General features: G+C 64.3%; 50 protein-coding genes (2 of these 50 only partly in view). 24 read left to right on the top strand and 26 right to left on the bottom strand.

What is annotated here, in order from left to right:
* The 9 genes from nusA to JVX91_RS00245 form a co-directional block, all read left to right on the top strand.
* On the top strand, positions 1–736 hold the 3' portion of the coding sequence (gene nusA / locus JVX91_RS00285; RefSeq protein WP_205337490.1) for a transcription termination factor NusA. 746 nt of this gene lie to the left of the window's left edge; only the last 736 of its 1,482 coding nucleotides appear in the window; its start codon lies off the left edge, out of view; its stop codon occupies positions 734–736.
* 27 nt (positions 737–763) lie between these two features.
* Positions 764–3,301: a translation initiation factor IF-2 gene (gene infB / locus JVX91_RS00280; RefSeq protein WP_205337489.1), complete on the top strand. Its 2,538-nt coding sequence runs from the start codon at positions 764–766 to the stop codon at positions 3,299–3,301.
* 211 nt (positions 3,302–3,512) lie between these two features.
* The gene (gene rbfA / locus JVX91_RS00275) at positions 3,513–3,902 is read left to right on the top strand and encodes a 30S ribosome-binding factor RbfA (protein ID WP_205337488.1); all 390 of its coding nucleotides are present in this window, start codon (positions 3,513–3,515) and stop codon (positions 3,900–3,902) included.
* 3 nt (positions 3,903–3,905) lie between these two features.
* Positions 3,906–4,820: a tRNA pseudouridine(55) synthase TruB gene (gene truB / locus JVX91_RS00270; RefSeq protein ID WP_205337487.1), complete on the top strand. Its 915-nt coding sequence runs from the start codon at positions 3,906–3,908 to the stop codon at positions 4,818–4,820.
* Positions 4,821–4,919: 99 nt separating this feature from the next.
* On the top strand, positions 4,920–5,189 hold the full coding sequence (rpsO, locus tag JVX91_RS00265; protein ID WP_205337486.1) for a 30S ribosomal protein S15: 270 nt from the start codon (positions 4,920–4,922) through the stop codon (positions 5,187–5,189).
* Positions 5,190–5,356: 167 nt separating this feature from the next.
* Positions 5,357–7,462 carry a polyribonucleotide nucleotidyltransferase gene (gene pnp, locus JVX91_RS00260; protein ID WP_205337485.1) on the top strand — a complete coding sequence of 702 codons (2,106 nt, stop codon included), beginning with the start codon at positions 5,357–5,359 and terminating at the stop codon, positions 7,460–7,462.
* A 92-nt stretch (positions 7,463–7,554) separates the two neighbouring features.
* Positions 7,555–8,970: a DUF4013 domain-containing protein gene (locus JVX91_RS00255; RefSeq protein ID WP_205337484.1), complete on the top strand. Its 1,416-nt coding sequence runs from the start codon at positions 7,555–7,557 to the stop codon at positions 8,968–8,970.
* A 199-nt stretch (positions 8,971–9,169) separates the two neighbouring features.
* Positions 9,170–9,517, top strand: coding sequence for a BON domain-containing protein (locus JVX91_RS00250; protein ID WP_205337483.1), 348 nt, complete (start codon positions 9,170–9,172; stop codon positions 9,515–9,517).
* Between the two features lie 93 nt (positions 9,518–9,610).
* Complete coding sequence (locus JVX91_RS00245; RefSeq protein WP_205337482.1) at positions 9,611–9,808, top strand: CsbD family protein; 198 nt, start codon at positions 9,611–9,613, stop codon at positions 9,806–9,808.
* 63 nt (positions 9,809–9,871) lie between these two features.
* Here the strand turns inward: JVX91_RS00245 and JVX91_RS00240 are convergent, their stop codons facing one another.
* The 9 genes from JVX91_RS00240 to JVX91_RS00200 form a co-directional block, all read right to left on the bottom strand.
* The gene (locus JVX91_RS00240) at positions 9,872–11,326 is read right to left on the bottom strand and encodes a rhomboid family intramembrane serine protease (protein ID WP_205337481.1); all 1,455 of its coding nucleotides are present in this window, start codon (positions 11,324–11,326) and stop codon (positions 9,872–9,874) included.
* 65 nt (positions 11,327–11,391) lie between these two features.
* The gene (locus tag JVX91_RS00235) at positions 11,392–11,715 is read right to left on the bottom strand and encodes a DUF2845 domain-containing protein (RefSeq protein ID WP_205337480.1); all 324 of its coding nucleotides are present in this window, start codon (positions 11,713–11,715) and stop codon (positions 11,392–11,394) included.
* Complete coding sequence (locus JVX91_RS00230) at positions 11,712–12,002, bottom strand: DUF2845 domain-containing protein (protein WP_205337479.1); 291 nt, start codon at positions 12,000–12,002, stop codon at positions 11,712–11,714. Before JVX91_RS00230 ends, JVX91_RS00235 begins: the two co-directional genes overlap by 4 nt.
* Positions 12,003–12,013: 11 nt before the next feature.
* On the bottom strand, positions 12,014–15,082 hold the full coding sequence (locus JVX91_RS00225) for a DUF748 domain-containing protein (protein ID WP_205337478.1): 3,069 nt from the start codon (positions 15,080–15,082) through the stop codon (positions 12,014–12,016).
* A 94-nt stretch (positions 15,083–15,176) separates the two neighbouring features.
* Entirely contained in the window at positions 15,177–15,791 is a 615-nt protein-coding gene (locus JVX91_RS00220; protein WP_205337477.1) for a response regulator transcription factor, read from the bottom strand.
* 192 nt (positions 15,792–15,983) lie between these two features.
* A complete protein-coding gene (locus JVX91_RS00215) occupies positions 15,984–17,162 on the bottom strand; it encodes an acetyl-CoA C-acetyltransferase (protein WP_205337476.1) in 1,179 nt (392 codons plus the stop codon).
* A gap of 100 nt (positions 17,163–17,262) precedes the next feature.
* Positions 17,263–18,141 (bottom strand): oxygenase MpaB family protein, encoded by an 879-nt coding sequence (locus JVX91_RS00210; RefSeq protein ID WP_205337475.1) that lies wholly within the window; start codon positions 18,139–18,141, stop codon positions 17,263–17,265.
* An 83-nt stretch (positions 18,142–18,224) separates the two neighbouring features.
* Entirely contained in the window at positions 18,225–20,162 is a 1,938-nt protein-coding gene (gene acs, locus JVX91_RS00205) for an acetate--CoA ligase (protein ID WP_205337474.1), read from the bottom strand.
* 61 nt (positions 20,163–20,223) lie between these two features.
* Positions 20,224–21,312, bottom strand: a complete 1,089-nt coding sequence (locus JVX91_RS00200) for a DJ-1/PfpI family protein (RefSeq protein WP_205337473.1) — start codon at positions 21,310–21,312, stop codon at positions 20,224–20,226.
* 103 nt (positions 21,313–21,415) lie between these two features.
* Between JVX91_RS00200 and JVX91_RS00195 the strand changes: the two genes are divergently transcribed.
* On the top strand, positions 21,416–22,390 hold the full coding sequence (locus JVX91_RS00195) for a helix-turn-helix domain-containing protein (RefSeq protein ID WP_205337472.1): 975 nt from the start codon (positions 21,416–21,418) through the stop codon (positions 22,388–22,390).
* 41 nt (positions 22,391–22,431) lie between these two features.
* Here the strand turns inward: JVX91_RS00195 and pgi are convergent, their stop codons facing one another.
* The 11 genes from pgi to dksA all read right to left on the bottom strand — a co-directional run bounded on the left by pgi (position 22,432) and on the right by dksA (position 35,298).
* Complete coding sequence (gene pgi / locus JVX91_RS00190; RefSeq protein WP_205337471.1) at positions 22,432–24,096, bottom strand: glucose-6-phosphate isomerase; 1,665 nt, start codon at positions 24,094–24,096, stop codon at positions 22,432–22,434.
* Between the two features lie 89 nt (positions 24,097–24,185).
* Positions 24,186–24,566, bottom strand: coding sequence for an aspartate 1-decarboxylase (gene panD, locus JVX91_RS00185; protein WP_017518923.1), 381 nt, complete (start codon positions 24,564–24,566; stop codon positions 24,186–24,188).
* Positions 24,567–24,684: 118 nt separating this feature from the next.
* The gene (gene panC, locus JVX91_RS00180; RefSeq protein WP_205337470.1) at positions 24,685–25,536 is read right to left on the bottom strand and encodes a pantoate--beta-alanine ligase; all 852 of its coding nucleotides are present in this window, start codon (positions 25,534–25,536) and stop codon (positions 24,685–24,687) included.
* Positions 25,536–26,333 (bottom strand): 3-methyl-2-oxobutanoate hydroxymethyltransferase, encoded by a 798-nt coding sequence (gene panB, locus JVX91_RS00175; RefSeq protein ID WP_205337469.1) that lies wholly within the window; start codon positions 26,331–26,333, stop codon positions 25,536–25,538. Before panB ends, panC begins: the two co-directional genes overlap by 1 nt.
* Before the next feature lie 140 nt (positions 26,334–26,473).
* A complete protein-coding gene (folK, locus tag JVX91_RS00170) occupies positions 26,474–26,959 on the bottom strand; it encodes a 2-amino-4-hydroxy-6-hydroxymethyldihydropteridine diphosphokinase (RefSeq protein WP_205337468.1) in 486 nt (161 codons plus the stop codon).
* The gene (locus JVX91_RS00165; RefSeq protein ID WP_205337467.1) at positions 26,956–28,362 is read right to left on the bottom strand and encodes a polynucleotide adenylyltransferase PcnB; all 1,407 of its coding nucleotides are present in this window, start codon (positions 28,360–28,362) and stop codon (positions 26,956–26,958) included. The genes folK and JVX91_RS00165 overlap by 4 nt, the downstream gene beginning before the upstream one ends.
* Positions 28,363–29,124: 762 nt before the next feature.
* Complete coding sequence (locus tag JVX91_RS00160; RefSeq protein WP_205337466.1) at positions 29,125–30,561, bottom strand: sigma-54 dependent transcriptional regulator; 1,437 nt, start codon at positions 30,559–30,561, stop codon at positions 29,125–29,127.
* A gap of 26 nt (positions 30,562–30,587) precedes the next feature.
* Positions 30,588–33,539, bottom strand: coding sequence for a sensor histidine kinase (locus JVX91_RS00155; RefSeq protein ID WP_205337465.1), 2,952 nt, complete (start codon positions 33,537–33,539; stop codon positions 30,588–30,590).
* Positions 33,523–33,699 carry a hypothetical protein gene (locus JVX91_RS00150; protein WP_015478907.1) on the bottom strand — a complete coding sequence of 59 codons (177 nt, stop codon included), beginning with the start codon at positions 33,697–33,699 and terminating at the stop codon, positions 33,523–33,525. Before JVX91_RS00150 ends, JVX91_RS00155 begins: the two co-directional genes overlap by 17 nt.
* Positions 33,700–33,898: 199 nt before the next feature.
* On the bottom strand, positions 33,899–34,786 hold the full coding sequence (gluQRS, locus tag JVX91_RS00145; RefSeq protein WP_205337464.1) for a tRNA glutamyl-Q(34) synthetase GluQRS: 888 nt from the start codon (positions 34,784–34,786) through the stop codon (positions 33,899–33,901).
* 68 nt (positions 34,787–34,854) lie between these two features.
* Positions 34,855–35,298, bottom strand: coding sequence for an RNA polymerase-binding protein DksA (gene dksA, locus JVX91_RS00140; RefSeq protein ID WP_015478905.1), 444 nt, complete (start codon positions 35,296–35,298; stop codon positions 34,855–34,857).
* A 335-nt stretch (positions 35,299–35,633) separates the two neighbouring features.
* Here dksA and JVX91_RS00135 point away from each other — a divergent pair, with 335 nt between their 5' ends.
* Together JVX91_RS00135 and sfsA are read left to right on the top strand one after the other, a co-directional pair.
* Complete coding sequence (locus tag JVX91_RS00135) at positions 35,634–36,806, top strand: pyridoxal phosphate-dependent aminotransferase (RefSeq protein ID WP_205337463.1); 1,173 nt, start codon at positions 35,634–35,636, stop codon at positions 36,804–36,806.
* Complete coding sequence (sfsA, locus tag JVX91_RS00130) at positions 36,806–37,513, top strand: DNA/RNA nuclease SfsA (RefSeq protein WP_205337462.1); 708 nt, start codon at positions 36,806–36,808, stop codon at positions 37,511–37,513. Before JVX91_RS00135 ends, sfsA begins: the two co-directional genes overlap by 1 nt.
* 114 nt (positions 37,514–37,627) lie before the next feature.
* Here the strand turns inward: sfsA and JVX91_RS00125 are convergent, their stop codons facing one another.
* Positions 37,628–37,966, bottom strand: coding sequence for a Rieske 2Fe-2S domain-containing protein (locus tag JVX91_RS00125; RefSeq protein ID WP_205337461.1), 339 nt, complete (start codon positions 37,964–37,966; stop codon positions 37,628–37,630).
* Positions 37,967–38,052: 86 nt separating this feature from the next.
* On the bottom strand, positions 38,053–40,263 hold the full coding sequence (locus JVX91_RS00120; RefSeq protein ID WP_205337460.1) for a TonB-dependent hemoglobin/transferrin/lactoferrin family receptor: 2,211 nt from the start codon (positions 40,261–40,263) through the stop codon (positions 38,053–38,055).
* 170 nt (positions 40,264–40,433) lie between these two features.
* On the opposite strand from JVX91_RS00120, the gene JVX91_RS00115 reads away from it, so the two are divergent.
* Genes JVX91_RS00115 through JVX91_RS00095 form a run of 5 tightly spaced genes read left to right on the top strand, consistent with a single transcriptional unit; the run spans position 40,434 to position 45,112 of the window.
* Positions 40,434–41,498, top strand: coding sequence for a ChuX/HutX family heme-like substrate-binding protein (locus JVX91_RS00115; RefSeq protein ID WP_240201744.1), 1,065 nt, complete (start codon positions 40,434–40,436; stop codon positions 41,496–41,498).
* A gap of 11 nt (positions 41,499–41,509) precedes the next feature.
* On the top strand, positions 41,510–42,403 hold the full coding sequence (locus JVX91_RS00110) for a helical backbone metal receptor (RefSeq protein ID WP_205337458.1): 894 nt from the start codon (positions 41,510–41,512) through the stop codon (positions 42,401–42,403).
* A gap of 50 nt (positions 42,404–42,453) precedes the next feature.
* Entirely contained in the window at positions 42,454–43,437 is a 984-nt protein-coding gene (locus JVX91_RS00105; protein ID WP_205339898.1) for an iron ABC transporter permease, read from the top strand.
* Positions 43,437–44,204, top strand: coding sequence for a heme ABC transporter ATP-binding protein (locus JVX91_RS00100; RefSeq protein ID WP_205337457.1), 768 nt, complete (start codon positions 43,437–43,439; stop codon positions 44,202–44,204). The genes JVX91_RS00105 and JVX91_RS00100 overlap by 1 nt, the downstream gene beginning before the upstream one ends.
* A gap of 11 nt (positions 44,205–44,215) precedes the next feature.
* Positions 44,216–45,112 carry a ChaN family lipoprotein gene (locus JVX91_RS00095; protein ID WP_205337456.1) on the top strand — a complete coding sequence of 299 codons (897 nt, stop codon included), beginning with the start codon at positions 44,216–44,218 and terminating at the stop codon, positions 45,110–45,112.
* Between the two features lie 530 nt (positions 45,113–45,642).
* Here JVX91_RS00095 and JVX91_RS00090 read toward each other — a convergent pair.
* The 3 genes from JVX91_RS00090 to JVX91_RS00080 all read right to left on the bottom strand — a co-directional run bounded on the left by JVX91_RS00090 (position 45,643) and on the right by JVX91_RS00080 (position 48,614).
* Positions 45,643–46,443 carry a cyclic nucleotide-binding domain-containing protein gene (locus JVX91_RS00090; RefSeq protein WP_205337455.1) on the bottom strand — a complete coding sequence of 267 codons (801 nt, stop codon included), beginning with the start codon at positions 46,441–46,443 and terminating at the stop codon, positions 45,643–45,645.
* A gap of 105 nt (positions 46,444–46,548) precedes the next feature.
* Complete coding sequence (locus JVX91_RS00085; protein WP_205337454.1) at positions 46,549–46,821, bottom strand: TfoX/Sxy family protein; 273 nt, start codon at positions 46,819–46,821, stop codon at positions 46,549–46,551.
* A 230-nt stretch (positions 46,822–47,051) separates the two neighbouring features.
* Positions 47,052–48,614 carry a bifunctional aminoglycoside phosphotransferase/ATP-binding protein gene (locus JVX91_RS00080; protein WP_205337453.1) on the bottom strand — a complete coding sequence of 521 codons (1,563 nt, stop codon included), beginning with the start codon at positions 48,612–48,614 and terminating at the stop codon, positions 47,052–47,054.
* A 215-nt stretch (positions 48,615–48,829) separates the two neighbouring features.
* Here JVX91_RS00080 and mrcB point away from each other — a divergent pair, with 215 nt between their 5' ends.
* The 3 genes from mrcB to JVX91_RS00065 are packed head-to-tail and all read left to right on the top strand — an operon-like array spanning position 48,830 to position 52,324.
* Entirely contained in the window at positions 48,830–51,154 is a 2,325-nt protein-coding gene (mrcB, locus tag JVX91_RS00075; RefSeq protein ID WP_205337452.1) for a penicillin-binding protein 1B, read from the top strand.
* 16 nt (positions 51,155–51,170) lie between these two features.
* Positions 51,171–51,995 (top strand): tetratricopeptide repeat protein, encoded by an 825-nt coding sequence (locus tag JVX91_RS00070; protein ID WP_205337451.1) that lies wholly within the window; start codon positions 51,171–51,173, stop codon positions 51,993–51,995.
* Positions 51,995–52,324, top strand: a complete 330-nt coding sequence (locus JVX91_RS00065; RefSeq protein WP_205337450.1) for a YqcC family protein — start codon at positions 51,995–51,997, stop codon at positions 52,322–52,324. Before JVX91_RS00070 ends, JVX91_RS00065 begins: the two co-directional genes overlap by 1 nt.
* Before the next feature lie 10 nt (positions 52,325–52,334).
* Here the strand turns inward: JVX91_RS00065 and JVX91_RS00060 are convergent, their stop codons facing one another.
* Positions 52,335–52,775, bottom strand: a complete 441-nt coding sequence (locus JVX91_RS00060) for a DUF4124 domain-containing protein (protein ID WP_205337449.1) — start codon at positions 52,773–52,775, stop codon at positions 52,335–52,337.
* Between the two features lie 403 nt (positions 52,776–53,178).
* Here JVX91_RS00060 and JVX91_RS00055 point away from each other — a divergent pair, with 403 nt between their 5' ends.
* The 4 genes from JVX91_RS00055 to pssA form a co-directional block, all read left to right on the top strand.
* Entirely contained in the window at positions 53,179–54,909 is a 1,731-nt protein-coding gene (locus tag JVX91_RS00055; protein ID WP_205337448.1) for an acetolactate synthase 3 large subunit, read from the top strand.
* Positions 54,910–54,911: 2 nt separating this feature from the next.
* On the top strand, positions 54,912–55,403 hold the full coding sequence (ilvN, locus tag JVX91_RS00050; protein WP_017516326.1) for an acetolactate synthase small subunit: 492 nt from the start codon (positions 54,912–54,914) through the stop codon (positions 55,401–55,403).
* A gap of 44 nt (positions 55,404–55,447) precedes the next feature.
* A complete protein-coding gene (gene ilvC / locus JVX91_RS00045) occupies positions 55,448–56,464 on the top strand; it encodes a ketol-acid reductoisomerase (RefSeq protein WP_205337447.1) in 1,017 nt (338 codons plus the stop codon).
* 147 nt (positions 56,465–56,611) lie between these two features.
* Positions 56,612–57,365, top strand: partial view of a CDP-diacylglycerol--serine O-phosphatidyltransferase gene (pssA, locus tag JVX91_RS00040; RefSeq protein WP_088416411.1) — the 5' portion only. Its footprint extends 71 nt past the window's final position; only the first 754 of its 825 coding nucleotides appear in the window; the start codon lies at positions 56,612–56,614; its stop codon lies off the right edge, out of view.

Genomic DNA, 57,365 nt, shown 5'->3' with positions numbered 1-57,365 from the left:
GCAGGGCGCCTGCATCGGTATGCGTGGTTCCCGCGTCCAGGCCGTTTCCGGCGAACTGGGTGGCGAGCGTGTGGACATCGTCCTGTGGGACGACAACCCTGCGCAGTTCGTGATCAACGCCATGGCTCCGGCCGAGGTGGCAGCAATCATCGTCGACGAAGATACCCACACCATGGATATCGCCGTTGCCGAAGACAACCTGGCCCAGGCTATTGGCCGCAGTGGCCAGAACGTACGTCTGGCCAGCCAGCTCACCGGCTGGACCCTGAACGTGATGACCGAGGCCGATATCCAGGCCAAGCAGCAGGCTGAAACTGGCGACATCCTGCAGCGTTTCGTCGAAGAGCTTGATGTCGACGAAGAGCTGGCCCAGGTACTGGTTGAAGAAGGCTTCACCACCCTGGAAGAAATCGCCTACGTACCGATGGAAGAGATGCTCAGCATCGACGGCTTCGACGAGGACATCGTCAACGAGCTGCGCTCGCGCGCCAAGGATCGCCTGCTGACCAAAGCCATCGCCACTGAAGAGAAACTCGCCGACGCACAACCTGCCGAAGACCTGCTCAGCCTCGATGGCATGACCAAAGAGCTGGCCGTGGACCTGGCGCTGCGTGGCGTAACCACCCGTGAAGATCTTGCCGAGCAATCCATTGACGATCTGCTCGACATCGACGGCATGGACGAAGAGCGTGCCGGCAAGTTGATCATGGCCGCCCGGGCCCATTGGTTCGAGTAAGCATTCGCGGCCTGAGGAGAGAAGTGCATGACGCAAGTCACGGTGAAAGAACTGGCCAAGACGGTCGATACGCCGGTGGAGCGCCTGCTGCAGCAGATGCGCGAAGCGGGTCTGCCCCATAACAACGCCGAGCAGGTGGTGACCGACAGCGAGAAGCAAGCGCTGCTGGCCCACCTGAAAGGCAGCCACGGTGAGCGCGCGGAAGAGCCGCGCAAGATCACCCTGCAACGCAAGACCACTTCGACCTTGAGGGTCGCTGGCAGCAAGACCGTCAGCGTCGAGGTTCGCAAGAAGAAAACCTACGTCAAGCGTGACCCTGAAGAGCTCGAGGCCGAGCGCCAGCGCGAGCTGGAAGAGCAGCGTGCCGCGGAAGAAGCTGTACGTCTGAAGGCCGAGGAAGAGGCTCGTCAGCGCGCTGCCGAGGAGGAGTCCCGTCGTCAGGCGGATGCTGCTCGTTCGGCCGCTGAAGTTGCACCGACTTCCACCGGCGCCGCTCCGGCTGCTACGGAAGCTCCGCGTGCCGCCGCTCCTGCGCCGGCAGTTGCTGCTCCGGCTGCTCCTGCTGCGGATGACCGCAAGAAGGAAGAGCCTCGCCGCGTGCCCAAGCGTGACGACGAGGATGAGCGCCGTGATCGCAAGCATGCCCAGCATCGCCCGTCGATCAAGGAAAAGGAAAAGACCACTGCGCCGCGCGTTGTACGCAGTGGTGGTGGCGACGACGACGACAGCTTTGGCCGTCGTGGCGGTGGCCGCGGCAAGGGCAAGCTGAAGAAGCGTAACCAGCACGGGTTCCAGAGCCCGACAGGACCGATTGTGCGTGAAGTGAATATCGGCGAGACCATCACCGTGGGCGAACTGGCTGCCCAGATGTCGGTGAAGGGTGCCGAGGTCGTCAAGTTCATGTTCAAGATGGGCACCCCGGTGACCATCAACCAGGTACTCGACCAGGAGACCGCCCAGCTGATCGCCGAAGAACTCGGCCACAAGGTCAAGCTGGTCAGCGAGAACGCCCTGGAAGAACAACTGGCCGAGTCGCTGAAGTTCGAAGGTGAAGCGGTTTCCCGTGCGCCGGTCGTGACCGTGATGGGCCACGTCGACCACGGCAAGACCTCGCTGCTCGACTACATCCGTCGTGCGAAGGTTGCAGCTGGCGAAGCCGGTGGCATCACCCAGCACATCGGTGCCTACCACGTGGAAACCGACCGCGGCATGGTCACCTTCCTCGACACCCCTGGCCACGCCGCGTTCACCGCGATGCGTGCCCGTGGTGCCCAGGCGACCGACATCGTCATCCTCGTGGTGGCAGCGGACGACGGCGTGATGCCGCAGACCCAGGAAGCCGTGCAGCACGCGAAAGCGGCTGGCGTGCCGATCGTGGTTGCGGTGAACAAGATCGACAAGCCCGATGCCAACCCGGACAACATCAAGAACGGCCTGGCCGCTCTGGATGTGATCCCGGAAGAGTGGGGCGGCGATGCTCCGTACGTTCACGTTTCCGCGAAGCTGGGTACCGGCGTCGACGAGCTGCTCGAAGCCGTACTGCTGCAGGCTGAAGTACTCGAACTCAAAGCCACTCCGTCGGCCCCGGGCCGTGGCGTGGTGGTCGAGTCCCGTCTGGACAAGGGCCGTGGCCCGGTAGCCACCGTGCTGGTCCAGGACGGCACCCTGCGTCAGGGCGACATGGTGCTGGTCGGCGTCAACTACGGCCGCGTTCGTGCGATGCTCGACGAGAACGGCAAGCCGATCAAGGAAGCCGGTCCGTCCATTCCGGTCGAGATCCTCGGCCTGGATGGCACTCCGGATGCCGGTGACGAGATGACCGTGGTTGCCGACGAGAAGAAAGCCCGCGAAGTCGCTCTGTTCCGTCAGGGCAAGTTCCGCGAAGTGAAACTGGCTCGTGCCCACGCCGGCAAGCTGGAAAACATCTTCGAGAACATGGGCCAGGAAGAGAAGAAGACCCTCAACATCGTCCTCAAGTCCGATGTCCGTGGTTCGCTGGAAGCCCTGCAGGGCTCGCTCAGCGGCCTGGGCAACGACGAGGTGCAGGTTCGCGTGGTCGGTGGCGGCGTCGGTGGTATAACCGAGTCCGATGCCAACCTGGCGCTGGCCTCCAACGCGGTGCTGTTCGGCTTCAACGTCCGTGCTGACGCTGGTGCGCGCAAGATCGTCGAGTCCGAAGGCCTCGACATGCGTTACTACAACGTGATCTACGACATCATCGAAGACGTCAAGAAAGCCCTGACCGGCATGCTCGGCAGCGATGTTCGCGAGAACATCCTGGGTATCGCCGAAGTGCGTGACGTGTTCCGTTCGCCGAAGTTCGGCGCGGTCGCCGGCTGCATGGTCACCGAGGGTCTGGTGCACCGCAACCGTCCGATCCGTGTACTGCGCGACGACGTGGTCATCTTCGAAGGCGAGCTGGAATCCCTGCGTCGCTTCAAGGATGACGTCTCGGAAGTACGTGCCGGCATGGAGTGCGGTATCGGCGTGAAGAGCTACAACGACGTCCGCGTCGGCGACAAGATCGAAGTGTTCGAGAAGGTCGAAGTCGCTCGTACTCTGTAAGGGTATTCGAGCGTGAACGCAGCGCCCGGGCCAGCTAACCAGCTGCCCCGGGCGTTTGCCGCTTATACGGATTTGCCTTCAACCGTATGACGTCATTGGGAAGCCTCGCCGTGCTGAAGCACTGTCTTCGGCTTCCCGCCTAGTCATCCGGTTGAATTCAAACCCGTAATTGATGCCGGAGCCCTGCGGCTCGGGTAAGCAGGTTAGGAAAATGGCCAAAGAGTACAGCCGTACCCAGCGTATCGGCGACCAGATGCAGCGCGAACTGGCGCTGCTGATCCAGCGTGAAATCAAGGACCCCCGTCTGGGCCTGGTGACCATCACCGGCGTCGACGTGGCCCGCGACCTGTCCCATGCCAAGGTGTACGTCACCGTGATGGGCCAGGACGACAATGCCGAAGTCGTGAAGCAGAACACCAGCATCCTCAACGATGCGGCGGGTTACCTGCGCATGCACCTGGGTAAGGCAATGAAGCTTCGCACCGTGCCGCAGCTGCACTTCAGCTACGACGCCAGTATTCGCCGTGGTGCCGAGCTCTCGGCGCTGATCGAGCGTGCGGTGGCAGAAGATCGCCGCCATGGCGGCGACTCCGAGGAGTAAGCCGTGGCGCAGGTCAAACGCATTCGCCGTGCGGTCAACGGCGTGCTGGTGCTCGACAAGCCACGCGGCATGAGCTCCAACCAGGCCCTGCAGAAGGTGCGCTGGCTGCTCAATGCCGAGAAGGCCGGCCACACCGGCAGTCTCGACCCGCTGGCCACTGGTGTGCTGCCGTTGTGCTTCGGCGAGGCAACCAAGTTCTCCCAGTACCTGCTGGATGCCGACAAGGCCTACGAAACCGTGGCCCTGCTGGGCACCACTACCACCACCGGCGACGCCGAAGGTGAAGTGGTCGAGCAGCGCGACGTGACCGTCGGTCGGGACGCCATCGAAGCCGTACTGCCGCGCTTCCGTGGCGACATAGAGCAGGTGCCGCCCATGTATTCGGCACTCAAGAAGGATGGGCAGCCGTTGTACAAGCTGGCCCGAGCAGGAGAGGTAGTGGAGCGCGAGGCGCGTTCTGTTACTATTGCGCGCCTGGATTTGCTCGCCTTCGAGTCGCCCTGCGCGACGATGGCCGTTTCCTGCAGCAAGGGCACCTACATTCGCACTCTGGTGGAAGACATCGGCCGCGAACTCGGGTGTGGCGGTCATGTCGCCGCGCTGCGCCGGACTCAGGCCGGGCCGTTCCAACTGAACCAATCGGTGACGCTGGAGGAGCTCGAGAAGATTCATGCCGAGGGTGGCAACGAGGCCCTCGACCGCTTCCTGTTGCCGGTGGATGCCGGTCTGGAACATTGGCCGCTGCTGCAGCTTTCCGAGCACAGCGCCTACTACTGGCTGCACGGGCAGCCGGTGCGCGCCCCCGAAGCGCCGAAGTTCGGCATGTTGCGGGTGCAGGATCACGAAGGTCGCTTCATCGGCATCGGTGAAGTGGCTGACGACGGGCGGATTGCGCCGCGTCGACTGATTCGGTCTTAAGGCCGAAAACCCGAGGGTGGCTGTCAACAGGCACGGTCACACCTCTTATATGAACACAGGGAGAAGTCCCTGGCCTGTTACCTCAGAGGAAGCCCCATCATGGCACTGAGCGTCCAAGAAAAAGCCCAGATCGTTAACGAGTACAAGCAAGCTGAAGGCGACACCGGTTCTCCGGAAGTGCAAGTTGCACTGCTGTCCGCCAACATCAACAAGCTGCAGGACCACTTCAAGGCCAACGGCAAAGACCACCACTCCCGTCGTGGCCTGATCCGTATGGTCAACCAGCGTCGTAAGCTGCTGGACTACCTGAAGAGCAAGGACACTACTCGTTACAGCGCCCTGATCGGTCGCCTGGGCCTGCGTCGCTAAGACGGCAAGCCTGAAGTGGGAAGCTGGGAGTCTGGGGCTGATGAACGGTGCAAACCGTTCGTCGGCCTTGGGCTCCCGGCTTCTCGCTTTTTTGGGAATCGCATCGGGTCCGACTCCCGGCATTTCCACCATTTCCCCCAAGGCAACAACGAGAAGGTAGAGAAACCGTGAACCCGGTAATCAAGAAATTCCAATTCGGTCAATCGACCGTAACCCTCGAGACTGGCCGCATTGCCCGCCAGGCCACCGGTGCCGTCCTGGTTACCATGGACGACGTCACCGTGCTGTGCACCGTCGTCGGTGCCAAGCAGGCCGACCCGAGCAAGAGCTTCTTCCCGCTCTCCGTGCACTACCAGGAGAAGACCTACGCAGCCGGCCGCATCCCCGGTGGTTTCTTCAAGCGTGAAGGCCGTCCTTCCGAGAAGGAAACCCTGACCTCGCGCCTGATCGACCGTCCGATCCGTCCGCTGTTCCCCGAAGGTTTCATGAACGAAGTGCAGGTTGTCTGCACCGTCGTTTCGACCAACAAGAAGTCCGATCCGGACATCGCTGCCATGATCGGCACCTCCGCCGCCCTGGCGATCTCCGGCATTCCGTTCGCCGGCCCGATCGGCGCCGCCCGCGTTGGTTTCCATCCGGAAATCGGCTACATCCTCAACCCGACCTACGAGCAGCAGCAGAGCTCCAGCCTCGACATGGTCGTGGCCGGTACCTCCGACGCCGTGCTGATGGTTGAATCCGAAGCCGACGAGCTGACCGAAGACCAGATGCTGGGCGCTGTGCTGTACGCCCACGAAGAATTCCAGTCGGTCATCCGCGCCGTTGCCGAGCTGGCTACCGAAGCTGGCAAGCCGACCTGGAACTGGACCGCGCCGGTCGAGAACACCGCTCTGGTCAACACCATCAAGGCCGAGTTCGGTGCCGCCATTTCCGAAGCCTACACCGTCACCATCAAGCAGGACCGTTACGCGGCCCTGAGCGCACTGCGCGACGAGATCGTCGCCAAGTTCGCTGGTGAAGGCGAAGGTCAGTTCCCGGCCGCGGAAGTCAAAGACGTATTCGGCTTGCTGGAATACCGCACCGTTCGCGAGAACATCGTCAACGGCAAACCGCGTATCGACGGCCGCGACACCCGCACCGTTCGCCCGCTGAAGATCGAAGTCGGCGTACTGGGCAAGACCCACGGCTCGGCGCTGTTCACCCGTGGCGAAACCCAGGCCCTGGTCGTTGCCACCCTCGGCACCGCCCGTGACGCCCAACTGCTCGACACCCTCGAAGGCGAGCGCAAAGACCCCTTCATGCTGCACTACAACTTCCCGCCGTTCTCGGTGGGCGAGTGTGGCCGTATGGGTAGCGCAGGCCGTCGTGAAATCGGCCACGGCCGTCTGGCACGCCGCAGCGTTGCTGCCATGCTGCCGACCCAGGACGAGTTCCCCTACACCATCCGCGTCGTTTCCGAGATCACCGAATCCAACGGTTCCAGCTCCATGGCTTCCGTCTGCGGTGCTTCCCTGGCCCTGATGGACGCCGGTGTGCCGGTCAAGGCGCCGGTTGCCGGTATCGCCATGGGTCTGGTGAAGGAAGGTGACAAGTTCGCCATCCTGACCGACATCCTGGGTGACGAAGACCACCTGGGCGACATGGACTTCAAGGTCGCCGGTACCGACAAGGGCGTGACTGCCCTGCAGATGGACATCAAGATCAACGGCATCACCGAAGAGATCATGGAGATCGCCCTGGGCCAAGCCCTGGAAGCTCGCCTGAACATCCTCGGCCAGATGAACCAGATCATTGCCGCTCCGCGTGCAGAGCTGTCGGAAAATGCTCCGACCATGATCCAGATGAAGATCGACACCGACAAGATCCGCGACGTCATCGGCAAGGGCGGCGCCACCATTCGCAGCATCTGCGAAGAGACCAAGGCCTCGATCGACATCGAGGACGATGGCAGCGTGAAGATCTACGGCGAAACCAAGGAAGCTGCCGAGGCCGCCAAGCAGCGCGTCCTGGGCATCACCGCGGAAGCCGAGATCGGCAAGATCTACGTCGGCAAGGTCGAGCGCATCGTTGACTTCGGTGCCTTCGTCAACATCCTGCCGGGCAAGGATGGTCTGGTGCACATCTCGCAAATCAGCGACAAGCGCATCGACAAGGTCACCGACGTTCTGCAGGAAGGCCAGGAAGTCAAAGTCCTGGTTCTCGATGTGGACAACCGTGGCCGCATCAAGCTGTCCATCAAGGACGTCGCTGCAGCAGAAGCCTCCGGCGTCTAAGCAGTAGCGAAATGAAGAGAGGGCCCTTGCGGGCCCTCTTTTTTTGCCTTGAAAATGCCGCATCGCCGATCTCGCTTCAAGGACGCCTCGAGATGGACAAGCGTTACTGCCACTACCACAGTGCCCAGCCTGCTACCTGGCACTGCCTGCCGTGCGAGCGGCATTACGGCGACTGCTGTATTCCGCTCAATGCCGATGCGCCCGAGTATGCGCCGGCCTGCCCGCTGTGCCGTGGCCATCTGCGCTTCCTGGGCGCGGCGAACACCGCGCAACCATTCTGGGAGCGTCTGCCAAGGTTCTTCGCCTACGGCTTCCAGATCGGCCCCTTGGCTTTCTGCGCCCTGTTGGCCCTGGCCTGCGTATTCATGCCGAAAGTGCTGTTGCTCTGGCTCCTGCTGCTGAGTGTGGCGACCAAGTACCTGCACAGCGTGATCGAAGCGGCGAGCTTCGGTGGCCAGGAGGCGCCAGGATTGGCGGAGGCCTTCAGGCTGGACAGCCTGCGAACGTTTTTCCAGCAACTCGCGGTGTTCCTGATCGCCCTGGTATTGCTGTGGCTGGCGGCGGACTTCCATAGCGAGGCGATCTACTGGGCGGCCAACATCGCCATCATGCTGGTGCTGCCGGCGAGCATCATCCGCCTGTCGCTGGACAAGAGCCTGGGCGCGGCACTCAGCCCTGGCGAGGTGGGGCAGGTCATTGCCGCCATGGGCTGGCGCTACCTGATTCTCTGCGTGTTCCTGTTCATTCTCTGGCAGTCACCCAGCTATGTCGGCTGGCTGCTGTCCCACGGCTTGCCACGCGTTGTGATGGTGCCGGTGGTGGCGGCGCTGACCGGTTATTTCAGCGTGGTGATGTGCGCCATGATGGGCTATGCGGTGTTCCAGTATCAGGGGGAGCTGGGCTACGTGACCGCTGGTGACGATGCTCCGGCGGGCTTCGCTGCGCCGGAATGGCATCGACGCAAGGCATTGGCCGAGGCTGAAGTGCGGGTGAAGGAGGGGCAGACCGGCGCCGCCCTGGAGATCCTGCTGGCAGCCTTGCGTGAGGGGCGGCAGGATCTGAAGCTCAATGAGCGTTATCACCAGTTGCTGTTCGCGGTGAACGATCGTGCCGAATGCCTGAGTCACCTGCCGCATTACCTGGCACTGGCGGGACGACTGAATCCACAGCTGGCCGCCAATGCGTTTCTCAATGCTCGCCAGATGCAGGCGGACTACCTGCCCGAGGACCCTTCGGTCTGCGAACGCATCGCCGAGGTGTTGCTGCAACGGCACAAGGCGCGTGAGGGACTGAGCCTGTTGCGCAATCTGCACAAGCGCTTCCCGGACTACCCCGGCATTCCACGCGCGTACCTGCTCGCGGCGCGCGGCTTCTCCGAGGACCTGGGCCAGGTCGAGCCGGCTCGGCAACTGCTCGCCTTCATTCGCCAGCGCTACCCTGCGTTCGAGCAGATGGGCGAGGTCGTACAGTTGGAGGCCGTTCTGGCGAAACTGGGCAGGAATTCCTGAAAGGAATCGTGCAAGTTGCATTGAACACAGCGGCCAGTTGTGCAATCTGCAACTTTCCGGTGGTTGCGGATTAATTATAAGTAATTGATTTTTAAGGTTTTAACTGTAATTCGGAAGCTGGCACAGGGCTTGCGATAGTTCTAGTGCAACTGCTGCCAGGAACGGGCCGCAGTTTTCCAATAATTCAGGAGAAACCGCCATGAAACGTTTCAACAAACTGGCCCTTGCCGCTGCCACCGCAACCGCCCTGAGCTTCTCGTTCGCCAACTCGGTGTTCGCCCAGCCGACGACGCTGGCCGCCAACGAGACAGTCCAGAAGACTGAAGAGGCGGTTTCCGATACCTGGATCACCAGCAAGGTGAAATCCAGCCTGATCGCCAACAAGGACATCAGCGGTACCAACATCAAGGTCGAAACCAACAAGGGTGTGGTTTCCCTGTCGGGTAACGTGAAGTCCGATTCCGAGAAGGATCTGGCGGTGAAAACCGCACAGGACATCAAAGGCGTGAAAGCCGTATCCGCTGACGGACTGAAGTCGGTCGAATAAGGAACGCCCCTACCTACCGATCACTTGGACCTGTTCCCGCCTGTCTGCCCGCACTTGGTGAGACCTTGAACAGCTTCATTGAGGAGGATCGCCATGAATACTGACGTCATCAAAGGCAAGTGGAAGCAGCTGTCCGGCACACTCAAGGAAAAGTGGGGCAAGCTCACCGACGACGACCTGCAGGCGGCGGACGGACACGCCGAGTACCTGGTAGGCAAGCTGCAGGAACGCTATGGCTGGACGCGTGAAAAGGCGGAAGAGGAAGTCCGCGATTTCAGCCGCCACCTGTAGCGCTCGGAAACACGGAAGTCCCAAGCCCCGCCGGTTCACCGGCGGGGCTTTTTCATTTCTGCGTCATGCCGAGAGGTGCTGCTGGTAGATCGCCAACTGACGGGTGGGGTCGGCCTCCGGATAGTGCTCGCGGAGGAAGCGCGATAGCTCGCGTACCGTCTGCACGTCGCGGCGCTGGCCCATCTGTTTGGCGAGTTGCAGAGTTAGCCCGGGGAGCGGTTCCGGTAGCTGCCCGGAGCGGGCCAGCCGGCGCCAGCTGTTCAGCGCCTGTGTCGATTCATTGAGTTGCAGCAGCCGGCGCAGCAGGTGCATCTGGATGGCCGGGTGCGCCAGCAGGCCAGGCTGGTTGGCGCTGCTGTCTTCGCCCAGCCGGCGCAGCATCGCATCGGTTGCGGGGGCGGGCGGCAGGGCGAACAGTTGCTTGAGCGTTTCGCTCATCAGGGAGCGGTCCTGGCGTGCCTTGGCTACCCCGTAAAGGCGGTCGATCAATTGCGGCTGGCCGGGGAACTGGCGCAGTAGCTCTGGCCCGCGGGCGGCGGCCTGGTCGAGGGCGAAGCGGCCGATCTGTTCATCCAGCGCGGCGAGAGCACGCTTGAAGGGGGCGTCAGGGTCTTCCTTGGCCAGGTAGGCCTCGTCGACGCGCAGGCGACCCAGTTGGCGCGGTAGCCACACGGCAGCGAAGCCGGAAATCAGCCCGCCGATGTGCGCGTAGTAGTTCACATGGTCGGCGGCGCGGACCAGGCCGTACAGTTCCTTGCCCAGCCACAGCGGCAGAATCCACAGCGCCGGGGCCTTGAAGTACCCCAGCAGCGGGCCCAGCCAGTAGAAGAAACGGATGCGCCGCAGGCCGTAGACTCCGATGTACATGCCCATCAGCCCGGAAATCGCCCCGGAGGCGCCGATGCCCGGCACCCAGGACGGGTCCAGCGCCCACCACAGCAGTCCGGAACACAGCCCGCTGAACAGGTAGAGGCCCAGGTACATCGCTCGGCCCAGCGCTGCCTCGAGCGCAAACCCGAAGATGAACAGGAACACCATGTTGCCGGCGAGATGCCAGAAGCTGCCATGCAGGAACATCGAGCCGAACAGACCGGTGACGGTGAATCGCTCCGGGACGAAGCCGAAGCGCAGGCTGCTGGTCAGGTCGCGGGCGGCCTCGGCCTTGGCGCGGGCTGCCTGCCAGTTCGCGTCCTGCTGGAAGGCCGGCAGAGCGCGCAGTTCATGTCCGAATTCCAGGTCAGCCAGTACGAGCCAGGCCAGTTGCTGGCGGGGCAGGGCTTCCAGGGCCCGCTGCTGGTTGGCTTCCAGTCGCTCGCGATGCTCAAGCGAGGCGCTGAACAGTGGGCGTTCGCGGCTGAGTAGATCCTGGTCCAGATAGACCCGCACCGCCTCTTCGCGGCGCGTCGTGTCGCCACCCTGGTAGCCGAAGTAGATGAGGACGTTGAGGAGGATCAGCAGCAGCGTGATGACGGGAGGCTTCTTCCAGTCCAGCGGGTGCTCGGCGGGGACGATGACCATGGCGACCGGTCCTTGGCGCGGGTGGCGTGAATGGCCGCGAGACTAGCATCTCGCCAGTACGCCTGTCAGTTGCCGCTGCGCTTGCTCTGGATATCGCTCAGGCGGTTGCCTTCGAAGCGAACGAAATACAGCATGCCGCTCCAGGGGCCGTAGATCCATTCCTCCACGGCCACTTCCATGGACTCGCCGTAACGGGGGCCGGGCACCTGTTTGTAGCCGAGGAAAGAGCGGCTGACCGGCTCGCCGCAGCGACTGAGCACGTCGCTGGTGACATCGCCGGTGCTGATCAGCTTGCTGCTGCAGCGCAGGCTGGCGGCCTGTGCGTCAATGGCTGTGAAGGAGAGGGGCAGCAGCAGGGCTGCCAGGCGCAGTACGAGAGGCGTCTTCAATTGCGTTTGAACTCGATGCTTTTGAGCTTGTTGGCTTCGAAGGTGAGGATGTAGCTGGTGCCGTTGCGCGGGCCGTAGACCCACTCTTCGACCCGGTACTCGCGGTGGTCATACCCGCTGAGGGTGTAGCCGACCTCATCGCGGTGATCCGGCGCGCCACACTTCTGTTCGACTTCCCAGGCGCGGTCGCCGGAATTGATCAGGGCGCTGCCGCAACGCATGGTTTCCGCCTGGGCGCCTGCCGCGCAAAGCAGCAGGGCGCAGGACGTCCAGGTCAGGGCTTTCATCGAACGACTCCTTATTCGCTGTCGAGGTGAAGCTGGGTGGCCACTTTGCCACCATTCTCCGCCTCGCCGAAGCTGACGTCGATGAGGTATACGCGGTCATCGCCAAGACCGCCCTTGCTGACCAGATAGTCCTTGATCTGCGTGGCGCGCTCCTGGCCGAGCTTGCGCAGCAGCAACTGGCTATCGCTCCAGGAATCGAGCACGGCCTGGCGCATCTTCGCCGAGCGCTCGTCCTTGCTGAGTTTCTGCCATTCCGCCGGTGGCTGCGTCTTCAGGCGTGTGCGGTAGATGCCTTCGAGCAGGGCCGGCTGAAGGTCCTCCGGGACCTCCAGCTTGCTGGCATCGCTGGGTACCTTGTCGCCGCGCCGCTGCAACATGCTGTAGTAGTTCTTGCGGTATTCCTCCTGCAGGCGCTTGTCGGCCAGTAGCGGACCGTCGCTGGCGGCGGCGCTGACACCCTCGACTTCCAGCCTCAGCGCAGGACGCTGCTTGAGCGCGCCGACCAGCTTGTCCAGGTTGGCCTGCGCAGCCGAATCCAGTTCGCTGGAGCCGGGGGCGAATACCACGCTGCCCAGATCCTCTTCGCCGCCGCCCGCCAGGCCGGCGATGAACTTGAAGGGTGCCTGCACCGCGCGTACGACCAGGTTGCGCAGGGTTTGCCAGACGATGGGCATGACGCTGAACTGCGGATTGTTCAGGTCGCCTTCCACCGGCAGCTGGATGTCGATGTTGCCGTTGGCGTCCTTGAGCAGGGCGACCGCGAGCTTCACCGGCAGATCCACGGCATCCGGGCTATCGACCTTCTCACCCAGTTGCAGGTGTTCCACCAGGACCTTGTTGTCGGCTTTGAGCTTGCCCTGGGTGATCTGGTAGTGCAGGTCCAGGTTCAGCCGGCCCTTGCGGATGCGGTAGCCGGCGAACTTGCCGGAATAGGGCGTCAGGGTCGTCAGCTCGACGCGCTTGAAGCTGGTGGCGATGTCCAGCTTCTCCAGCGGCGAGAAAGGATTGAGGCTGCCCTTGATGGTGACCGGCGCGTACTTGTCGACCTTGCCCTTCACGTCCACCGAGGCGGGTGCGGGGTTGCGGTTGTCGATGGTACCGATCGCGCCGCCCAGTTGCTGGATGGCGGTGGCGAAGTCCGGGCGCAGCGTCAGGTCGGCGAAGTTGGCCGAGCCATTGTTGATCTTCACCCCGCCGATACGGATGCCCAGCGGCTTGCTCTCACCGCCGCTGCTGCCACCCTTGGTGGCTGACGAAGACTCCGGTTGCGGGATGATCAGCTCGCTGACGTTGGTGCTGCGATCCTCGTTGATGATGAAGCGCGCATACGGTTCTTCCAGCGAGATGGCCTGGATCACCAGGCTGTCGCCATGCTTGTAGGCCAGGCCGTCGAGGGTCAGCTTGGTCCATTTGACGAAGTCGCGGGTCTTGATGGTGTCCAGCGTATGCAACTGGGTGACCTGTGCGCTGCCGGTGACGCCGAAGGCGAGGGGCTCGGTGCCCTTGAGGTCGACGTCGAGGTCGCTGGCGAGCAGGCCGCTGCGCAGCTCCAGGCGAATGAACGGATCGATGTAGGCCTGCGCCACGCGCAGGTCGATGTCACGGGTGGCGACCTTCAGCTTGGCGCTGACGGGACTGAGGATGACCTGGCCACTGGCATCGATCTGCCCGTGCTGCCCGAGCCCGGTCTTGAGCTTGAGCTTGAAGGGGGTCGTGCGCAGGCTGTCGAAGTCCTGCATGTCCAGGTCCAGGGGGCCCACTTCGAGATTCACCGGCTTGGCGGGCGCGCGATCGGCCAGGTGGGCCTTGTAGCCGCGCAGCTGGGTGTCGCGCAGGACGACGTGCCACTCCTTCGCCGGTTGTGGCGCAGCAGCGGGCTTCGCTTCGGTTGGCGCAGGCGGCTGGGCGGTATTTGCCACCTCTGCCGAGGCGGCAGGCTGGGTATCGGCTACGGCGGTTGCGGTTTCGCTCTTGGTGGCAGCTGGCTTGTCGCTGGCGGCCAGCTCGGGCTTCGCTTCCGGGGTCGGCTTGGCTTGCGCCTGGGGTGTGGGTTCTTCGGGGCGTTTGTAGGGTTTGAAGTTGGCGAAGAGCTTCTGCCAGTCCAGTTGCCCGTCTTTTTCCCGCGCGGCCCAGGCTTCCAGGCCCTGGCTGCGAATCTGGCCAACCACCACTTCCTGCTTGGCGAGGTCCAGGGTGGTGTCGGCGACATCGAGAGTTGCCAGCTTGGCCAGCGGCTTGCCATCGGGCGTCTTGATGCTGAAATCCCGCAGGTTCAGGGCGGTTTTTTCGAGCAATAGCTGGGTGTCCTTGGAAAGATCCAGCCGGTACTCCGCGGAGAGTCCGAGGACGCCGTTTTCCAGGTTCAGCGGGGCGTTGTCCCGGACGTAGGGCCACCAGGCCTTGAGCGGAATGTCGCGGACCTTGAGGCTGCCCTTGGAGGTCAGCGGGACGATACTCAGGTCGCCTTCCCAGTCGAGCTTGCCGCCGTGCGGGCCGGTGGCGATCAATGTCATCTTCGCGCCATCTTCGGGCAGCGTGCTGAGGTTATGCAGCTCAAAGCCCAGCGGGTTGAAAACGAAGTCGACCGGCTCGCTGGGGCGGCGGTCCTGGAAGTGCAGGCTGCCTTCGGCGAGGCGGATGCGGTCGATGCGCAGAGGGAAGGGCTGGCTGGGCTCTTCGTTTGCGGGGGCCGGTTCGCTGGGCGGCAGCTTGAAGAGTTGCGACAGGTTGAGCGTGCCGTTCTCGGCGAACAGCAACTCGGTATGCGGAGCGTCGAGCTCGACGTCGGCCAGGTGCAGGCGGCGCTTCCAGAGGCTGTCGAGTTCCAGGTTGGCGTACAGGCGGCGGAAGCGGACCTGCTCCTCGCCGTCCTGGCCCAGCTTCAGGCCCCAGAGCGTCAGCTTCAGGGTGAAGGGGTTGAGTTCGATGCGCTCGAGCGTGGCGGGAACCGTCGCGTACTGCGCCAGTTGCTGATTGGCCACGCGCAGGGCAACGCCGGGAAGAATCAGGAAGCCCAGCAGGCAGTAGAAGAGGAAGAGCAGCAAAATCGCGCCGATCGCGCGCTTCAATCCTTTGGGCATGGCGAGGGTCGTTTCCGTCGTGACGTGCCATGGAAGTATGGCACGCCTGGGCTTCTTCGATTCGATGGCCGCTGCTGGGTGTTATTGCTGCCGGTCAATCATTGAGGCGATGGGTGCGGGCGAACTCCACCAGATCCACGAGACTGTCCAGGTTCAGCTTTTCCAGGATGCGGGTCTTGTAGGTGCTCACGGTCTTCTGGCTGAGGAAGAGTTCCTCGGCGATGTCCTTGTTGCTCATGCCTCTCACGAGGCTGCGCAGTACCACCAGCTCACGGGGTGTCAGGCTGGCCACCGGGTCTGCGTTCTTCTCGACGCTCAGCGCCTTCTCCGGGAAGCAGCGGTAGCCGGAAACCAGCATCCGCGCCGCGTTGAGAATGGCACTGGTGTCCTTGTTCTTGCTGACGAAACCGTGTGCTCCGGCGGCTTCGACCTTGCTCGAGTACAGACGTTCATCCTGGGAGCTCAGAACCAGCAGGCGGATGTTGTCATCGAAGATATGGATACGCGCAAGCAGATCCAGACCGTCCATGCCCGGCAGGTTGAGGTCCAGTATCACCAGGTCCGGGCGCTCCTTGCGCACCGCTTCCAGCCCGCCATGACCATCGGCGGACTCCCGGACGACTTCGAACTGCGAGTCCTGCTCCAGCAGAGAGCGGATCGCTAAACGCATCGCAGGGTGATCTTCAATCAACACGACACGCTTCTTCATAGGCAACTCCTTGAATCAGAACAATGGCGCGCATTGACCTTGAAGATAGACCACAGGCGCAACCTTATACGGAATATTCCTATCGCTCCGAAACAAAGCTTGCGGGGAATCAACCTGGCGAATATTGCATTTGATTTGCGCGGTGGGAGGCTTGCCGCGCAGAGCGAACTCTGCGCAGCACCTGCGGATTGATTAGCGTTCCAGGGCCAGCGCTACGCCTTGCCCGCCCCCGATGCACAGCGTTGCCAGACCCTTGTGGGCATCGCGGCGCAGCATTTCGTGCAGCAGGGTAACCAGTACGCGGCAGCCGGAGGCGCCAATGGGATGGCCCAGGGCGATGGCGCCGCCATTCACGTTGACCTTCGCGGAATCCCAGCCCAGTTCCTTGCCCACCGACAGCGCTTGGGCGGCGAAGGCTTCGTTGGCTTCGATCAGATCGAGGTCGGCCAGTTGCCAGCCGGCTTTCTCCAGGCAGCGGCGGGTGGCGGAGACCGGGCCGATGCCCATGATCGCCGGATCGACGCCCGCGTTGGCGTAGGCGGCGATGCGCGCTAGTACCGGCAGGCCCAGTTCGGCGGCCTTGGTGGCGCTCATCAGCAGCACGGCGGCGGCGCCGTCGTTGAGGGTCGAGGCGTTGCCGGCGGTAACGCTGCCATCCTTCTTGAACGCAGGCTTCAGTTTGGCCAGGGATTCAGCGGTGGTCCCGGCGCGCGGTTGCTCGTCAGTGTCGAAGCGCAGTGGCTCGCCCTTGCGCTGGGGAATCTCGATGGCGGTGATCTCGGCCTTGAAGCGGCCCGCCTCGATGGCCGCGGCGGCCTTGCGCTGAGATTCCGCGGCGAAGGCGTCCTGCTCCTCGCGGCTGATGCCGTACTTGTCCACCAGGTTCTCGGCGGTGATGCCCATGTGGTAGTCGTTGAAGGCATCCCACAGGCCGTCCTGGATCATGCTGTCGATGAGCTTGGCGTGGCCCATGCGCAGGCCGGTGCGAGCGCCGGGCATGACATAGGGCGCGAGGCTCATGCTTTCCTGGCCACCGGCGATGATGACGTCGGCATCGCCGCAGCGGATCGCCTGGGCCGCCAGGTGCAGTGCCTTGAGGCCCGAGCCGCAGACCTTGTTCACCGTCATGGCCGGTACGCTGTTGGGCAGGTCGGCGGCGATGGACGCCTGGCGCGCTGGGTTCTGGCCGGCGCCAGCCGTGAGGGTCTGGCCGAGGATAACTTCGTTGACCTGGGCCGGGTCGATGCCGGTCTGTTGCAGCAGGCTGCGGATGACCGCGGCGCCCAGTTCATGGGCGGGCAGTGCGGACAGCGAGCCCTGGAAGCTGCCGATGGCGGTACGGGTGGCAGCGACGATGACGACTTCTTGCATGACACGAATCCTCTGGCAGGAGCGGCGGTGGCCGCAGCGAAGGCCCATGGTTGCATAGCCGATTGCCGCCTCACCACTCTCCGAACCGGGTGGTCACGATCTAGCGCAGAGGGGGCAGGCCCATGCGCCGGCGCGCGCGGTGCAGTGAACCGTTGCGCACAGCCCAGCGCAGCAGCGGCACGCTGCGCTTCACGCTGGAGCGGATCAGTTGGCGCTGCAGGCTGCCCAGGCTGAGGCCGAGCTGGTCCGTGGCCCAGTCCGGTAGCAGGTCGATGCCGGCGCGCATCATCAGCAAGCCGAAGGGCTTGGCCAGGAAGCTCGGTGCTGGTGCATTGAACAGGACATCGACCACCTCGCGAGTGCGCTCGTCATAACGCAGCTGCGGGCGCATGCGTTGCAGGTAGTCGGCCACCTCTGCCCTCGACCGCGGCACGTTGCGCGCACCGAGTTGCTCGGCGATCAGGGCTATTTCGTCGTAGTAACGGTCCTGTTCTTCGCCGGATAGCTCTGGATTCAGGTAGCGCAGGTGTGAAGCGAGGAAGCAGCTGACTTCTGCGACATGCACCCAGGTGAGCAGGTCCGGGTCGCTGGCGGCGTAGGAGGAACCATCGGGCAGCGTGCCATGGACGCTGTCGTGGATGCGCCGTACGCGCTCGATCAATTTTTCGGCATCACCGCGCGAACCATAGGTGGTGGCGGAAATGAACTGCCCGGTGCGGCGCAGCCGCCCAAGCATGTCGGCGCGGAAGTTGGAATGGTCCCAAACGCCCCCGAGGGCCGCAGGGTGCAGCATCTGCAGGAGCAGGGCGCTGATTCCGCCGATGAGCATGGAGCTGAAGTCGCCATGGACTTTCCAGCACACGGAGTCCGGCCCGAACAGGCCGGGATCCCCTTTGGGCGACTCGAAGTCGACCCCGCCGAGGGCGAGGCCGGTCAGGCTGAGTACCTGGCTTTCGATATGGCGGCGAACGGTTTCCATCGTGGCGGACAGGCCTCGGGGCAAGGACGGCAGGTCTGTATTCTAAACCTAGCATCTTTGCGCCCCAGGCCTGAAGCGCGCCGTCAACGGTTGAGGCGGTTGTCGATCAGCCCCTGGACCACGCTGGGATCGGCGAGGGTCGAGGTATCGCCCAGGTTCTCCAGCTCGTTGCAGGCGATCTTGCGCAGGATGCGCCGCATGATCTTGCCGGAACGGGTCTTGGGCAGGCCCGGCGCCCATTGCAGCATTTCCGGCTTGGCGAAACTGCCGATTTCCTTGCTGACCAGCGCCAGCAGCTCCTGCTTGAGGCCATCGCTGGGCTCGACGCCATTCATGGTGGTGACGAAGGCGTAGATGCCCTGGCCCTTGAGGTCATGCGGATAGCCGACCACGGCGGCTTCGGCGACCGAGTCGTGCAGCACCAGCGCGCTCTCCACCTCGGCAGTGCCGATGCGGTGGCCCGAGACGTTGATCACGTCGTCCACGCGGCCGGTGATCCAGTAGTAGCCATCCTCGTCGCGGCGGGCGCCGTCGCCGGTGAAGTAGTAGCCGGGGTAGGGTTTGAAGTAGGTGTCGATCATCCGCTGGTGGTCGCCGTAGACGCTGCGGATCTGGCTGGGCCAGCTGGCTTTCACGGCGAGTACGCCGGAGCCGGGACCGTCGATTTCCTTGCCCTGCTCATCCAGTAGTACCGGCTGCACGCCGAAGAAGGGGCGGGTCGCCGAACCGGGCTTGAGGTCGGTGGCGCCGGGCAGAGGGGTGATCAGGATGCTGCCGGTCTCGGTCTGCCACCAGGTATCGACGATGGGGCAGCGCTTCTCGCCCACCACGTTGTAGTACCACTCCCAGGCTTCCGGGTTGATCGGCTCACCGACCGAGCCGAGCAGGCGCAGGCTGCTGCGGTCAGTCTTCTGCACCGGAGCTTCGCCCTCGCGCATCAGGGCGCGGATCGCGGTCGGTGCGGTGTAGAAGATGTTCACCTGGTGCTTGTCGATCACCTGCCAGAAGCGCGAGGCGTCGGGATAGTTCGGCACACCTTCGAACATCAGGGTGGTGGCGCCGTTGGCCAGCGGGCCGTAGACGATGTAGCTGTGCCCGGTGACCCAGCCCACGTCCGCGGTGCACCAGTAGATGTCGCCGTCGTGGTAGTCGAACACGTACTTGTGGGTCATCGCCGCGCCCAGCAGGTAGCCACCGGTAGTGTGCAGCACGCCCTTGGGTTTGCCGGTGGAGCCGGAGGTGTAGAGGATGAACAGCGGGTCCTCGGACTCCATCGGCTCCGGTGCGCAATCCTCGCTGGCCTCGCGAAGGGCCTCGTGGTACCAGATGTCACGGCCTTCGACCCACGGGATCTCGCCCTGGGTGCGCTCGACCACCACCACGGTGGAGACGTTCGGGCAGTCCTGCAGCGCCTTTTCCACGTTTTTCTTCAACGGGACGTACTTGCCACCGCGCACGCCTTCGTCGGCAGTGATCACGGTGCGGCAGTCGGCATCGTTGATGCGGTCGCGCAGGGCGTCCGGGGAGAAGCCGCCGAACACCACCGAGTGGATCGCACCGATCCGCGCGCAGGCCAGCATGGCGTAGGCCGCCTCGGGGATCATCGGCATGTAGATGCAGACGCGGTCGCCTTTCTCCACGCCGCGGCTCTTGAGCACGTTGGCCAGGCGGCAGACATGGCTGTGCAGCTTGCGGTAGGTGATGTTGGCGGATTCGGTCGGGTTGTCGCCTTCCCAGATGATCGCCACCTGCTCGCCGCGCTGTTCCAGGTGGCGGTCGATGCAGTTGTAGGTGACGTTGAGCTGGCCGCCCTTGAACCAGGTTGCCTGGCCCTTCGCCAGGTCACCGTGGTGCACCGAGTGCCAGGGCTTGAACCAGTCGAGGAAGACCTTGGCCTGCTCGCCCCAGAAGGCTTCCGGGTCATCCACGGACTGCTGGTAGAGGCGCAGATAGGCATCGTTGTCGAGGTAGGCACGCTTGCGTACGGCCTCCGGCACGGAGTGAAGGCTGATCTCGTACATGGGGAGTCCTTGTTGTTGTTGAGCCGAGATGCCCCAAGGGTGCATCCAAGGCCAGGCGGGTTCAAGGGTTGTCCATGTGGTTTCGACGCGCACCGGTGCGGGAACGTTCAGGCGAAGGGTATTCGAGCTGGGCGGCGACCAGTTGCCGGGTGGCCTCGCCGTAGCGCGCGGCGATACCGTCGAACGCGTACTCCAGCGCCTGGATTGCGTCACCGGTGACTGCGGGTAGCGCGGGGAGATCCTCGCCCCCATCCGGCAGGAATGCCAGGCCGCTGGCGCTGACGACCGGGCCCTGGGCGATACCCTTCACACGGGTGCGGTAGGTGCGCGCCCAGGCATCCGCGCTCAGGGCCAGGGCGATGTCATCGAGGCCCGGGCGCAACTGCACGCCGAAGTCCTCGTGGCTCCAGAAGGCGAGGATGTTGCCGGCCGCGGTGAGGTAGCCGCTCATGCCGAGGCTGAACTGCTGGCTGTCGTGACTCGGCGACCAATCCTGAACGCCCAGCTCACCCGCGAGTGCCCGGGCTTTCTCCGAACCGCCGATGGCGCCCACCAGCGCCAGCGAAGCGGGCAGGGCGGCGGTCAAGCCGGAGGTGGTCATCACCGGGCCGTCCACTACGTAACGGCGATTTTCCTGCCAGTGCGTGTCCGGAAAGTCCTCCAGGCGCTCGCTGCGTGAGTACCAGTGCCCGGTGGCGTGCCGGCCCGCCAGCAGGCCCGCGTGGCCCAGCACCAGTACGCCATCGCAGATGCCGATAACGATGGTGCCCTTCGCGGCCTGATCGCGGACGAAGGCGAGCAGGGCCGCATCCTCGCTGTCATGCACGGCAGGAACGATCAGGTAGTCGGCACCCTGCGGATAGCGCTGCTGGAACTGGGCGACGGTGGCCTGGGCTTGCATCTTCAAGGCTGGCATCAATTGCACCGGGCCGGGGGCGGTCGAAAGCGCGAGCACTTCGGCCACGTCGGCGCGTCGCAGCACGGCCAGGGGCACGACGTAGTCCACCAGTTCGGTCATGCGGTTCTGTGCGACGACGGCGATCAGCGGACGTTGCCGATCGGTGCGCGGCTGGAAGGGTTGCAGCCCCTCGTCGGCCAGCAGAGGGAGCGAATACAGCGACAGAGCAAGGATCAGGGCGAAGGTGCGCATAGGTGTCTCCGGGAGCGGGACTTCCACCTTGCCGGTAGCCACACTGTCACTTCTGACGCTGATCGGTGAATATCTGCCAGGTGCATCCCAGGGAGATTCTTCGATGGCCACGCCTCATCGGGTATTGCTGCTCGTCTTTCCCGAATTCCAGTTGCTCGACGCCACCGGGCCGGCAGAAGTGTTCGCCGCAGTGGATGAGCACCTGCTGCCCGGCGCCAGGCCGGCCTACGAACTCCAGGTGATTTCACCCGGTGGCGGGTTGGTTCGCTCCAGCGCCGGCCTGGAATTGGCGGCGCGGACATTGCCCGGCCCTGATGAGGTGGCTGGCTCCACGCTGCTGGTCGCCGGTGGCTTCGGCGTGCAGCGAGCGATGCAACAGGGCGATATCGCTCGCTGGCTGGTCCAGGCAGGGCCACGGGCGGCGCGCTGCGGGTCGGTGTGCACAGGGGCTTTCCTGCTGGCTCAGGCTGGCTTGCTGGAGGAGCGGCCCGTCGTCACCCACTGGCGTTACACCGAACTGCTGCAGCGGCTGTTTCCACGGCTGCGGGTCATGCAGGACGCGCTGTTCGTGCGTGACGAGCAGTTCTACAGCTCCGCCGGTGTCACCGCCGGGATGGACCTGTGCCTGAGCCTGGTGGAGGAGGACCACGGGCGCGATCTGTCCCTGGCGGTGGCGCGCGGCTTGGTGATGTACCTGCGGCGACCGGGCGGTCAGCGCCAGTTCAGTACCGAACTGCTGGCGCAGCAGGCGCCCCCGGACGGGCAGATGCAGCGTCTGGTGGACTGGCTGCGCGAGCGCCTGGAGAACTCGCTGGAGGTGGACGACATGGCTTCGCAGATGGCGATGTCGACGCGCACGCTGCACCGCTATTGCCAGGCGGAAATGGGAGTGACACCGGCGAAGCTGCTGTTGCAGCTGCGCCTGGAGAAGGCCAGCCAACTGCTGGAGGGAGGAGAGTCATCGCTCAAGCGCGTGGCGTTGCACACAGGCTTCGGCAGCGAATACAACCTGCGTCGCGCCTTCGTGCAGGCGCTGGGCGTGACGCCCGGAGAGTACCGGCAGCGATTCTGCCGGTAAGCGAGGACGGAGGTGCACTGGCATCTCCGTCCCCGTTGGCATCAGCCGCGGTGACGGCCGCGGAAGAAGTCGATCAGGCCCTGGGTGGAGGCGTCCTCGGCGGCGCTTTCCTCGCTGCCGACCAGGCGACCGTAGACCGCCTTGCCCAGCTCCTTGCCCAGCTCCACGCCCCACTGGTCGAAGGCGTTGATGCCCCAGAGGATGCTCTGCACGTAGACCTTGTGCTCGTACATGGCGATCAGCGCGCCCAGGCGACGGGCGCTGATGCGTTCCAGGACCAGGGTGTTGCTCGGTCGGTTGCCCGGAATCACCTTGTGCGGCGCCAGGCGTTGCACTTCGGCCTCGTCCAGGCCTTTGGCGCGCAGCTCGGCCTCGGCCTCGGCGCGGCTCTTGCCGACCATCAGCGCCTGGCTCTGCGACAGGCAGTTGGCGTACAGCCACTGGTGGTGGTCGGCCACCGGGTTGTAGCTGGAGACCGGAACGATGAAGTCCGCCGGGATCAGGTGGGTGCCCTGGTGTAGCAACTGGTGGTACGCGTGCTGGCCGTTGCAGCCCACGCCCCCCCAGATCACCGGACCGGTGCCGGCGGAAACCGGGGTACCGTCCTGGCGCACGCTCTTGCCGTTGGATTCCATGTCCAGCTGCTGCAGGTGGTCGGTGATGTTCCGCAGGTAGTAGTCGTAGGGCAGGATCGCGTGGCTGCGCGCGCCCCAGAAGTCGCCGTACCAGACACCGAGCAGGCCGAGCAGCACCGGAATGTTCTTCTCGAACGGCGAGGTGAGGAAGTGCTGGTCCATGCTGTAGGCGCCGGACAGCAGCTCCTTGAAATTGTTGATCCCCACCGACATGGCGATCGGCAGGCCGATGGCCGACCACAGCGAGTAGCGGCCGCCGACCCAGTCCCACATCGGGAAGACGTTCTCGGGGCGAATACCGAAGGCGGCTGCCGCTTCCTTGTTGCTGGAGACGGCGATGAAGTGACGGTACAGCTCCGCCTCGCTGCCACCCTGCGCCAGGTACCAGGCGCGGGCGGCCTGGGCATTCTTCAGGGTTTCCAGGGTGCCGAAGGACTTCGACGAGACGATGAACAGCGTGGTCTCGGCATTCAGCTTGGCGGTCATCTCACGGAATTCGCTGCCGTCGATGTTTGCCAGGTAATGGCAGCGCACGCCTTTCTGGGCGAACGGCAGCAGGGCTTCAGACACCAGCTGCGGGCCGAGGAAGGAGCCACCGATGCCGATGTTCACCACGTCGGTGATCGGCCGCTCGGTGTAGCCGCGCCACAGGCCGTTGTGCACGGCGGCGACCAGTTCGGTCATCTGGTGCAGCACGCGGTGCACTTCGGGCATCACGTCCTTGCCATCCACCAGCACCTTGTCGCCGATAGGGCGGCGCAGCGCGGTGTGCAGCACCGGGCGCTGCTCGGAGGCGTTAATCACGTCACCGCGGAACATCGACTGGATGGCCTCGCCCAGCTTGGCTTCCTCCGCGAGTTTCACCAGCAGGTCGAGGGTGTCCTGGCGGATCAGGTTCTTCGAGAAGTCGAGGAACAGGCCGCAGGCGCTGAGGGAGAAACGCTTGAAGCGCTCTGGGTCCTCGGCGAACGCCTCGCGCATGGTGAAGTTCTGCAGATCCTGGCGGTGCGCTGCCAGCGCCTGCCAGCTCGCCAGTTTGGTGGCATCCAGCGGGGTGAGGTGGTGTTCCATGACGTACCTTCGGGTAAGACGTGCGTGTTTGAACGTGAGGCTTTCGAACTGGAAAGATGCCCGGTGGTTCCGGGCATTGTCGATTCGGCTCAGGCGAGCTGGACCGGGATCGCGTTGCTGGTGTGGCTCAGCTCGTTGCCCGGCGCCATGTACAGCATGCGCGGCTGGTAACCTTCCAGCTCGGCGTCGCTGAACTGAGCGTACGCGCAGATGATCACCCGGTCACCCACCTTGGCCTTGTGGGCGGCGGCGCCGTTGACCGAAATCATCCGCGAACCCTCTTCGCCACGGATGGCGTAGGTGGTGAAGCGTTCGCCGTTGTCGACGTTGTAGATCTGGATCTGTTCGTACTCGCGAATCCCGGCAAGATCGAGCCACTCGCCGTCGATGGCGCAGGAGCCTTCGTAGTCGAGCACGGCGTGGGTGACTTCGGCGCGGTGCAGTTTGGCTTTGAGCATGATGCTCTGCATGGCGTGGCTCCTCTTCTTCTATGGCGGGAGTGCGGGCGAGTATGCCCGAGCACCCGGAGTCGCTCAAGGCCGCGACTGGCGCGGCTTCGAGGCGAAAATTCGGGTGTCGGGCGGGGAATCAGTCGATGTGGAAGGCGAGGTTATCGATCAGCCGGGTGGTGCCGTGGAAGGCGGCCACGAGGATCACCAACTGGCGGTCATCCGCCGAGGCTGGGCGCAGGCCGAGGGATTCGCGGACTTCCAGGTAATCGATGCGCAGGCCGGCCTGCTCGATCCGCTGGCGCCCTTCGGCGAGCAGCGCGGGATAATCGTGCTGGCCTTGGCGGATGCGCTCGGCCAGGTACTTGAGCGTGGCGTAGAGCACGGGGGCGCTGGCGCGCTGATCGTCGTTCAGGTATCCGTTGCGCGAGGATAGCGCCAGACCATCGTCGGCACGCACTGTCGGCTCGCCGAAGATCTGGATGGGCAGGTTGAGATCGCGCACCAGCTTGCGGATCACCGCCAACTGCTGGAAATCCTTCTCGCCGAACAGGGCCATGTCCGGCTGGACCATGTTGAACAGCTTGCAGACTACGGTGGCGACGCCATCGAAGTGGCCCGGACGGCTGCCGCCGCAGAGACCTTCGGAAACGCCGGTCACGTGCAGGCGGGTTTGTCCGTCCATCCCGTCGGGGTACATCTCTTCCACGGTCGGAGCGAACAGCAGGTGGCAGCCGGCTTCCAGGAGCTTCTCCTGGTCGGCGGCGAGGGTGCGCGGGTACTTGTCCAGGTCTTCGCTGGGGCCGAACTGCAGCGGATTGACGAAGATGCTGGCGACGACGAAGTCGGCACGCTGGCCAGCCTTGGTCACCAGGGCGGCGTGGCCGGCGTGCAGGTTGCCCATGGTCGGCACCAGGGCAATGCGTTTGCCTTCGCTACGCGCACGAGCGACCGCAGCGCGCAGCTCGCGGACTGTCTTGACTGTGTTCATCAGGCGAAACCGTGCTCCGGGCCGGGGAAGGTGCCGTCCTTCACCGCCTTGACGTAGGCGGCCATGGCGGACTGGATGTCGGGTTGGCCTTCGAGGAAATTCTTCACGAATTTCGGTGAGCGGCCAGACAGCGACAGGCCGAGCATGTCGTGCATGACCAGCACCTGGCCGTCGGTGCCGGGGCCGGCGCCGATGCCGATCACCGGAATCTTCACCGCCTCGGTGATTTCGCGGGCCAGCGCGGACGGCACGCATTCGAGCAGCAGGAAAGCGGCGCCGGCCTGTTCCAGGGCGATGGCGTCGGCACGCAGTTGACGTGCTTGGGCTTCCTGGCGGCCCTGGACCTTGAAGCCACCGAACAGGTTGACGGCCTGTGGGGTGAGCCCCAGGTGCGCGCACACCGGAATACCCATCTGGGCGAGGCGCGTGATCGGCTCGGCGAGCCAGGAGCCGCCCTCGAGCTTGACCATGTGGGCGCCTGCCTGCATGACCGCCACCGAGTCGCGCAGCAACTGGTCCAGGGAGGTACCGGATTCGAACGGCAGGTCCGTGACGATCAGCGCGCCCTTGTTACCGCGCTTTACCGCCGCGGTGTGATAGGCCATGTCCTCGACGGTGACCGGCAGCGTGCTGTCGTGGCCTTGCAGCACCATGCCCAGGGAGTCTCCTATCAGCAGCATTTCGGCACCCGCAAGGCTCGCGGTGTGGGCGAAAGTGGCATCGTAGGCGGTCAGCATCGCGATCTTTTCGCCGCTTTGCTTGAGACCTTGCAGGGTGGTCAGGGTGACATCAGGCATGAAAGTGTCCTCGGTTCTGCGCCGGGCAGGGGCAAACGGGGCCCTATAGTCCGGATCGAAAAAGGCGAAGTCAATTGCAGGTGTTACCGGACTGTTACGGCGTTACTGCCAGCCCGCCCCGCACGTGGGCGCAGGATGCCTCAGGAGAGGCGTTCGAGACCGGCAAACGGACAGGCGGCCAGCAGCTCGGGCAGGCTGCGGCCATCGGGCAGGCGCAGGTGCGGAGCGAGGTCCGCGAGCGGGTAAAGCACGAAGGCGCGGGCCTGCATGTGGTAGTGCGGCACCCGCAGGCGCGGCTCGTCGATCAGGCGATCGCCGAACAGCAGGATATCGAGGTCGAGAGTGCGCGGGCCCCAGCGCTCGTCCTTGCGCACCCGGCCCTGCTCCAGCTCGATGGTCTGCAGGGCATCCAGCAGCGCGAGCGGCTCCAGGTCGGTATCCAGCGCGGCAACGGCGTTGACGTAGCGTGGCTGGTCCGGCGGCCCCAGGGGATCGCTGGCATAGAGCGGAGAGACTACGGCGACCTTGGTCGCGGGAACCAGCGCCAGGGCTTTCAACGCGGCTTCGAGCTGCTGGCGCGGCTCGGCGAGATTGCTGCCGAGCCCAATGTACACGCGCTCGCTCATTCGCTGCTGGCGCCTTCGGTACGCGGACCACGACGGCGGCGGTTGCTGCCGCCACGGCGACGTTTGCGCGGCGCAGCGCCGCCTTCTTCCGGCTGGCTGGCCAGGTTGCGGATCATGCCGCGGCGCTCACCGTCGCTGGCTTCCTGGTAATCGGTCCACCAGTCGCCCAGGCCGCCGGTTTCCTCGCCCGCGCTCTCGCGCAACAGGAGGAAGTCGTAGCCGGCGCGGAAGCGTGGGTTTTCCAGCAGCAGGTCGGCCTTCTTGCCCTGGCGGCGCGGCAGGCGCTCCTGCATGTCCCAGATCTCGCGGATCGGGATGGTGAAGCGTTTAGGTACGGCGGTGCGGCGGCACTGTTCGAGGATCAGCTCGTGGGCGGCTTCCTGCATCGCAGGGATCGGCGGCATGCCGCGTTCCTGCAGCTTCAGCACGCGAGCGGGCAAGGCCGGCCAGAGCAGGGCGGCGAACAGGAAGGCCGGGGTGACCGGCTTGCCGAGGCGAATACGCTCGTCGGTATTGGCGAGCGCCTGGCGCATCAGCTTGCCGGCGTATTCGGGGTTTTCTTTCAGGGCCTTGGCGCTGGCCGGGAACAGCGGTGCGAACAGATCGTACTCGTTGAGCAACTCGAAGGTGCGCTCGGCCTTGCCGCTGAGGAACAGCTTGAGTATCTCGTCGAACAGGCGGGCGGACGGAATCTCGTTGAGCAGCGGGGCCAGGCGGCGGATCGGTGCAGCGCTGTGCTTTTCGATCTCGAAATCCAGCTTGGCGGCAAAGCGCACGGCGCGCAGCATGCGCACGGGGTCTTCCAGGTAGCGCTGTTCCGGGTCGCCGATCAGGCGGATCAGGCGGTTGCGGATATCGCGCACGCCATGGGCGTAGTCGAGGATGCGCTCGCCGGTCACATCGAAATAGAGGGCGTTGATGGTGAAGTCGCGGCGCTGGGCGTCGTCTTCAAGCGTGCCGTAGACGTTGTCGCGCAGGATGCGGCCGGCTTCGTTGCGGGAAGCGTGGGCGTTATCGGAGTCGTCGTCTTCGCTGACCGGATGGTTGGCGCGGAAGGTGGCGACCTCGATGATCTCGCGGCCGAAATGTACGTGGACCAGCTTGAAGCGGCGACCAATCACCCGCGCATTGCGGAATTCGGCGCGGACCTGCTCGGGAGTGGCACTGGTGGCCACATCGAAGTCCTTGGGGGGAATGCCCAGCAGCGGGTCTCGTACGCCGCCGCCGACGATGTACGCCTGGTAGCCGGCCTTCGTCAGGCGCTCCACGACGTTCACCGCGTTCCTGCTGAAGTGTTCCCGCCGCAGCGAGTGCTGATGATTGCCAACGACTTCCGGAGTAGTGCGGACGGCGCGCGGACGGCGCAGTGGGGATCGGATGGACTGGATCAGCTTTTTCAGCATGTGTGCACTATCGGGAATGGTTGTGTGAATGGCATGCGCAGTTCTCCGCGAGCCGCGTGGTCACGGTGTTTCCTGGAGGATAGCGGGTGTCTGCCGCTGCCTGGAAACAATTGGCAGCAAATCGGCTGCCTTCTGCGCCGCGGCGATTCTAGCATCGTGGGGGGTGATGATGAAGAAAACTGAAGAAAGGGTCTTGCGGGGAGGAGGGGGAGGGTGTAGCGAAAGCTACTGGGGGAGCCGAGGCTCCCCCCCAAATAGGTGCGTGCTTTGTTTTTATTATGATTACCGGGCTTGTTGTTTTTGTTTGTAGACCCGTCCCTCGACGCTATCTGCTTCGGGGAACCTTCCACACTTGGAAGGGTTCAATAGCAAACGGATTGCTTTGGTCGCTGAGTGAGCAATGACCTTGCGGTCCAACCAGTTTTGCGTGCTGTCTCAAGACAGTTTTATTCTTCTTCGCTGGTTGCGGGACTGGTCCCGACGGCTACCCTTCTCCAAAAGAATCAGTTAGCTGCGCCTCCGCGATCTTGTTTTTGTTGTGCTGGAGTCGTTTCGTCTTGTTCTTATTGTGAGTGGTCGTGCTTGTTATTGTTGTTGTACGAATAACAAAGCAGATGCCGTGCCAACTTTTGCGAATCCTTATTTTTCAAGGGCTTGCGAGGATCGGCCGCCGACAGACAGGCACAAAAAAGCCGGGTTTCCGTTACCGATGAACCCGGCTTTTGTTACGGAGCATGTCTCCGGTAACAGTGTGGGGACCTGTTACGAGTCCGCCGCCGCCCCCGATTTGCGGCGCGGAATGCCCAGGCGCTGGCGACGTTCCCACAGGCATTTGCGGCTGATGCCCAGCTTGCGGGCCAGCTCGGTCTCGGTCATGTGGTCCTGGTGCTCAAGGACGAAGTGCTGGAAGTAGTCTTCCAGCGACAGGTCCTCGGTAGGCTCGTGGTTACTGGCGCTGCCGTTGGTCGGGCGCAGGTCGCCGTCATCGCCGAAGTCGTCTTCCAGATCATCCAGTTCGATGTCGATGCCCAGCAGGTCGGCGGGAATTTCCTGCCCTTCGCTGAGGATCACTGCGCGCTCGATGGCGTTCTCCAGTTCGCGAACGTTACCCGGCCATGGGTAGTGACGAATGGCCTGCTCAGCCTCGTGGGAGAAGGTCAGTGCCTGACGCCCCATCTGGGAGCACTGGCGCGCCAGGAAGGAGCGGGCGATTTCCATCACATCCGGGCCGCGCTCGCGCAGAGGCGGCAGCTTCAGCGAGATGACGTGCAGGCGGTAATAGAGGTCTTCGCGGAACTGGCCGGTCTTGGCCAGCATCTTCAGGTCGCGGTGGGTCGCGGCGATCAGGCGCACGTCGACCTTTTGCGATTGCACCGAGCCTACGCGGCGGATCTCGCCTTCCTGTAGCACACGCAGCAGACGCGCCTGGGCTTCCAGTGGCAGCTCGCCGATTTCGTCGAGGAACAACGTGCCGCCGTCGGCGGCTTCCACCAGACCCGCGCGGCCCGCGCTGGCACCGGTGAACGCGCCTTTCTCGTGGCCGAACAGTTCGGACTCGATCAGGGTTTCCGGGATCGCGGCGCAGTTCACCGAGATCAGCGGCGCCTTGGTGCGCTTGGACAGGTTGTGCAGGGCGCGGGCAACCAGTTCCTTGCCGGTACCAGACTCGCCCTGGATCAGTACATTGGAGTCGGTGGGCGCGACCTTGCGAATCTTGGTGTAGAGCTCCTGCATGGGCGGGCAGGAGCCGATGATGCCGATTTCGCCGTCCGCGGGGGCGGTGTTACCCGCGCCACGCTCGGCGGTCTTGGCGTTACCGCGCGTTTCGGCGGGGGCGTTACGGGCTTCCTGGCGGTCCTTGAGGATGCGTGCCACGGCCTGGAGCATCTCGTCGTGGTCGAACGGTTTGGCGATGTAGTCCACCGCGCCCATCTTCATCGAGTCCACCGCCGAGCGCAGGCTGGCGTAGCTGGTCATGATCAGCACCGGGATACCCTGGGCCAGCTTGATCAGCTCGGTGCCGGGTGCGCCGGGAAGGCGCAGGTCGCTCACGATCATGTCGAACGACGGAATGCTGTAACGCTCCTGGGCTTCCTGCACCGAGCCAGCTTCGCTGACCTGGTACTGGTTGCGCTCGAGCAATCGTCGCAGGGCGGAACGGATGATGGTTTCGTCTTCGACGATGAGGATATGTGCCATGTATTCAGCTCTCTCGACGTGCTCGTTTACTGCTCGGCCGTCGGGCCAGGATGCCGCGGCAAGGTGACGCTGATGCGGGTGCCGCATTCGCGTTCCGGGTCTGCCGGGCTGTCTATGGTGATTTGCCCATAATGCTCTTCCACGATCGAATAGACCAGTGCGAGCCCCAGGCCGGTTCCCTTGCCCGGGTCCTTGGTGGTGAAGAACGGCTCGAACAGACGGTCGATGATCGACTTGGGTATCCCGCTGCCTTCGTCTTCGACGATCAGGTCGATGGCCTGCTCGGAAGCTTCGGTGCGCACGCGGATCGCGCCGTTGGGCGGCGAAGCGTCGCGGGCGTTGGACAGCAGATTGATCAGTACCTGGGCCAGGCGCTGGGAGTCACCTTCCACCCAGTGCTCCGGATCGCACAGGTTGAAGAACTGCACGTCGATGCTGCGCTTGTTCAGCGACAGCAGGCCGATGGCTTCCTGGGCGACGTCGGCCAGGCACACCGGCTCGGCCGCCACCTGCTTGCCGCCGGCGTGGGCGAAGCTCATCAGCGATTGCACGATGCGCGAGACGCGCTTGGTCTGCTCGAGGATCTGTCCGCTGATCTCGGTCAGCTCGCCATCGCCCTCGCGTTCTTCCCGCAGGTTCTGCGCCAGGCAGGCGATGCCGGTGATGGGGTTGCCGATCTCGTGGGCCACGCCGGCGGCCAGGCGACCGATGGAGGCCAGGCGCTCGGAGTGGATCAGCTTGTCTTCCAGCGATTGGGTTTCGGTGAGGTCTTCCACCAGCAGTACCAGGCCACTGTTACCGGGCGCGAGGGGCTCCTCGATCGCCGCCTTGTGCAGGTTCAGCCAGCGGGTCTGGCCTTCGATGGAGAGGCGCTGCTTGTGCAGGTGTTCGTCGGGGGCGTCGATGAAGCCTTCCAGCAGGCCGCGCCACGGCTCGGGCAGGGCGGCCAGCCGCGAGCCGACCACACGTTGCGCGCTGACGCCGGTCAGCTCCTCGATGGCGCGGTTCCACATGAGGATTTCCTGGTCCTTGGCCAGCGAGCAGACGCCCATGGGCAGGTCCTGCAAGGTCTGGCGGTGGTAGCGGCGCAGGGTATCGAGTTCGGCGGCAAGGCCGGTGAGCCGGGAGTGGTAGTCCTCCAGGCGGCTCTCGATGAAGTGGATGTCTTCGGTGACGTAGCTTTCGCTGCTGGCCTTGTAGGGCAGGAAAGTTTCCACCATGTCCTGCGCCACGCTGGGGCCCATCAGGCCGGAGAGGTTCGCCTCGATGCGGTCGCGCAGGCGACGCAGGGCGTAGGGGCGGCGCTCGTCGAAGGGCAGGTGCAGGTCGCGTAGTGCCTGTTCCACTTCGCGCTGGGCCGTCTTGGCGCCCAGCGGTTTGGCCAGTTGGCTAGCGAACTCCTGGGGGGAGACGGCAAGCAGTTCGCGGCGCTGCGGGCGGCGCACGTTGTCCACGGCGCAGGCTTCGGCGGCGCCTTTCTCCTCATCGCTGGCTTCGGTGAACAGCGAGACGAGGGTGAACACCAGCACGTTGGCCGCCAGGGAGGCCAGCGCGGCGAGGTGCCAGGTGGTGTCGTCGAGCACGTACAGCGAATCGAACATCGGCACGTAGATGCTCTGCATGTTCGCCACCAGCGGGGTGAGCATGGTCGCTCCCCACACCAGCATGCCCGCGACCAGGCCGGCGATGAAGCCGCGACGGTTGGCGGTCGGCCAGTAGAGCACGGCCAGCGCGCCGGGGAGGAACTGCAGGGTGGCGACGAAAGAGACGATGCCGAGGTTCGACAGGTCCTGCTCGGCGCCCAGCAGGAGGTAGAAGGCATAGCCGGCCATGATGATCGCGGCGATCAGTGCGCGGCGCGTCCATTTCAGCCAGCGGTAGATGTTGCCCTCGGCCGGCGGCTGGTAGAGCGGCAGCACCAGGTGGTTGAGCACCATGCCGGAGAGCGCCAAGGTCATCACGATGATCAGGCCGCTGGCGGCGGAGATGCCGCCAATGAAGGCGGTCAGGGCCAGCGCGGGGCTGTCCACCGAGATGCCCAGGCCGAGGGTGAAGTATTCCGGGTTGGTCGAGGCGCCCAGGTGCAGGCCGGCCCAGAGGATCGGCGGCACCGCGAGGCTCATCGGCAGCAGGAACAGCGGCAGGCCCCAGCTGGCGCTGAGCAGCGAGCGCGGGTTGAGGTTCTCGGTAAAGGTCATGTGGAACATGTGCGGCATCACGATGGCCGCGGCGAAGAACACCAGCAGCAGCGTGCGCCACGGCCCTTCGGCCAGCGGGGTGTGCAGGGTGCTCAGGGCTTCCTGGTTCTGCAGCAGCCAGACTTCCAGGCCGTCCGGCCCGCCGAACACGCCATAGAGGGCGAACAGCCCGATGGCGCAGAGAGAGACCAGCTTCACCAGCGATTCGAAGGCAATGGCCATCACCAGCCCTTCATGGCGTTCGCGGGTGGCAATGTGGCGCGCGCCGAAGAGGATGGCGAACAGCGTGATCAGCGCGCAGAACGCCAGCGCCGCGCGGTTGGGCTCGGATTCGCGGGTGAGGATGCTGATCGAGTCGGTCACCGCCTGGATCTGCAACGCCAGCATCGGCAGTACGCCGATCAGCATGAACAGCGTGGTCAGCGCGCCGGCCCAGGTGCTGCGGAAGCGGAAGGCGAACAGGTCGGCCAGCGAGGACAGCTGGTACGCCCGCGTAATGCGCAGGATCGGATAGAGCAACACCGGCGCCAGCAGGAAGGCGCCGGAAACGCCCAGGTAGATCGCCAGGAAGCCGTAGCCGTACTGGTAGGCCAGCCCGACCGTGCCATAGAAAGCCCAGGCGCTGGCGTATACGCCCAGCGACAGGGTGTAGATCAGCGGATGGCGCACCAGCCGGCGCGGAATGAAACCGCGCTCGGTGATCCAGGCGATACCGAACAGGACCATCAGGTAGGAGGCGCTGATCAGGATCAGCTGGGTAAGGCTAAAGCTCGTCAGCATCGCGCTGGCTCTGCAGGATGAAGGTGACGACGATCAGGATCAGCCACAGCAGATACGGGCGGTACCAGGCGCCGTGGGGATCGATCCACCAGTCCATGATGGCCGGCGAGAACAGGTAGATGCCCACGACCAGGAGCAACACCAGTCGGTAGATGTACATGTCGTCTCTCTCTTGGTTCGGCGGGCAGGCTACCTGTGCGCACAGTTGCCGGCAAGCCGGCCCACCTCTTGCCGAAGGAGCGGCAGACTTTGTAGGAGCGAGCTTGCTCGCGAACAAGCCCCCGCGGCGGGATTCGGGTTCGCGAGCAAGGGCTAGACGCCCCCCTCGGTCCTACGAAGAGCCGTTGCTGTTTACCAGTCTAGAGCTGCGCGTCTTCCAGCGTCAGGCTATGGGGGATTGCCTCGGCATTCCAGTGCGCGATGCCCCAGGCGAGGACATCACCCCGAGCGCTTTGCGCCAGCCCGGCGGGCGGGTTCTGGCCCAGCGCTTTCAGCGCGCGCACCAGCAGCGGGGCGGCCTGTTCGGCTTCCAGCGGCGGCGAGCGGTAGGACTTGCCCAGCTTGTGGCCGTCGGGCTGGATGATCAGCGGCACATGCAGGTAGCGCGGTGCGGCAATGCCCAGCAGTTCCTGCAGGTAGAGCTGGCGCGGGGTGTTGTCCAGCAGGTCGGCGCCGCGAACGATGTCGGTGACACCCTGCCAGGCATCGTCCAGCACGACGGCCAGTTGATAGGCGAAGAGGCCGTCACGGCGACGGATGATGAAGTCGCCCACGTCGCGGCCCAGGTGCTGTTGGAATTCGCCCTGCAAGCGATCGGTGAAGCGGTAGTCCAGTTCCGGGACGCGGATGCGGATGGCGACGTCGCCGTGCCAGTCATGCTGGGCGTCGCGGCAGGTGCCGGGGTAGATGCCGTGGGTGCCTTCGAGCTGCTTGCGCGAACAGGTGCAGGCGTAGGCCAGGCCGCTGCGCAGCCATTGTTCGACCTGGGCGGCATAGGCGCCGTGGCGGTCGCTCTGGCGCTCCACCGGGCCGTCCCATTCGAAGCCATAGCGTTCGAGGGTTTCGAGGATGGCCATCTGGGCGCCGGGCATCTCGCGCGGCGGATCGAGGTCCTCCATGCGCACCAGCCACTTTCCGCCCACTGCGCGCGCATCCAGGTAGGACGCGACGGCGGCCACCAGCGAACCGAAGTGCAGGTAACCACTGGGCGTGGGGGCGAAGCGTCCGATGTACTGGGTGGCAGGCATGGCGGCTCTTCAATTAAAAGCAGAAACGAAACGGGGCGCCGCAGCGCCCCGTTCGGGATCAACCAGGCTCAGGAGCCCAGCTGCTTTTCCTTGATTTCCGCCAGGGTCTTGCAGTCGATGCACAGGGTGGCGGTGGGGCGGGCTTCCAGACGGCGGATGCCGATCTCGACGCCACAGGAATCGCACCAGCCGTAATCGTTGTCTTCGATCAGCTGCAGGGTCTCGTCGATCTTCTTGATCAGCTTGCGCTCGCGATCGCGGGCGCGCAGCTCGAGGCTGAACTCTTCTTCCTGGCTGGCACGGTCGGCCGGGTCCGGGAAGTTCGCCGCTTCGTCCTGCATGTGGTGCACGGTGCGGTCCACTTCTTCCATCAGCTCAACTTTCCATTTGTTGAGGATGGAGGTGAAGTGCGCGCGCATGCGATCACTCATGTACTCCTCGCCCTTGGTTTCCTGGTAGGGCTCGAAGCCACGAATCAGTTGGCTGCTCTGTTGTTTTGCTTTGGTGGGCATGGATGACCGCCTCTCACTCTCGCTAATCCTCTCGCGGATGGTCCCTCTCCGGCACTGCCGGCCCCGCGCTCGCAGCGGGCGAACTTACCAGAACGATTACCGGGACGCTACTCCCGGTTGTCGAGCCTGCAAGTGCCCGCACATGGCCTGATCGCCAGGTCGCCGACCCATTGGTCATCGCCGATGGGTTTTTCTGCAAACCTGTGCAGGATCGTCTGTGTTTCCCGGACGAAGCCTGCATGTTCCGGGAAGCCGCGCCGCATTGACGTGACCGCCCCAGTATTCATCAGTGGCCTGTTAGAATCCCGGCTCTGTCGCAAAGTTCGGAATATTCCATGGCCACCACTTTCAGTGCGCGCAGCTGCGCCATCGAACCCTTCCACGTCATGGCACTATTGGCGCGGGCCAACGAGCTGCAGGCCGCGGGCCACGACGTCATCCACCTGGAAATCGGTGAGCCGGACTTCACCACGGCCGCGCCCATCGTCGAGGCCGGGCAGAAGGCCCTGGCAAATGGTCACACGCGCTATACCGCCGCACGTGGCCTGCCGGCGCTGCGCGAAGCCATCGCCGGCTTCTACGCCCAGCGCTACGGCCTGTCGATCGATCCGCAGCGCATTCTCGTCACGCCCGGCGGCTCCGGCGCCCTGCTGCTCGCCAGCAGCCTGCTGGTGGACCCGGGCAAGCACTGGCTGCTGGCCGATCCGGGCTATCCCTGCAATCGTCACTTCCTGCGCCTGGTGGAAGGCGCCGCGCAGTTGGTGCCGGTTGGCCCGGAGAGCCGTTACCAGCTCACCCCGGAGCTCATCGAACGGCATTGGGATCAAGATAGTGTAGGCGCTCTCGCCGCATCACCAGCGAATCCTACCGGCACCCTGTTGCACAAGGATGAACTGGCCGCGCTCTCGGCCACGCTCAAGGCGCGTGGCGGTCATCTGGTGGTGGACGAGATCTACCACGGCCTGACCTACGGCATCGACGCGCCCAGCGTGCTGGAGGTGGATGACGACGCCTTCGTCCTCAACAGTTTCTCTAAATATTTCGGCATGACCGGCTGGCGCCTGGGTTGGCTGGTCGCGCCGCCGGAGGCCGTGGGCGAGCTGGAGAAGCTGGCACAGAACCTCTACATCAGCGCGCCGAGCATGGCCCAGCACGCCGCGCTGGCGTGCTTCGAGCCGGCCACCCTGGCGATTCTCGAAGAGCGCCGCGAGGAGTTCCGCCGCCGCCGCGACTATCTGCTGCCGGCCCTGCGCGAGCTGGGCTTCGGCATCGCCGTCGAGCCGGAAGGTGCCTTCTATCTATACGCCGACATCAGTGCCTTCGGCGGCGATGCCTACGACTTCTGCCAGCACTTCATCGAGACCGAGCATGTGGCCTTCACCCCGGGTCTCGATTTCGGCCGCTATCAGGCCTCGCACCATGTGCGCTTCGCCTATACGCAAAGCGTGGAGCGCTTGCAGCAGGCGGTCGAGCGCATTGCCCGCGGCTTGAAGAGCTGGCGCCCCTAATGCGTTTCGAGCCGGCGCTGGAAGAGGCGCGCCTGATCAAACGCTACAAGCGCTTCCTGGCGGATATCGAGACCGCCGGCGGCGAGCTGCTCACCATCCACTGCCCGAACACCGGCTCGATGCTCAACTGCATGAGCGAAGGCTGCCGGGTCTGGTTCAGTCGCTCAGACGACCCCAAGCGCAAGCTGCCGGGCACCTGGGAACTGGTGGAAACGCCGCAGGGCCGCCTGGCCTGCGTGAACACCGGGCGGGCCAACCGCTTGGTGGAGGAGGCGCTGCTGGCTGGCGGTATCCCGGAGCTTGCCGGCTTCGACGAGCTGCGCCGCGAGGTCGCCTACGGGCAGGAGAACAGTCGCGCGGACTTCCGCCTGATGTACGCCGGCAAGCCGGTGTATGTGGAGGTGAAGAGCGTGACCCTGGGCTTTGACGAGACCACGGTTGCGGCCTTCCCCGACGCTGTTACCCAGCGCGGTGCCAAGCACCTGCGCGAGCTCGCGGCGCTGGCGCGCGAAGGCATGCGTGCGGTGCTGCTGTATGCGGTGAATCTGACCGACATTGAGGCGGTGCGCCCGGCGATGGAGATCGACCCGGCCTATGCCGCGGCGCTGGCGGAAGCGCGCAATGCGGGCGTCGAGGTGCTGGCGTATGGTGCGCGGATCGATACGCAGGAAATCAGGCTCGATCGGCCGCTGAAGGTACTGCTGTAACGGCGCGACTGTTTCGGCGCAAGGGCTGTTCGCGAGCAAGCTCGCTCCTACGAGGAGCGGTACGGTGCAGACCGGTAGGCGCCGGCTTGCTCGCCAACCTGCCCGGAATCGCTTCTACCCGCGAGCCTCGTCGGCCACTTCTTCCAGCCAGATGCCGCGCTCGTCTTCATGGCACGGCAACGTCTCCAGCGCGTCGCCCAGGCACGGTCCCTGGATACATTCACCGGTTTCGATCAGGAACAGCGCGCCATGGTGCCCGCATTGCAGCAGCCGCCCGCTGGCGTCGAGGAAGCGCTCGGCGTCGTAGCCCAGCGGAATCTCCCGATGCGGGCAACGGTTGCGGTAGGCATAGACGCGGCCTTGGCGGCGCACGGCGAAGAGGTTCAGGCCGGCAGCCTTGAAGCCCCGGCTCTGGCCTTCGGCCAGGTCGTGCGGGGCGCAGAGCAGGATCATTCGAAAGGGTCTCCATGCGGGGCGGACATTATCCGCGCCCGGATGGCGAGACCGGAAGAGGGTGCACATCCGTGTGCTGAAGAAGATCAGATCTCCCAGATCAGGTTGGCCGCCGCGTAGCGGCCCGGCTGGGTGTAGCGGTCGAGGCTCGCGCTGTTCTCGGTCAGGCCGCGTACATCACCCCACTGCCAGTATTTCTTGTCGGTGAGGTTGAACAGGCCGGCGTTGAGGGTCACGCCGTCGGTGATCTTCACCCAGCCGCTCAAGTCCAGCAGGCCGTAGCCGCCGGGTTTGTACTGGTTGGGGATCTCGTCCTCGTCGATGTCGTGCTTGGCCTGCACCAGGGTCCAGGTCAGTTCGCTGCCGAACTGGCCGCTGGGTGCGTCGTAGCCCAGGCCGAACACGCCCTTGAGCGGGTCGACGCTGTTGATCGGCTCGCCGGTTTCCTCGTCCTTGCCCTTGGCGTAGGAGACCGCGCCACGCAGCGTGGTGCCCGCCGGCAGGCCGATGGCCTGGTTGAGGTCGAGGTCGCCGCGCGCTTCGGCGCCCTTGATGGTGACCTTGTCCAGGTTGGTGTACTGGTAGGTCAGGCGGTTGTTGCCGGTCGGGTCATTGGGCAGGGTGACCTGCTCGATGAAGTCGTCATAGCGGTTGTAGAACAGCGCCACGCCGAAGCTACCCATGTCGTACTTGCCGCGCAGGCCGACTTCGTAGCTGTCGCTGGTCTCTGGCTTGAGGTTGGTGTTGGCGATGGTCTGGTAGCCAATGGCGGTGTTGACGAACTCGCCGAAGATGTCCACCGGCTCCGGCGCACGGAAGCCCGCGGCGTACTGGCCGTAGACGCTGTGGTGATCGTCGAGGCGGTAAGTCACGCCGAACTTGGGCGACAGCGCATGATCGCTGAAGTTGGACGGGTCCTTGTCCACCGGGTTGCTGTTCAGGTAGCGCTGGCTGACGTCCGGCTTCATCTCGTAGTAGTCGTAGCGCAGGCCCGGCAGCAGGGTCCAGCGGCCGATCTCGATGCTGTCCTGGATGAACGCGGCGTACTCGCGGGTGACCGGATCGGGGAAGTCGCTGAGCGGGAAGGTCTCGGCGCCGAAGGCCGGCGGCACCGGCTGGCCGTTGCTCTGGTAGACCTCGCCGCCCTTGCGCAGGTCCTTGCTTTCCAGGCGCTTGAGGTCGAAGCCGTAGATCAGGTGGTGCTGGGTGTCGGCCAGGGCGAACTGCTTGTCCAGCTGCGAGTTGAGGCCCCAGAGGGTTTCCTCGTATTTCGAGTCGCGGCTACGGTCGCGCAGGCGGCCGGCGCTGAAGCGCTCCTGGTAGGTTTCCTGGCGGATCTGGCTGTCCTGGTAGTTCAGCTGCCACTGCACCTGGTCGGCCAGGGCGCTGTCGAGCAGGAAGCGGTGCGAGAGGCTGACGCGCTCGCGGTCGGTGCTGTCGGTGGCGTCCGAGGTGCGGGTAGTGCCGGTGGTGCTGTATTCGTTGAGCAGCCGTGTGTCGGCGTCGTCGTTGTAGCGCTCGTAGGCCAGTTGCAGGCGGCTGCCCTCGGCGTAGTCCCAGCCGAGTTTGGCCAGCAGGTTGTCGGTGCTGCCATCCACCGGATTGGCTTCGCCGCGGGCGCTGCCGATGCCGTTGTTATCGCCGAAGGTATCGGTCTCATGGCCGTCGCGACGGCTGATGGTGACCAGGCCGTCCATCGGGCCGGTGCGGCCGGCGACGGTGGCGCTTTTCAGCCAACTGCGGTCGGAGCCGTCGAAGCCAACCTTGAAGCGGGCATAGGTGTCCTTGCCGTCGTGCAGGTAGTCCGCCGCGTCCTTGGTCATGAAACTGACCGCCCCACCGAGGGCGTCGCTGCCGTACAGCGAGCTTGCCGGGCCCCGAAGTATTTCAACGCGTTTCGCGGTGTCGAGGTCGATGTAGTTGCGCCGGGCGTCCATGAACGGGCCGAAAGCGAATGAGCTGGGCACCGCCACGCCGTCCACCTGGGTCAGCACGCGGTTGCCGCCGATGCCGCGAATGGTGAACCCGGAGAGGCCGAAGCGGCTGCCGCTGCCGCTCACCGACACCCCCGGCTCGTAGCGCACCAGTTGCTTGATGTCGTTGGCGTTGTTGCGGTCGATATCCCGCGCCGTCTGTACGCTGACGGTGCTCGGCACGGCATCGACGGGTTGTTCGCTGCGGGTCGCGGTGACGGTGGTTTCTCCGAGGGAGACCATGTTGTCCGCGAGAGCGAGGGACGGGCACAGCAACAGCAAGGCGAGCCAGGAGCGGCGGGGGAAAGGAGGAGTGATCGACATGGGAGCACCTGATTGTTATCGGAGATGGCACATGGCCGTCGAAGAATCGGCGCCGACCTTAATCGCCTCCAAATCTAAATGCAAATTATTATCAAATAGATTTATTAATTTTGTTGTGGCAGAGTTCGTCCCATGCCGCCGCGCCGCGGCAGGCCATCTTACGAATGAGGATTTCTGCGATGACGACCCTTTCTGCGCCGGCTTCCGAGCTGTACCGCGCCTGGCAAGCCCTGCGCGCCGAGAAGCCGCGCCTGCGTGCCCGCGATGCCGCGCAACACCTGGATGTGAGCGAGGCCGAGCTGACCGCCAGCCGCCTGGGTGTGGATGCCGTTCGCCTGAACACCGACTGGGCAGCGTTACTGCCGGCGCTTGGCGAGCTCGGTCAGATCATGGCGCTGACCCGCAACGAGCACTGCGTGCACGAGCGCAAGGGGCCGTATCAGGAGGTCACCGTCTCGGCCAATGGCCAGATGGGCCTGGTGGTATCCCCGGACATCGACCTGCGCCTGTTCCTCGGCGGCTGGGCCAGCGCTTTCGCCATCAGCGAGCAAACCGCCCATGGCATCCAGCGCAGCATCCAGGTGTTCGACCGTCAGGGTACCGCGGTGCACAAGGTGTTCCTCACCGAGCAGAGCGAGGTTTCCGCCTGGGAGCCGCTGGTACAGCGCTTCACCGCCGATGAGCAAAGCGCGCTCCTGGACCTGGCTCCGCTGGAGCCCAAGGCCGCGCCGCTGGACGATGCCGAGATCGACTCGGGCGCCCTGCGCGAGGGTTGGGCGGCGCTGAAGGACACCCACCACTTCTTCGCCCTGTTGAAGAAGCACAAGGTCCAGCGTACCCAGGCGCTACGCCTGGCCGGCCGCGAGTGGGCCGAGCCGCTGGACACCGCCGAACTGCCGCGCCTGCTGGAAACCGCTGGCGAGCGCCGCGTGCCGATCATGATCTTCGTCGGTAACGCCCACTGCATCCAGATCCACACCGGCACCGTCGACAACCTCAAGTGGATGGACGACTGGTTCAACGTCCTCGACCCGCTGTTCAACCTGCACCTGAAAACGCCGGGCGTGGTCGAGCTGTGGCGCGTGCGCAAGCCCAGCAGCGACGGTGTGATCACCAGCTGGGAAGCCTTCGATGCCGACGGCGAACTGGTGCTGCAGGTCTTCGGTGCGCGCAAGCCCGGCGTGCCGGAGCTGGAAGAATGGCGCGAGCTCGCCGAATCCTACGCGGCGCTCTGAGGAGAAGGTCGATGACTGCACGTCCGTTGCTGGCCGGCCTTTTTGCCGGCCTCTGCCTGGCCGCCTCCAGCGTGGTGGCCGATACCCTGCCGCAGCGTTGGGTCAGCGCCGGTGGTTCGCTGAGCGAGTGGGTGGTCGCCCTGGGCGGCGAGACCAAACTGGTTGGCGTCGACACCACCAGCTTGCACCCGCAGAGCCTGCAGAAGCTGCCGAAGATCGGTTACCAGCGTCAGCTGGCGGCCGAAGGCATCCTCGCGCTGAAGCCGGATGTTTTGCTCGGCAGCGAAGAAATGGGCCCACCGCCGGTGCTGCAGCAACTGCGTGCCGCGGGCGTGCGGATCGAGACACTGTCGGCCAAGGCCGACGAGAAAACCGTGCAGGACAACCTGCGGCGCCTGGGCGAACTGCTCGGTACGCCGGACAAGGCCAAGCAGGTCGCGGCGGAGTTCGATGCGCGCCTCGGCGCCCAGGAGGCCTGGGTGAAGAAGGCTCAGGCCGCGCAGACCGCTCCGGGTGTGATCCTGCTGGTCGGCCATGCTGGCGGCAACCTGCTGGTGGCCGGTCAGGACACCGCGGGCGACTGGCTGATCCAGCATGCCGGCGGCAAGAACCTGGCTACCCATACCGGCTACAAGACGCTCTCCACCGAGGCGCTCACCGCCCTCGACCCGCAGGTCGTCGTGCTGACCGATCGTGCCCTGGACGGCGACAAAGCGCGCGCCGCGCTGACCCAGCAGAACCCTGGGCTGGCGGCGACCAGTGCAGTGCGTGACGGTCGCGTACTGGTGATCGATCCGACCCTGCTGGTGGGCGGCCTCGGCCCGCGCATCCCCGACGGGCTGGCTAGCCTCTCCAAGGCCTTTTATCCTTCCGCGCAAGCCCTGAACTCGGAAGGTCGTCCTTGACTCGGATCGTTGCCGCTCGACCGCTGTTCCTGCTCCTCGGTTTTCTCCTGCTGCTGGTTCTCTGGCTCTCACTGGCCCTCGGGCCGGTGAGCCTGCCGCTGGGCGATACCCTGCGCGCCCTGGCGCGCCTGGTGGGCTTGCCGGTCTCCGGTGACAACCTCGGCCAGGCTGAACTGATCGTTGGGCAGATTCGTTTGCCTCGCACGCTGCTCGGTGTCGCCACCGGCGGTGTGCTGGCATTGGCCGGCGTAGCCATGCAGGGATTGTTTCGCAATCCCCTGGCGGACCCCGGCCTGATCGGCGTCTCCAGCGGGGCGGCCCTCGGCGCGGCCATCGCCATCGTCTTCGGCGCGTCCATGGGTGGCCTGCCGGAAGCCCTCGCGCCTTATCTGTTGTCGGCGTGCGCGTTCGCTGGCGGACTGTTGGTGACCGCGCTGGTATACCGTCTGGGCCGCCACAATGGCCAGACCAGCGTGGCCACCATGCTGCTCGCCGGCATCGCGCTCACAGCGCTGGCCGGCGCGCTGATCGGCTTGTTCACCTATCTCGCCGACGACGCCACGCTGCGCACCCTGACCTTCTGGAACCTCGGCAGCCTCAATGGCGCGAGCTACCCGCGTCTGTGGCCGCTGTTGCTGATCACCCTGCTGGTGGCGTGCTGGCTGCCGCGCCGGGTGGATGCGCTGAACGCGCTGCTGCTGGGCGAGTCCGAGGCGCGCCACCTGGGCTTTGACGTCGAGCGGCTGAAGGTCGAACTGATCCTCTGTACGGCGCTCGGCGTCGGTGCCGCGGTGGCGGCGGCCGGCATGATCGGCTTCATCGGCCTGGTGGTGCCGCACCTGCTGCGCCTGATCGTCGGTCCGGATCACCGCGTGCTGTTGCCGGCCTCGATGTTCGGCGGCGCGATCCTCCTGCTGCTCGCCGATCTGGTAGCGCGGCTGGCGCTGGCGCCGGCGGAGTTGCCGATAGGCATCGTCACCGCGCTGATTGGCGCACCGTTCTTCCTTTATCTGCTGATGCGAGGGCGTTCCTGATGCTGAGCGCAGACAAGCTGATCGTGAAGCGCGGCGCTCAGACGGTCCTGCAGGATGTCAGCGTGACGTTGCTGCCCGGCGAAGTGCTTGGCGTGCTCGGACCGAACGGCGCGGGCAAGAGCACCCTGCTTGGCGCCCTGAACGGCGAGTTGCCGCTGGCGAGTGGCACGGTGAGTCTCGATGGTCGTCCGCTGGACGACTGGCAGGGCACCGCGCGGGCGCGTCGGCTGGCGGTGCTGCCGCAATCCTCTTCGCTGAATTTCGCGTTCACCGTGGAGTCCGTGGTTGGATTTGGCCGCCTGCCTCACGACAGCGGCCGGCAGCGGGACGACGAGATCATCCGCGAAGCGATGGCCGCCGCAGATGCCTCGCATCTGGCCGGACGCAGCTATCTGGCGTTGTCCGGCGGCGAGCGCCAGCGGGTCCATCTGGCCCGCGTGCTGGCGCAGCTCTGGCCAGGTGGTGCGGAGCAGATCCTGCTGTTGGACGAGCCGACGTCGGCGCTCGACCCGTTGCACCAGCACACCACCTTGCAGGCCGTGCGCGAATTCGCCGGTCGCGGCGCGGCGGTACTGGTGATCCTCCATGACCTCAACCTGGCGGCGCGCTACTGCGATCGCCTGCTGTTGTTGCACGAGACCCGAGCGCACCTGTTGGGCACGCCACATGAGGTGCTGCGCGCCGAGCCGCTGCGTACGGTCTTCGGTCTCGACGTGCTGGTGCACGAACATCCCGAGCGCGGCCATCCGCTGATCATCGCTCGCTGAAAGGAGTCTTCATGAAGTACCTGCTCATTCCTGTGCTGGCGGCGTTGCTTGCCGCCTGCCAGAGCCAGACTGCCGCGCCACCGCTGCCGGTCTGGCAGAGCCCGGAAGGGCGCGACAGTGCCGAGCTGGGCGCAATCCTCGACCTGCGTAGCGGCGAACGACTGTCGCCGGCGCAACTGCTAGATCGCCTGGCTGCCGCCCCGCGGGTGATGGTTGGCGAGCAGCACGATAATCCGGATCACCACGCTCTCGAACTCTGGCTGGTGCGCGCGCTCGCCGAGCGCCGTGCGAGCGGCAGCGTGCTGCTGGAAATGCTCAATCCGAACCAGCAGGAGGCGGTCACTGCCACCCAAGCAGCCGCCGCGAAGGGCGAAGCGCCTGCGGACTTGATCGGCGCGCTGCAGTGGCAAAAGGGTTGGGACTGGTCGCAGTACGGTCCGCTGCTGACCTGGCTGGTGAAGCAGCCGGCGCCGCTGCTGTCGGCGAACCTGGACCGCAGCGAGATCATGGGTATCTATAAGCAGATGCCGGCGCTGCAGGGCGCGCAATCCACCCAGAGCACCGTGCGTGACGCACTACTGGTCGATATCCGCGAATCCCACTGTGGCCTGCTGCCGGAAAGCCAGTTGCCGGCCATGTTGGCCGTGCAGCAGCAACGTGATCGGCGCATGGCGGAGCGCTTCAAGGCCGCGCCCGAGCCGGCGCTGCTGATCGCTGGCGGCTTCCATGCGCGTCGAGACCTGGGTGTTCCGCTGCATCTGCAGGATCTGGGCGCCGGGGAGGGACTGCAGGTATTGATGCTGGCGGAGGTCGGCAGGACCGTGGCGCCTGGGCAGGCCGACTACGTGTGGTACACGCCAGCACAGCCGCCACAGGATCACTGCGCGGCGTTGCGCGGCAAGATGTGAACCTGACGGGGCCTGCGGGCCCCGTTTTCATTGACGCTGGAAACCGAGAAAGGAAGAAGGGGCAGCAAAACGCAGGCAAAAAAAGACCCGGCAAAATGCCGGGTCCAAACCGTGATTAGCCTGATGAGGAGATAATCTGAAGAGTCCGACTGCGTGGTCTCTTGAGCTTATCCGGCTGGCCTCGCAGCCAGTTGCAGTAATAATAACCATTATCATTTGAGAGTCAACACTTTTTTGCGTACCGGTTGAGGCGAATGAGAGAGCGCCTCCCCACAAAATCCGGGCAAAAAAAGACCCGGCAAAGTGCCGGGTCCAAACCGTGATTAGCCTGATGAGGAGATAATCTGAAGAGTCCGACTGCGTGGTCTCTTGAGGTTATCGATCTGGCCTCGCGACCAGATGACTCAATAATAATCATTATCATTTGAGAGTCAACCTCTTTTCGCGAGATTTTTCGGGCCTCCGGGAATTGATCGCGCCAGGAACGAAAAAGCCCGGCGCAAGGCCGGGCTTTCGTGGTGCCGCGGGGCTCAGCCCGGCTGGCGTTGCAGGCGCAGCTGGGTGACTTCCTTGTTCAGCAGATCGATGCGCCGCGCCATGCCTTCGATGAGGCTGTGGGCGATACGCGGGTTGCTCTGCATCAGGCTGAGGAACTGATCCTTCGGAATCACCATCACGGTGCAGGGCTCGCTGGCGATGACCGTGGCGCTGCGCTTTTCGCGGGTGAACACGGCCATGGCGCCGAAGATTTCATCCTTCTGCACATCCCCCACCTTCTGCCCGTCGACGAACGCCTCGGCATGGCCCTCGATGATGATGAACACGTGCTCGGCGTCGTCGCCCTGCTGGATCAGTTGAGCACCAGCGGCGAAATGCTGGAAGCCGGTGGCGGGACGGATCTCCGGCTGCTTCAGGTGCGCCAGGGCATCCGACAGCAGCGCGGTGTGGCCAATCAGATAATGCAGGAACTGCTCCTGGCGCTGCTCATCGCTATGGATGTGGCGGAAAACCTCGCTGCGCGAATACGGGATCAGGCACAGCGGCTCTTCGCTCACGTAGCGGCAGGGCGGCAGCTCGATACCCTGGCGCAGGCCGACCAGGTCGCCTTCCTGCAGATAGAACAGCGGACGTTCGTCGACCAGCGCATGGACCAGGCCGTTCTCGACGAGGAACAGGTGCTTGCCAGGCAACTCGCCTTCCAGGTCGTCGGACCGCTCCAGGCGAATGGCTTCACCGGCAGGTTCAAGGCCGGCGAGCAATTGTGCCGGAATACCCTGCAGGCGATTGATCAGTCGATCGGCATAGGCAGGTTGTTCACCGAGTAGGTACATGGGCCGTAATTCCTTGATATGGCGACGGTCGAGGGCGCACGAAGGGCCCTGAAACCATAAGCGGGCAGGTACCTTGCGTAAACAGTTTCCCACAGAGCTTGTGAGCTAGCTCTTGTTCCGCATAGGAAAAGTCTCTAACTCGCCAAGAAGGGCGGCCTTGTGTGCCGGCGGCAGATCATTCCAGTGCACGTCCAGCAGCGCGCCTTCGATGGCATAGAGCAGTACCTTGGAGGCGCGAAAGCCCCGGGCGCGCACCGCGCGGTACGCTCCTACCGCGCCCAGGCGGCGCAGGTCGCTGGCGTTATGGATGCCCACGGCGTGCAGCCACTGGGCCGAAGTCTTGCCAAGGTTCTTCAGGTGCAGCAGTTCGTCGTTCATCGTCGGTCCTTGCGATGGGCACGATGGGTGTCGGGTCTTCAAAAGGCCGAGAACTGCTCGTAGCGGCCGGACACACCCTGGAAAGTGTAGCGGTGGCTGGGAAAAGCGTGGCTTTGTGATATCGCCCTGAAAGCGGGGCAGGGCGATGTGCTGCGCCGAAGACGCGGCGCTCGGCGGTATTGACGGCCGGAAGTCGCCGTGTAGAGCGATTCCGACCGACAAACGGTGGGTCAGAGGCCGGGCAGGCGCTGGCGGATGCTGGCGACCAGGGCGTCGAGACTGGCGGCCTCCGGGGTGTCGACGCGCTTGCTGTGCTGCTGTTCCTCGTCGCTCAGGGCGTCCCGGTTGGCCAGCTGCGCCTGGATGATTTCCAGGGTGGCGTCGGACGGATCGTTGCCTTCGCTCTGGCGCTGGGCGAGCCAGCCGGCGATCACCGCTTCCGGGGCGTGGCAGTCGAGGATCAGGAAGGGAATGCCGGTCTCCTCGGCGATCTCCCACGCAGCGGCCCGTTGCTCGCGCTTGAGGAAGGTGGCGTCCAGCACCACCGGATAGCCGGCGCGCAGGATGTCCACGGCCAGGGCGTTCAGGCGCTGGTAGGTGGCGGCGGTTGCGTCGGTGTCATAGATGCCGCCCTTGAGCTTGCCTTGATGCTCCTCGGCCTGCTCGCCGAACAGGCGTTTGCGTTCGACGTCGGAGCGCAGGCGGATCGCCCCCAGCGCTTCGACCAGCCGCAGCGCTACCTGGCTCTTGCCGACAGCGGATGCGCCCACGGTCACGGCGAGGAAGCGCGAGGGAATGGCGCTGTAGCTTTCCGCGAGGTTGGCGTAGTTGCGGTACTGGCGCAGGGTCGCGGCCTTCTGTACTGCGTCGTTCTGGTGGGCCAGGCTGAACAGCGCGATCTTGGCGCGGACCAGGGCGCGGTAGGCCTTGTAGAAGTTCAGCAGGTCCAAGGATTGGTAGTCGCCGGTGTATTCCAGGTACTGGCTGACGAAGCGCCGCGACAGGCACTTGAGGCCACGGTCTTCCAGGTCCATCGCGAGGAAACCGAAGTCGGCGGTGACATCGGTGAAGCGGAACGGCTCGTTGAACTCGATGCAGTCGAACAGCACGACCTTGCCGTCGATGATCGCGGCGTTACCCAGGTGAATATCGCCGTGGCATTCGCGGATGAAACCGTTGGCCTTGCGCGCCGCGAATACGTCGTGTAGGCGCTCGAAGCTGGACTCGGCCCAGGCTTCCAGGGCGTCGAGTTGCTGCAGGTCGTTCTTGTCCGACAGCAGCGGGCGAATCTGCTCGAAGTTCTGCCGAACCGGCGCCATGCACGCCTCCGGAGTACCCAGTGGGTGCTCCGTCGGCACGACCGGGGTGCGCAGGTGGAAGTCGGCGATCTGCCTGGCCAGGCCGTCGATGTGCGCCGCGCTCAGTTCGCCCCGCGCCTGGACTTCGCTGAGCAGTTGGCTTTGCAGGAACTCGCGGCACTGGATCATGTACTCGATGGCCGGGCCGTCGCCGCCGATCTGCGGAGCGGACTCGCTGCCGGTAATGGCCATGACATCCAGGTAGAGGCCGTCGGTGAGGCGCTGGTTCAGGCGCAGTTCTTCTTCGCAAAAGTGTTTGCGCTTGGCGAGGTCGGTGAAGTCGAGAAAGCCGAAGTTCACTGGCTTCTTGATCTTGTAAACGTACGAGCCAGTCAGCAGGACCCAGGAAATGTGAGTTTCGATGACCCGGAATCCTTCGACCGGATGGGGGAAGAGGGCGGGATTCTGCAGGGCGGCGAGTAGGGTCTGGCTCACGTGATGTCCTTTCCGGTCGATTTTTTGAGGCTGGCATTATGGCGGCTGGGTCGGAAGCTGCAAACTCTGCGGCCGACCGGCAACCATTCGGCGTAGTCGGGGTCTTAGCTCGGCCACTGCCGTATACCCAGGTTGCGCAGCAGTTCGCACCAAGCCTGGACGCCCGCTGGCGTGGCGTCTGTCTCCTGTGGATAAAGTACGTATAATGCGCCGCCATGACGCGTCCCCGATCTTCCAAATCCCGTAAAAAAAGCGGCAAATCGTCGCCCGCCATGCGCAAGTGGCTGGGCTGGGCTCTCAAGCTCGGCCTGGTCGGTGTCGTGGTGCTGGCCGGTTTTGCCGTCTACCTCGATGCGGTTGTCCAGGAGAAATTCTCCGGCAAGCGCTGGACCATTCCCGCCAAGGTCTATGCCCGGCCGCTGGAGTTGTTCGTCGGCCTGAAACTGGGCAAGGACGACTTCCTGCGCGAGCTGGACGCCTTGGGCTATCGCCGCGAAAGCGCGGTGAACGGCCCGGGCGCCGCCGCCGTCTCCGGCAATTCCGTGGATCTCAATACCCGTGGCTTCCAGTTCTATGAAGGCGCCGAACCCGCCCAGCGGATTCGCGTGCGCTTCTCCGGCGACTACGTTGCCGGGCTGAGCCGCGCCAACGGTGGAGACCTCGCTGTCGCGCGCATGGAGCCGTTGCTGATCGGCGGCCTGTACCCCGCGCACAACGAAGACCGCATCCTGATCAAGCTGGACCAGGTGCCGCCGTACCTGATCGACACGCTGGTGGCCGTGGAAGACCGCGACTTCTGGACTCACCACGGGGTTTCGATCAAGTCCATCGCCCGTGCCGTCTGGGTCAACGCCAGCGCTGGTCAACTGCGCCAGGGCGGCAGCACGCTGACCCAGCAGTTGGTGAAGAACTTCTTCCTGACCAACGAGCGCAGCCTGTCGCGCAAGCTCACCGAAGCCATGATGGCGATGCTGCTGGAGCTGCACTACGACAAGCGCGAAATCCTCGAGGGTTACCTCAACGAGGTGTTCCTCGGCCAGGACGGGCAGCGGTCGGTGAACGGCTTCGGCCTCGCCAGCCAGTATTTCTTCAGCCAGCCGTTGTCGGAGCTGAAGCTGCCCCAGGTGGCTTTGCTCGTCGGCATGGTCAAGGGGCCTTCCTACTACAATCCGCGACGTAACCCGGAGCGCGCGCTGGAGCGCCGCAACGTGGTGCTCGACGTGCTCGCCGAGCAGGGTGTGATCACCCCCGAGGAAGCCGCCGCCGCGAAGCAGGCGCCGCTGGGCGTGACCCGCCAGGGCAGCATGGCCAACAGCTCCTATCCGGCGTTCCTCGACCTGGTGAAGCGCCAGCTGCGCGAAGACTACCGCGACGAGGACCTGACCGAGGAAGGCCTGCGCATCTTCACCAGCTTCGACCCGATCCTGCAGATGAAGGCCGAGTCCGCCGTCAGCGAAACCTTCAAGCGTCTCGAGGGCCGCAAGGGCGTCGCCGAAACCGAAACCGCGATGGTCGTGACCAATCCGGAAACCGGCGAAATCCAGGCGCTGATCGGCAGCCGAGACCCGCGGTTCGCCGGCTTCAACCGCGCCATCGATGCGGTGCGGCCGATTGGCTCGCTGGTCAAGCCGGCGGTTTACCTCACCGCGCTGGAGCGGCCTAGCCAGTACACCCTGACCAGCTACATCCAGGATCAGCCGTTCCAGGTGAAGGGCAAGGACGGCCAGGTGTGGACGCCGAAGAACTACGAAGGCACCGCCAACGGCACCATCTTCCTCTACCAGGGGTTGGCCCGTTCGCTGAACCTGTCGACTGCCAGGTTGGGCCTCGACCTGGGTGTGCCGAACGTTCTGAAGACGCTGGAGCGCCTGGGCGTGTCGCCGAACTGGCCGGCCTATCCGTCGATGCTGCTGGGCGCGGGCGCGCTGAGCCCGATGCAGGTGGCAACCATGTACCAGACCATCGCCAGCGGCGGCTTCAATACTCCGCTACGCAGCATCCGCAGCGTGCTGGCTTCGGACGGCCAGCCGCTCAAGCGCTACCCGTTCCAGGTCCAGCAGCGCTTCGATCCGGGCGCCATCTATCTGTTGCAGAGCGCGATGCAGCGAGTGATGCGCGAAGGCACCGGGCGTTCGGTCTACAACCAGTTGCCAGCCTCGCTGACCCTGGCCGGCAAGACCGGTACCACCAACGATTCCCGTGACAGCTGGTTCTCCGGTTTCGGCCAGGACCTGCTGGCGGTGGTGTGGATCGGTCGTGACGACAACGGCAAGACGCCGCTCACCGGCGCCACCGGTGCGCTGCAGATCTGGACCAGTTTCATGCGCAAGGCGGACCCGCTGCCGCTGGATATGCCCAAGCCGGACAACGTGGTGCAGGCCTGGGTCGACCCGCATACCGGGCAGGGCACCGATGCCAACTGCCCCGGGGCGGTACAGATGCCTTATATTCGTGGAAGCGAACCTGCGCCGGGCGCGGGTTGCGGAAATCCGACGCCGGCCGGCGAAGTCATGGACTGGGTGCGTGGCTGGCTGAACTGATGCAAGAGGATAGGAAGTGAGAAAAGCTTGGTTTGCAGCGTCGGCGACTCTGGCGCTTCTGTCCGGTTGTGCGTCCCCCCAGCACGGTGCGATTCCCGTGCAGGATTCCGGTACCTCGGTTTCCAACTCGGAACGCGTTGGTCGCAGCGGGGGTAACTATCAGGCTCCGGTCAAGGCTGGCGCGGGCCAGAGCATTCCCCAGGGCGATTCAGGTGTTACCGTGATGGTCCCGCAGGACGCCGGTGCCGCGCCGATCCAGACCTTCCCGGCCCAGTCCGGTGCGGCGCCGATCAGCACTTCGCCAATGACTACCGCGCCAGGCAGCGGCGGCTCGACGTACTCGCAGCAGCCCATCTCCACCAGCGGCGGTATCACGTCCAATGGTGGTTTCCAGTCGCAGACCTATCAGCAGCCGGCGTACCAGACGCAGCAGGCCGCGCCGTCTACCCAGGGCAGTACCTATCAGGGGCCGTCCGGCATTCCGTCAAGCAACTCGGGCCTGTCGGCCGACGAGCAGCTCGACGGACCGGTGCTGGCGCTGCTGACCTCCGCCTCGCAGCAGCAGGGTGGCGGTGATCTGAATGGCGCCGCAGCGAGCCTGGAGCGCGCCCAGCGCATCGCTCCGCGCGAGCCGCAAGTGCTCTACAAGCTCGCCCAGGTGCGTCTGGCCCAGGGCGATGCGGCGCAGGCCGAGCAGGTCGCCCTGCGGGGTCTGTCGCTGGCGAACGGCCGCCCGGCCATGCAAGCCAGTCTCTGGGACCTGATCGCCAAGTGTCGCGACCAGCAAGGTAATGCCGCTGGCGCCGCCGAAGCACGCCAGAAAGCCAAGGTGACGCTGTAATGGACGAGCGCATCCTGGCTATCGCCGATCAGCTCTTGCTGATCGAGCGGGAGATGCGCGCCATTGGTCTGTGGGGAAGCGAAAGCCCATCGCTGGAGAGGCTTTCGAGCGTCGAGCCGTTCTGCGTGGATACGCTGACGATGGAAGAGTGGCTGCAGTGGATCTTTCTGCCGCGGATGAAGCTGATCATCGAAAGCGGCGCGGATCTGCCGCAGGCTTCAGGCATCCGCGCCATCGCGGAAGAGGCCTACGCCCCGCAAGGCGTCCGCGCGGCAGCGCTGCTGAATGCGCTCGGGGCGTTCGACCGGCTGATCTCCGGCGACAACTGAGCGATCGCGCTCAGTTGCAGTTCTCGCGGATATCCGTTTCGCTCTTGACGATGCGCGCCTGGCGTTCCTCTTCGGTAAGCCGGCGCAATTCGCCGCTCCCGTCGTCCACTCGGATGCGCGGATTGTTCTTCATCTGTGCCAGATCGTTGCGTAGCTGATTGCACTGCTTGCTGCGCTCGGCTTCCTGCTGCGCCACTTCCTGCTTCACCTTGTCGTCGATGGCTTTCTGCTTCTCGTCAACAGACGGGGGAAGGGACGGCTGTGCCGGTGGTGCGGCCGGCGTCTTGGGCTGTGCAGTGTTGGTGTTGACGGTATCGGCGTTGCTGCCTTCGGGCGGCTGCGCGCCGAAGTGCGTAACGCCTTGCGCGTCGACCCATTTGTAGACCTGCGCGGCCATCACGGTCGGGGCCAGTGCGAGCAGCAGGCTGCCCATGAAAATCGTCCGTCGCATGCGTTGTCGATCCTTGGGATGCGGAGTCTGTCGGTAACTATAACCAAATCGTGCGCTTATTCACTCTGAGAAAGTTCACATCCCTGCTTCATCCAAAGCCATATATGGCTTGACTTGGCCGCTTCGTTTCAGAAGAATCCAAGATTCGCTGCAGTGGGCCGGCCGCAAGCTGGTTTTACTCGGCAGACAAGAGGTGCTACCCGCGCCGCAAAGTTTCACCCTGTTTCGCGTTACCTCGCGCTGGGTGGAGGCTCTCCGTAACACAAACAGGAGTGTCTCCAGGTTCTGCTCAATCGGCAGTCGACGTAGCCGGCGATTACATTCGCCCATGTCTGCCGGGCAGCCATCCAAGTCGGTCCCCCACGTTGGGGGTTTCCGTATATAGCGTTCTAGAGGTGACAACGTGGAACTTTTATCCGGCGCTGAAATGGTCGTCCGCTCGCTGCGTGACGAAGGCGTTAAGTACATCTACGGGTACCCGGGCGGTGCCCTCCTGCATATCTACGACGCTCTCTTCAAAGAGAACGAAGTAACCCACATCCTGGTTCGCCACGAGCAGGCCGCTACCCACATGGCCGACGGCTATGCGCGCGCCACTGGCAAGCCTGGCGTGGTGCTGGTGACCTCCGGTCCCGGCGCGACCAACGCCATCACCGGCATCGCTACCGCCTACATGGACTCCATCCCGATGGTGGTGATCTCCGGCCAGGTGGCGAGCAACATGGTCGGTACCGACGCGTTCCAGGAAACCGACATGGTCGGTATCTCCCGCCCGATCGTGAAGCACAGCTTCATCATCAAGCACCCGTCGGAAATCCCCGAGGTCATCAAGAAGGCCTTCTATATCGCCCAGTCCGGCCGTCCCGGCCCGGTGGTGATCGATATTCCGAAGGATATGGGCGATCCGACCCAGAAGTTCGAATACAACTACCCGAAAAAAGTGAAGCTGCGCTCCTACAGCCCTGCGGTCCGTGGCCACTCCGGCCAGATCCGCAAGGCCGCCGAGATGCTGCTGGCCGCCAAGCGCCCGATCATCTACGCCGGTGGTGGCGTGATCATGGGCAACGCCGCCGAGCCGCTGACTGAAGTCGCGCGCATGCTCAACGTGCCGGTCACCAACACCCTGATGGGTCTTGGCGGCTATCCGGGCACCGATCGCCAGTTCGTCGGCATGCTCGGCATGCACGGCAGCTACACCGCGAACCTCGCAATGCACCACGCTGACGTGATCTTCGCCGTCGGCGCGCGCTTCGACGACCGCGTGATCAACGGCGAGACCGCCGCCAAGTTCTGCCCGAACGCCAAGATCATCCATGTCGACATCGACCCGGCCTCGATCTCCAAGACCGTGAAAGCCGACATCCCGATCGTTGGCCCGGTGGATAGCGTCCTGACCGAAATGGTCGCGATCCTCAAGGAAATCGGCGAGACCCCGAACAAGGAAGCCCAGGCTGCCTGGTGGAAGCAGATCGAGGAATGGCGCGGTAACCGTGGCCTGTTCCCGTACAACATGGGCGACGGCAGCATCATCAAGCCGCAGACCGTGATCGAGACCCTTTGCGAAGTCACCAACGGCGATGCCTTCGTGGCTTCCGATGTTGGTCAGCACCAGATGTTCGCGGCGCAGTACTACCGCTTCAACAAACCCAATCGCTGGATCAACTCCGGTGGCCTGGGCACCATGGGCTTCGGCTTCCCGGCCGCCATGGGCGTGAAGCTGAACTTCCCCGAAGCCGACGTCGCCTGCGTGACCGGTGAAGGCAGCATCCAGATGAATATCCAGGAGCTGTCCACCTGCCTGCAGTACGACCTGCCGGTGAAGATCGTCAACCTGAACAACGGTGCGCTGGGCATGGTCCGCCAATGGCAGGACATGCAGTACAACAGCCGCTACTCGCACTCCTACATGGAATCGCTGCCGGACTTCGTCAAGCTGGCTGAAGCGTATGGCCACGTCGGCATGCGCATCACCGACCTGAAGGACCTGAAGCCGATGATGGAAGAAGCCTTCGCGATGAAGAATCGCCTGGTCTTCCTCGACATCCAGGTCGATACCAGCGAGCACGTCTACCCGATGCAGATCCGCGGTGGTGCGATGCGCGACATGTGGCTGAGCAAGACGGAGCGTACCTGATCATGCGACACATCATTTCCCTGCTGCTGGAAAACGAACCCGGTGCGCTCTCCCGCGTCGTCGGCCTGTTCTCACAGCGCAACTACAACATCGAAAGCCTGACCGTCGCCCCGACCGAGGACCCGACGCTGTCGCGCCTGACCCTGACCACCGCCGGTCAGGATGAAGTCATCGAGCAGATCACCAAGAACCTCAACAAGCTCATCGAGGTGGTAAAACTGGTGAATCTCTCGGAGAGCGCGCACATCGAGCGCGAGCTGATGCTGGTGAAAGTAAAGGCCACCGGTGCCCAGCGCGCCGAGGTCAAACGCACTACCGACATCTTCCGTGGGCAGATCGTCGACGTCACCAGCAGCGTCTACACCGTGCAGTTGGCCGGCACCAGCGACAAGCTGGACAGCTTCATCCAGGCCATCGGCACCGCGTCGATCCTCGAAGTTGTCCGCAGCGGCGTCACCGGCATTGCCCGTGGCGACAAGACTCTCAGCATCTGATTTGAAATACGGCCCACGAGGCCAACTGACAGGGGATTACCCAAATGCGCGTTTTCTACGATAAAGACTGTGACCTCTCCATCGTTCAGAGCAAGAAAGTTGCCATCATCGGTTACGGTTCCCAGGGCCATGCCCACGCCTGCAACCTGAAAGACTCCGGCGTCGACGTTACCGTCGGCCTGCGTGCGGGTTCTTCCTCCGTTGCCAAGGCTCAGAACCATGGCCTGAAAGTCGCCGAAGTGGCCGAAGCCGTTGCCGCCGCCGACCTGGTCATGATCCTGACCCCGGACGAGTTCCAGGGCCGCCTGTACAAGGACGAGATCGAGCCGAATCTGAAGAAGGGCGCTACCCTGGCCTTCGCTCACGGCTTCTCCATCCACTACAACCAGGTCGTTCCGCGCGCTGACCTCGACGTGATCATGATCGCGCCGAAAGCCCCGGGCCACACCGTGCGTTCCGAGTTCGTCAAGGGCGGCGGTATCCCTGACCTGATCGCTATCTATCAGGACGCTTCGGGCAACGCCAAGAACGTTGCTCTGTCCTACGCCTGCGGCGTTGGCGGCGGCCGTACCGGCATCATCGAAACCACCTTCAAGGACGAGACCGAAACCGACCTGTTCGGCGAGCAGGCCGTTCTGTGCGGCGGTTGCGTCGAGCTGGTGAAAGCTGGTTTCGAAACCCTGGTCGAAGCCGGTTACGCTCCGGAAATGGCCTACTTCGAGTGCCTGCACGAACTGAAGCTGATCGTTGACCTCATGTACGAAGGCGGCATCGCCAACATGAACTACTCGATCTCCAACAACGCCGAATACGGCGAGTACGTGACCGGCCCGGAAGTCATCAACGCCGAATCCCGTCAGGCCATGCGCAACGCACTGAAGCGCATCCAGGACGGCGAATACGCCAAGATGTTCATCTCCGAAGGCGCCACCAACTACCCGTCGATGACCGCCAAGCGCCGCAACAACGCCGCTCACGGCATCGAAGTCATCGGCGAGCAACTGCGCGCCATGATGCCGTGGATCGCCGCCAACAAGATTGTCGACAAGACCAAGAACTAAGGTCTTTGCGACAAACGAAGAAACGCGGCGCTTGCCGCGTTTTTTCGTTCTGGGGCGGTGATCTGGTATAAAGCGGGGTGCCGGGCTGTCCGCGCAGTAGCGTGCTCCGGCAAATCTCAGCCTCAACGAGTTCTCAAGGAATCGTCCATGAGTGAAGGTCACGAGGAGCCCAACAAGGCTTCCGACACCGAAGAAAGTCTGCTGCCCATCGATGAGCACATCGAAGAGGGCCACGACGCCGAAGGCCGCAAGGTTCGCCATCGCGGCATCTACCTGCTGCCCAACCTGTTCACCACCGCCGCGCTGTTCACCGGCCTGTACGCCATCATCAATGCCATGAGCGGTGATTTCTCCAACGCCGCCATCGCCATCTTCGTCGCCATGGTTCTCGATGGTCTCGACGGTCGCGTCGCCCGTCTGACCAACACCCAGAGCGCCTTCGGTGCCGAGTATGACTCGCTTTCCGACATGGTCGCCTTTGGCGTCGCGCCGGCGCTGGTCGCCTTCGAGTGGGCGCTGAGCAGCCTGGGCAAGGTCGGCTGGATGGTCGCCTTCATTTATGTAGCGGGTGCCGCGCTGCGTCTGGCTCGTTTCAATACTCAGGTAGGCAAGGCCGACAAGCGCTACTTCATTGGTCTGGCCAGTCCCGCTGCCGCAGCACTGGTTGCCGGTACGGTGTGGGCGTTTGCCGACTTCGACGTACAGGGGGCGAAGGTTTCCCTGCTGGTTGCCCTGATGGTCGCTGCCGCTGGCATGCTGATGGTCAGCAATATCAAGTACTACAGCTTCAAGGATCTGGATCTGCGTGGTCGCGTGCCGTTCATGGCGATCCTGGTAGTGGTGCTGGCGTTCGCTGTCGTATTCACCGACCCGCCGCGCATCCTGTTGCTGCTCTTCCTTG

The sequence above is a fragment of the Pseudomonas sp. PDNC002 genome (assembly GCF_016919445.1).
Classification (GTDB): Bacteria; Pseudomonadota; Gammaproteobacteria; order Pseudomonadales; family Pseudomonadaceae; genus Pseudomonas.
This window is presented reverse-complemented; position numbering and strand designations above follow the sequence as displayed.

Bases quoted from the DNA above. Each gene is read 5' to 3' on its own strand.
- sfsA (WP_205337462.1), top strand. From the start codon at position 36,806: ATGCGTTTCGAGCCGGCGCTGGAAGAGGCGCGCCTGATCAAACGCTAC.
- JVX91_RS00165 (WP_205337467.1), bottom strand. From the start codon at position 28,362: ATGCTGAAAAAGCTGATCCAGTCCATCCGATCCCCACTGCGCCGTCCG.
- JVX91_RS00085 (WP_205337454.1), bottom strand. From the start codon at position 46,821: ATGAACGACGAACTGCTGCACCTGAAGAACCTTGGCAAGACTTCGGCC.
- JVX91_RS00245 (WP_205337482.1), top strand. From the start codon at position 9,611: ATGAATACTGACGTCATCAAAGGCAAGTGGAAGCAGCTGTCCGGCACA.
- JVX91_RS00195 (WP_205337472.1), top strand. From the start codon at position 21,416: ATGGCCACGCCTCATCGGGTATTGCTGCTCGTCTTTCCCGAATTCCAG.
- JVX91_RS00215 (WP_205337476.1), bottom strand. From the start codon at position 17,162: ATGCAAGAAGTCGTCATCGTCGCTGCCACCCGTACCGCCATCGGCAGC.
- pgi (WP_205337471.1), bottom strand. From the start codon at position 24,096: ATGGAACACCACCTCACCCCGCTGGATGCCACCAAACTGGCGAGCTGG.
- JVX91_RS00255 (WP_205337484.1), top strand. From the start codon at position 7,555: ATGGACAAGCGTTACTGCCACTACCACAGTGCCCAGCCTGCTACCTGG.
- rpsO (WP_205337486.1), top strand. From the start codon at position 4,920: ATGGCACTGAGCGTCCAAGAAAAAGCCCAGATCGTTAACGAGTACAAG.
- dksA (WP_015478905.1), bottom strand. From the start codon at position 35,298: ATGCCCACCAAAGCAAAACAACAGAGCAGCCAACTGATTCGTGGCTTC.
- JVX91_RS00125 (WP_205337461.1), bottom strand. From the start codon at position 37,966: ATGATCCTGCTCTGCGCCCCGCACGACCTGGCCGAAGGCCAGAGCCGG.
- JVX91_RS00210 (WP_205337475.1), bottom strand. From the start codon at position 18,141: ATGGAAACCGTTCGCCGCCATATCGAAAGCCAGGTACTCAGCCTGACC.
- folK (WP_205337468.1), bottom strand. From the start codon at position 26,959: ATGAGCGAGCGCGTGTACATTGGGCTCGGCAGCAATCTCGCCGAGCCG.
- JVX91_RS00250 (WP_205337483.1), top strand. From the start codon at position 9,170: ATGAAACGTTTCAACAAACTGGCCCTTGCCGCTGCCACCGCAACCGCC.
- ilvN (WP_017516326.1), top strand. From the start codon at position 54,912: ATGCGACACATCATTTCCCTGCTGCTGGAAAACGAACCCGGTGCGCTC.
- JVX91_RS00095 (WP_205337456.1), top strand. From the start codon at position 44,216: ATGAAGTACCTGCTCATTCCTGTGCTGGCGGCGTTGCTTGCCGCCTGC.
- JVX91_RS00060 (WP_205337449.1), bottom strand. From the start codon at position 52,775: ATGCGACGGACGATTTTCATGGGCAGCCTGCTGCTCGCACTGGCCCCG.
- JVX91_RS00230 (WP_205337479.1), bottom strand. From the start codon at position 12,002: ATGAAAGCCCTGACCTGGACGTCCTGCGCCCTGCTGCTTTGCGCGGCA.
- JVX91_RS00150 (WP_015478907.1), bottom strand. From the start codon at position 33,699: ATGTACATCTACCGACTGGTGTTGCTCCTGGTCGTGGGCATCTACCTG.
- rbfA (WP_205337488.1), top strand. From the start codon at position 3,513: ATGGCCAAAGAGTACAGCCGTACCCAGCGTATCGGCGACCAGATGCAG.
- JVX91_RS00200 (WP_205337473.1), bottom strand. From the start codon at position 21,312: ATGCGCACCTTCGCCCTGATCCTTGCTCTGTCGCTGTATTCGCTCCCT.
- infB (WP_205337489.1), top strand. From the start codon at position 764: ATGACGCAAGTCACGGTGAAAGAACTGGCCAAGACGGTCGATACGCCG.
- JVX91_RS00100 (WP_205337457.1), top strand. From the start codon at position 43,437: ATGCTGAGCGCAGACAAGCTGATCGTGAAGCGCGGCGCTCAGACGGTC.
- panC (WP_205337470.1), bottom strand. From the start codon at position 25,536: ATGAACACAGTCAAGACAGTCCGCGAGCTGCGCGCTGCGGTCGCTCGT.
- JVX91_RS00225 (WP_205337478.1), bottom strand. From the start codon at position 15,082: ATGCCCAAAGGATTGAAGCGCGCGATCGGCGCGATTTTGCTGCTCTTC.
- JVX91_RS00135 (WP_205337463.1), top strand. From the start codon at position 35,634: ATGGCCACCACTTTCAGTGCGCGCAGCTGCGCCATCGAACCCTTCCAC.
- JVX91_RS00120 (WP_205337460.1), bottom strand. From the start codon at position 40,263: ATGTCGATCACTCCTCCTTTCCCCCGCCGCTCCTGGCTCGCCTTGCTG.
- JVX91_RS00110 (WP_205337458.1), top strand. From the start codon at position 41,510: ATGACTGCACGTCCGTTGCTGGCCGGCCTTTTTGCCGGCCTCTGCCTG.
- JVX91_RS00240 (WP_205337481.1), bottom strand. From the start codon at position 11,326: ATGGTCATCGTCCCCGCCGAGCACCCGCTGGACTGGAAGAAGCCTCCC.
- JVX91_RS00090 (WP_205337455.1), bottom strand. From the start codon at position 46,443: ATGTACCTACTCGGTGAACAACCTGCCTATGCCGATCGACTGATCAAT.
- JVX91_RS00065 (WP_205337450.1), top strand. From the start codon at position 51,995: ATGGACGAGCGCATCCTGGCTATCGCCGATCAGCTCTTGCTGATCGAG.
- JVX91_RS00220 (WP_205337477.1), bottom strand. From the start codon at position 15,791: ATGAAGAAGCGTGTCGTGTTGATTGAAGATCACCCTGCGATGCGTTTA.
- panB (WP_205337469.1), bottom strand. From the start codon at position 26,333: ATGCCTGATGTCACCCTGACCACCCTGCAAGGTCTCAAGCAAAGCGGC.
- panD (WP_017518923.1), bottom strand. From the start codon at position 24,566: ATGCAGAGCATCATGCTCAAAGCCAAACTGCACCGCGCCGAAGTCACC.
- mrcB (WP_205337452.1), top strand. From the start codon at position 48,830: ATGACGCGTCCCCGATCTTCCAAATCCCGTAAAAAAAGCGGCAAATCG.
- JVX91_RS00155 (WP_205337465.1), bottom strand. From the start codon at position 33,539: ATGCTGACGAGCTTTAGCCTTACCCAGCTGATCCTGATCAGCGCCTCC.
- JVX91_RS00160 (WP_205337466.1), bottom strand. From the start codon at position 30,561: ATGGCACATATCCTCATCGTCGAAGACGAAACCATCATCCGTTCCGCC.
- gluQRS (WP_205337464.1), bottom strand. From the start codon at position 34,786: ATGCCTGCCACCCAGTACATCGGACGCTTCGCCCCCACGCCCAGTGGT.
- ilvC (WP_205337447.1), top strand. From the start codon at position 55,448: ATGCGCGTTTTCTACGATAAAGACTGTGACCTCTCCATCGTTCAGAGC.
- acs (WP_205337474.1), bottom strand. From the start codon at position 20,162: ATGTACGAGATCAGCCTTCACTCCGTGCCGGAGGCCGTACGCAAGCGT.